At 69.9% G+C, this 54,773-nt stretch carries 54 protein-coding genes (2 of these 54 running past the window's edge); 25 read left to right on the top strand and 29 right to left on the bottom strand.

The annotated features are described in order from the left end of the window. On the bottom strand, nucleotides 1-106 hold the 5' end (the start) of the coding sequence (locus E4V01_RS04385; protein ID WP_060771398.1) for a heme-binding protein. Its footprint begins 329 nt before the window's first position; only the first 106 of its 435 coding nucleotides appear in the window; the start codon lies at nucleotides 104-106; its stop codon lies beyond the left edge, outside the window. 167 nt (nucleotides 107-273) lie between these two features. On the opposite strand from E4V01_RS04385, the gene E4V01_RS04380 reads away from it, so the two are divergent. After that, on the top strand, nucleotides 274-1,119 hold the full coding sequence (locus tag E4V01_RS04380) for a DUF502 domain-containing protein (RefSeq protein ID WP_060771399.1): 846 nt from the start codon (nucleotides 274-276) through the stop codon (nucleotides 1,117-1,119). A 21-nt stretch (nucleotides 1,120-1,140) separates the two neighbouring features. Here the strand turns inward: E4V01_RS04380 and E4V01_RS04375 are convergent, their stop codons facing one another. From E4V01_RS04375 to recG, 3 genes are all read right to left on the bottom strand, one after another. Continuing rightward, entirely contained in the window at nucleotides 1,141-1,467 is a 327-nt protein-coding gene (locus E4V01_RS04375) for a hypothetical protein (RefSeq protein WP_135297515.1), read from the bottom strand. 49 nt (nucleotides 1,468-1,516) lie between these two features. Then, nucleotides 1,517-1,753 (bottom strand): hypothetical protein, encoded by a 237-nt coding sequence (locus tag E4V01_RS04370; protein WP_135297514.1) that lies wholly within the window; start codon nucleotides 1,751-1,753, stop codon nucleotides 1,517-1,519. Nucleotides 1,754-1,822: 69 nt separating this feature from the next. Next, nucleotides 1,823-4,012 (bottom strand): ATP-dependent DNA helicase RecG, encoded by a 2,190-nt coding sequence (gene recG, locus E4V01_RS04365; RefSeq protein WP_135297513.1) that lies wholly within the window; start codon nucleotides 4,010-4,012, stop codon nucleotides 1,823-1,825. Between the two features lie 92 nt (nucleotides 4,013-4,104). Here recG and E4V01_RS04360 point away from each other — a divergent pair, with 92 nt between their 5' ends. From E4V01_RS04360 to E4V01_RS04335, 6 genes are all read left to right on the top strand, one after another. Then, the gene (locus E4V01_RS04360; RefSeq protein WP_135297512.1) at nucleotides 4,105-5,076 is read left to right on the top strand and encodes an NAD(P)-dependent oxidoreductase; all 972 of its coding nucleotides are present in this window, start codon (nucleotides 4,105-4,107) and stop codon (nucleotides 5,074-5,076) included. A 63-nt stretch (nucleotides 5,077-5,139) separates the two neighbouring features. Continuing rightward, complete coding sequence (locus tag E4V01_RS04355; RefSeq protein ID WP_017483961.1) at nucleotides 5,140-5,436, top strand: succinate dehydrogenase assembly factor 2; 297 nt, start codon at nucleotides 5,140-5,142, stop codon at nucleotides 5,434-5,436. A 194-nt stretch (nucleotides 5,437-5,630) separates the two neighbouring features. Next, entirely contained in the window at nucleotides 5,631-9,221 is a 3,591-nt protein-coding gene (gene mfd / locus E4V01_RS04350) for a transcription-repair coupling factor (protein WP_135297511.1), read from the top strand. A 344-nt stretch (nucleotides 9,222-9,565) separates the two neighbouring features. Then, nucleotides 9,566-9,775 carry a cold-shock protein gene (locus E4V01_RS04345; protein ID WP_003599086.1) on the top strand — a complete coding sequence of 70 codons (210 nt, stop codon included), beginning with the start codon at nucleotides 9,566-9,568 and terminating at the stop codon, nucleotides 9,773-9,775. A 102-nt stretch (nucleotides 9,776-9,877) separates the two neighbouring features. Next, on the top strand, nucleotides 9,878-10,246 hold the full coding sequence (locus E4V01_RS04340; RefSeq protein WP_003599084.1) for a DUF6481 family protein: 369 nt from the start codon (nucleotides 9,878-9,880) through the stop codon (nucleotides 10,244-10,246). Nucleotides 10,247-10,425: 179 nt separating this feature from the next. Continuing rightward, entirely contained in the window at nucleotides 10,426-10,623 is a 198-nt protein-coding gene (locus E4V01_RS04335) for a hypothetical protein (protein ID WP_012255296.1), read from the top strand. A gap of 66 nt (nucleotides 10,624-10,689) precedes the next feature. Here E4V01_RS04335 and E4V01_RS04330 read toward each other — a convergent pair whose 3' ends face one another. After that, a complete protein-coding gene (locus tag E4V01_RS04330; RefSeq protein ID WP_135297510.1) occupies nucleotides 10,690-11,031 on the bottom strand; it encodes a hypothetical protein in 342 nt (113 codons plus the stop codon). 258 nt (nucleotides 11,032-11,289) lie between these two features. Then, entirely contained in the window at nucleotides 11,290-12,690 is a 1,401-nt protein-coding gene (locus E4V01_RS04325) for a class I adenylate-forming enzyme family protein (RefSeq protein ID WP_135297509.1), read from the bottom strand. Nucleotides 12,691-12,987: 297 nt separating this feature from the next. Between E4V01_RS04325 and E4V01_RS04320 the strand changes: the two genes are divergently transcribed. Together E4V01_RS04320 and E4V01_RS04315 are read left to right on the top strand one after the other, a co-directional pair. Next, nucleotides 12,988-14,241, top strand: a complete 1,254-nt coding sequence (locus tag E4V01_RS04320) for an ATP-binding protein (RefSeq protein WP_135297508.1) — start codon at nucleotides 12,988-12,990, stop codon at nucleotides 14,239-14,241. 136 nt (nucleotides 14,242-14,377) lie between these two features. Further along, on the top strand, nucleotides 14,378-14,740 hold the full coding sequence (locus E4V01_RS04315; protein ID WP_060771407.1) for a response regulator: 363 nt from the start codon (nucleotides 14,378-14,380) through the stop codon (nucleotides 14,738-14,740). 13 nt (nucleotides 14,741-14,753) lie between these two features. Here E4V01_RS04315 and E4V01_RS04310 read toward each other — a convergent pair whose 3' ends face one another. From E4V01_RS04310 to E4V01_RS26085, 4 genes are all read right to left on the bottom strand, one after another. Then, the gene (locus tag E4V01_RS04310) at nucleotides 14,754-15,050 is read right to left on the bottom strand and encodes a type II toxin-antitoxin system RelE/ParE family toxin (protein WP_003599075.1); all 297 of its coding nucleotides are present in this window, start codon (nucleotides 15,048-15,050) and stop codon (nucleotides 14,754-14,756) included. Then, a complete protein-coding gene (locus tag E4V01_RS04305) occupies nucleotides 15,029-15,256 on the bottom strand; it encodes a hypothetical protein (protein WP_041358816.1) in 228 nt (75 codons plus the stop codon). The genes E4V01_RS04310 and E4V01_RS04305 overlap by 22 nt, the downstream gene beginning before the upstream one ends. Before the next feature lie 43 nt (nucleotides 15,257-15,299). Next, entirely contained in the window at nucleotides 15,300-16,937 is a 1,638-nt protein-coding gene (locus tag E4V01_RS04300) for an acyl-CoA synthetase (RefSeq protein WP_135297507.1), read from the bottom strand. A 138-nt stretch (nucleotides 16,938-17,075) separates the two neighbouring features. Continuing rightward, nucleotides 17,076-17,501, bottom strand: coding sequence for a hypothetical protein (locus E4V01_RS26085; protein WP_245517414.1), 426 nt, complete (start codon nucleotides 17,499-17,501; stop codon nucleotides 17,076-17,078). 18 nt (nucleotides 17,502-17,519) lie between these two features. On the opposite strand from E4V01_RS26085, the gene E4V01_RS04290 reads away from it, so the two are divergent. The 4 genes from E4V01_RS04290 to E4V01_RS04275 are packed head-to-tail and all read left to right on the top strand — an operon-like array spanning nucleotide 17,520 to nucleotide 20,939. Further along, nucleotides 17,520-19,316 (top strand): glycosyltransferase family 39 protein, encoded by a 1,797-nt coding sequence (locus E4V01_RS04290; protein ID WP_135297506.1) that lies wholly within the window; start codon nucleotides 17,520-17,522, stop codon nucleotides 19,314-19,316. Beyond that, nucleotides 19,313-20,071 (top strand): glycosyltransferase family 2 protein, encoded by a 759-nt coding sequence (locus E4V01_RS04285; protein WP_060771410.1) that lies wholly within the window; start codon nucleotides 19,313-19,315, stop codon nucleotides 20,069-20,071. Before E4V01_RS04290 ends, E4V01_RS04285 begins: the two co-directional genes overlap by 4 nt. Before the next feature lie 4 nt (nucleotides 20,072-20,075). Next, nucleotides 20,076-20,405 carry a lipid-A-disaccharide synthase N-terminal domain-containing protein gene (locus tag E4V01_RS04280; RefSeq protein WP_060771411.1) on the top strand — a complete coding sequence of 110 codons (330 nt, stop codon included), beginning with the start codon at nucleotides 20,076-20,078 and terminating at the stop codon, nucleotides 20,403-20,405. Nucleotides 20,406-20,420: 15 nt separating this feature from the next. Then, nucleotides 20,421-20,939 carry a DUF2721 domain-containing protein gene (locus E4V01_RS04275; protein ID WP_135297505.1) on the top strand — a complete coding sequence of 173 codons (519 nt, stop codon included), beginning with the start codon at nucleotides 20,421-20,423 and terminating at the stop codon, nucleotides 20,937-20,939. On the opposite strand, the gene E4V01_RS04270 is transcribed toward E4V01_RS04275, so the two are convergent. Genes E4V01_RS04270 through E4V01_RS04255 form a run of 4 tightly spaced genes read right to left on the bottom strand, consistent with a single transcriptional unit; the run spans nucleotide 20,889 to nucleotide 25,663 of the window. Beyond that, nucleotides 20,889-22,400, bottom strand: a complete 1,512-nt coding sequence (locus tag E4V01_RS04270) for an NAD(P)/FAD-dependent oxidoreductase (protein ID WP_135297504.1) — start codon at nucleotides 22,398-22,400, stop codon at nucleotides 20,889-20,891. The two genes, E4V01_RS04275 and E4V01_RS04270, sit on opposite strands and share 51 nt — an antisense overlap. Then, nucleotides 22,397-23,332, bottom strand: a complete 936-nt coding sequence (locus E4V01_RS04265; protein WP_135297503.1) for an alpha/beta hydrolase — start codon at nucleotides 23,330-23,332, stop codon at nucleotides 22,397-22,399. The genes E4V01_RS04270 and E4V01_RS04265 overlap by 4 nt, the downstream gene beginning before the upstream one ends. Nucleotides 23,333-23,334: 2 nt before the next feature. Then, complete coding sequence (locus E4V01_RS04260) at nucleotides 23,335-24,159, bottom strand: SDR family oxidoreductase (protein ID WP_135297502.1); 825 nt, start codon at nucleotides 24,157-24,159, stop codon at nucleotides 23,335-23,337. A gap of 7 nt (nucleotides 24,160-24,166) precedes the next feature. Further along, nucleotides 24,167-25,663, bottom strand: a complete 1,497-nt coding sequence (locus E4V01_RS04255; protein ID WP_135297501.1) for a protein adenylyltransferase SelO — start codon at nucleotides 25,661-25,663, stop codon at nucleotides 24,167-24,169. 136 nt (nucleotides 25,664-25,799) lie between these two features. Between E4V01_RS04255 and E4V01_RS04250 the strand changes: the two genes are divergently transcribed. The 4 genes from E4V01_RS04250 to E4V01_RS04235 all read left to right on the top strand — a co-directional run bounded on the left by E4V01_RS04250 (nucleotide 25,800) and on the right by E4V01_RS04235 (nucleotide 29,706). Next, the gene (locus E4V01_RS04250) at nucleotides 25,800-26,732 is read left to right on the top strand and encodes a DMT family transporter (RefSeq protein WP_135297500.1); all 933 of its coding nucleotides are present in this window, start codon (nucleotides 25,800-25,802) and stop codon (nucleotides 26,730-26,732) included. Between the two features lie 316 nt (nucleotides 26,733-27,048). Further along, complete coding sequence (locus E4V01_RS04245; RefSeq protein ID WP_135297499.1) at nucleotides 27,049-28,065, top strand: sensor histidine kinase; 1,017 nt, start codon at nucleotides 27,049-27,051, stop codon at nucleotides 28,063-28,065. A 377-nt stretch (nucleotides 28,066-28,442) separates the two neighbouring features. Then, on the top strand, nucleotides 28,443-29,246 hold the full coding sequence (locus tag E4V01_RS04240; protein ID WP_135297498.1) for an SGNH/GDSL hydrolase family protein: 804 nt from the start codon (nucleotides 28,443-28,445) through the stop codon (nucleotides 29,244-29,246). Nucleotides 29,247-29,313: 67 nt separating this feature from the next. Next, nucleotides 29,314-29,706: a group III truncated hemoglobin gene (locus E4V01_RS04235; RefSeq protein ID WP_060771420.1), complete on the top strand. Its 393-nt coding sequence runs from the start codon at nucleotides 29,314-29,316 to the stop codon at nucleotides 29,704-29,706. 6 nt (nucleotides 29,707-29,712) lie between these two features. On the opposite strand, the gene E4V01_RS04230 is transcribed toward E4V01_RS04235, so the two are convergent. From E4V01_RS04230 to E4V01_RS04215, 4 genes are all read right to left on the bottom strand, one after another. After that, on the bottom strand, nucleotides 29,713-30,531 hold the full coding sequence (locus E4V01_RS04230; RefSeq protein ID WP_135297497.1) for an MBL fold metallo-hydrolase: 819 nt from the start codon (nucleotides 30,529-30,531) through the stop codon (nucleotides 29,713-29,715). A gap of 30 nt (nucleotides 30,532-30,561) precedes the next feature. Then, on the bottom strand, nucleotides 30,562-31,359 hold the full coding sequence (locus E4V01_RS04225; RefSeq protein ID WP_135297496.1) for a TatD family hydrolase: 798 nt from the start codon (nucleotides 31,357-31,359) through the stop codon (nucleotides 30,562-30,564). A 49-nt stretch (nucleotides 31,360-31,408) separates the two neighbouring features. After that, a complete protein-coding gene (metG, locus tag E4V01_RS04220) occupies nucleotides 31,409-32,977 on the bottom strand; it encodes a methionine--tRNA ligase (RefSeq protein WP_135297495.1) in 1,569 nt (522 codons plus the stop codon). Between the two features lie 219 nt (nucleotides 32,978-33,196). Then, nucleotides 33,197-33,412, bottom strand: coding sequence for a hypothetical protein (locus tag E4V01_RS04215; protein WP_003602059.1), 216 nt, complete (start codon nucleotides 33,410-33,412; stop codon nucleotides 33,197-33,199). A 298-nt stretch (nucleotides 33,413-33,710) separates the two neighbouring features. Between E4V01_RS04215 and E4V01_RS04210 the strand changes: the two genes are divergently transcribed. Further along, nucleotides 33,711-33,911: a hypothetical protein gene (locus tag E4V01_RS04210; protein ID WP_135297494.1), complete on the top strand. Its 201-nt coding sequence runs from the start codon at nucleotides 33,711-33,713 to the stop codon at nucleotides 33,909-33,911. A gap of 113 nt (nucleotides 33,912-34,024) precedes the next feature. Here the strand turns inward: E4V01_RS04210 and E4V01_RS04205 are convergent, their stop codons facing one another. From E4V01_RS04205 to E4V01_RS04180, 6 genes are all read right to left on the bottom strand, one after another. Next, nucleotides 34,025-35,110, bottom strand: a complete 1,086-nt coding sequence (locus E4V01_RS04205) for a DNA polymerase III subunit delta' (protein ID WP_135297493.1) — start codon at nucleotides 35,108-35,110, stop codon at nucleotides 34,025-34,027. Continuing rightward, the gene (tmk, locus tag E4V01_RS04200; protein ID WP_135297492.1) at nucleotides 35,100-35,834 is read right to left on the bottom strand and encodes a dTMP kinase; all 735 of its coding nucleotides are present in this window, start codon (nucleotides 35,832-35,834) and stop codon (nucleotides 35,100-35,102) included. Before tmk ends, E4V01_RS04205 begins: the two co-directional genes overlap by 11 nt. 41 nt (nucleotides 35,835-35,875) lie before the next feature. Then, complete coding sequence (locus E4V01_RS04195) at nucleotides 35,876-36,652, bottom strand: ABC transporter permease (RefSeq protein ID WP_060771428.1); 777 nt, start codon at nucleotides 36,650-36,652, stop codon at nucleotides 35,876-35,878. After that, on the bottom strand, nucleotides 36,649-37,653 hold the full coding sequence (locus E4V01_RS04190; protein WP_060771429.1) for an ABC transporter permease: 1,005 nt from the start codon (nucleotides 37,651-37,653) through the stop codon (nucleotides 36,649-36,651). Before E4V01_RS04190 ends, E4V01_RS04195 begins: the two co-directional genes overlap by 4 nt. Further along, entirely contained in the window at nucleotides 37,650-38,735 is a 1,086-nt protein-coding gene (locus E4V01_RS04185; protein ID WP_135297491.1) for an ABC transporter ATP-binding protein, read from the bottom strand. Before E4V01_RS04185 ends, E4V01_RS04190 begins: the two co-directional genes overlap by 4 nt. Before the next feature lie 62 nt (nucleotides 38,736-38,797). Continuing rightward, complete coding sequence (locus E4V01_RS04180) at nucleotides 38,798-39,502, bottom strand: Crp/Fnr family transcriptional regulator (RefSeq protein WP_135297490.1); 705 nt, start codon at nucleotides 39,500-39,502, stop codon at nucleotides 38,798-38,800. 460 nt (nucleotides 39,503-39,962) lie between these two features. On the opposite strand from E4V01_RS04180, the gene E4V01_RS25550 reads away from it, so the two are divergent. The 3 genes from E4V01_RS25550 (at nucleotide 39,963) to E4V01_RS04160 (ending at nucleotide 43,902) form a co-directional block, all read left to right on the top strand. Then, a complete protein-coding gene (locus E4V01_RS25550; protein ID WP_193763138.1) occupies nucleotides 39,963-40,214 on the top strand; it encodes a hypothetical protein in 252 nt (83 codons plus the stop codon). Nucleotides 40,215-40,383: 169 nt separating this feature from the next. Continuing rightward, complete coding sequence (locus tag E4V01_RS04170) at nucleotides 40,384-43,086, top strand: DUF2339 domain-containing protein (RefSeq protein WP_135297489.1); 2,703 nt, start codon at nucleotides 40,384-40,386, stop codon at nucleotides 43,084-43,086. Between the two features lie 426 nt (nucleotides 43,087-43,512). Then, the gene (locus tag E4V01_RS04160; RefSeq protein WP_060771433.1) at nucleotides 43,513-43,902 is read left to right on the top strand and encodes a hypothetical protein; all 390 of its coding nucleotides are present in this window, start codon (nucleotides 43,513-43,515) and stop codon (nucleotides 43,900-43,902) included. 37 nt (nucleotides 43,903-43,939) lie between these two features. On the opposite strand, the gene E4V01_RS04155 is transcribed toward E4V01_RS04160, so the two are convergent. Continuing rightward, complete coding sequence (locus tag E4V01_RS04155; RefSeq protein WP_135297488.1) at nucleotides 43,940-45,205, bottom strand: MFS transporter; 1,266 nt, start codon at nucleotides 45,203-45,205, stop codon at nucleotides 43,940-43,942. Nucleotides 45,206-45,213: 8 nt separating this feature from the next. Here E4V01_RS04155 and E4V01_RS04150 point away from each other — a divergent pair, with 8 nt between their 5' ends. From E4V01_RS04150 to hyi, 3 genes are all read left to right on the top strand, one after another. Then, nucleotides 45,214-46,389 (top strand): alanine--glyoxylate aminotransferase family protein, encoded by a 1,176-nt coding sequence (locus E4V01_RS04150; protein ID WP_135297487.1) that lies wholly within the window; start codon nucleotides 45,214-45,216, stop codon nucleotides 46,387-46,389. A gap of 280 nt (nucleotides 46,390-46,669) precedes the next feature. After that, a complete protein-coding gene (locus E4V01_RS04145) occupies nucleotides 46,670-47,449 on the top strand; it encodes a GntR family transcriptional regulator (protein ID WP_135297486.1) in 780 nt (259 codons plus the stop codon). A gap of 55 nt (nucleotides 47,450-47,504) precedes the next feature. Next, on the top strand, nucleotides 47,505-48,281 hold the full coding sequence (gene hyi, locus E4V01_RS04140; protein WP_135297485.1) for a hydroxypyruvate isomerase: 777 nt from the start codon (nucleotides 47,505-47,507) through the stop codon (nucleotides 48,279-48,281). Nucleotides 48,282-48,303: 22 nt separating this feature from the next. On the opposite strand, the gene E4V01_RS04135 is transcribed toward hyi, so the two are convergent. Next, nucleotides 48,304-49,347, bottom strand: a complete 1,044-nt coding sequence (locus E4V01_RS04135) for an AraC family transcriptional regulator (RefSeq protein ID WP_245517413.1) — start codon at nucleotides 49,345-49,347, stop codon at nucleotides 48,304-48,306. Nucleotides 49,348-49,501: 154 nt separating this feature from the next. Between E4V01_RS04135 and E4V01_RS04130 the strand changes: the two genes are divergently transcribed. Continuing rightward, nucleotides 49,502-50,017 (top strand): DUF2380 domain-containing protein, encoded by a 516-nt coding sequence (locus E4V01_RS04130; protein WP_135297483.1) that lies wholly within the window; start codon nucleotides 49,502-49,504, stop codon nucleotides 50,015-50,017. Between the two features lie 80 nt (nucleotides 50,018-50,097). Here the strand turns inward: E4V01_RS04130 and E4V01_RS04125 are convergent, their stop codons facing one another. The 3 genes from E4V01_RS04125 to E4V01_RS04115 form a co-directional block, all read right to left on the bottom strand. Next, nucleotides 50,098-50,970 (bottom strand): SDR family oxidoreductase, encoded by an 873-nt coding sequence (locus E4V01_RS04125; protein WP_135297482.1) that lies wholly within the window; start codon nucleotides 50,968-50,970, stop codon nucleotides 50,098-50,100. 77 nt (nucleotides 50,971-51,047) lie between these two features. Next, the gene (locus E4V01_RS04120) at nucleotides 51,048-54,020 is read right to left on the bottom strand and encodes an FAD-binding and (Fe-S)-binding domain-containing protein (RefSeq protein WP_135297481.1); all 2,973 of its coding nucleotides are present in this window, start codon (nucleotides 54,018-54,020) and stop codon (nucleotides 51,048-51,050) included. A gap of 178 nt (nucleotides 54,021-54,198) precedes the next feature. Next, nucleotides 54,199-54,773, bottom strand: partial view of a polyhydroxyalkanoate depolymerase gene (locus E4V01_RS04115; protein WP_135297480.1) — the end only. The gene runs 799 nt beyond the window's last position; 575 of the gene's 1,374 nt are visible here — the last part of the coding sequence; its start codon lies off the right edge, out of view; its stop codon occupies nucleotides 54,199-54,201.

The following is a 54,773-nucleotide window of genomic DNA, read 5'->3' as shown; positions in this document are numbered from 1 at the left end:
TGCCGCCCGAATCGACGATCGCGATGCACATCTGGGTGCCGAGTTCGACCGCCTTGGCGCGGGCCGCCTCGATCGCCTTTTCCGCCTGTTCGATGGTGACGTGCATCGCGTCTTCTCCCTAAAACTTGGCCGCAATGGGCTGTACCGAGGTAAGATTTCGCGCCGGCCGATCAAGTTGCCTCGCGCACCACCAATCCGCCCTCTGGCACCGGTTGCTCTTGAGCCGCCCGTGCGCAGCCGCTACGTCTCTGCCCCGGAGAGCCGGAGGCCGGGATGGATCCGTCCGTCCGCTCGTCCGTCTCTCGAGGTGCATGCGTGGCGCCGACCCTCTCGCCGATTCCGGATGCTCCGGAACCCGCCTCGTCCAAGACGCGCGTCAGCGCCCGGGGCCGGCTGCGGACCTACTTCCTCACCGGCGTGATCGTCGCGGGCCCGCTCGCGATCACGATCTACATCACGTGGTGGTTCATCGCCCTCATCGACGGATGGGTGAAGCCGCTGGTGCCGGTCAGCTACCTGCCGGACCATTATCTGCCCTTCTCGATCCCCGGAATCGGCCTCGTCATCGCCTTCGTCGCGGTGACGCTGCTGGGCTTTCTCACCGCCAACCTCGTCGGGCGCTCGGTGGTCGAGTTCGGCGAGGTGCTGCTTGCCCGCACGCCCGTCATCTCCGGGCTCTATCGCGGCTTGCGCCAGATCTTCGAGACGCTGTTCTCGGCCAACGGCACCTCGTTCCGCACCGTCGGACTCGTGGAGTTTCCGGTGAAGGGGACGTGGTCGGTGGTGTTCCTCTCCGCACCCGCGGCCAACGAGGTGCAGGGCGCGCTCCATGCGAAGGAGGGGGGCGAGTCCAAGGATTACGTCGGCGTGTTCCTGCCCTGCGCGCCGAACCCGACCACGGGGTTCTTCTTCTACCTGCCGCGCTCGGAAATCGTCGAGGTCGGCATCAGCGTGGACGACGCGGCCAAGCTCGTGATGTCGGCGGGCGTGATCCAACCGGAGGATCCGCGGGCAGGCCTGCAGGCCATGGCCGCCTCCTTACGGCAGGCGCAGATGCAGGAAGGCGAGGCCTCCGAAACGGAAAAGGCGCGCCGTGAACCGGCGCGCCAGGATCTGTAGAGCGTCCCGAGACCCGAGGTCTCAGTGCTGGAGCGACGCCTTCTCGACCGGCAGCGTCGGCGGGGTCGCGTCGGCGACCTGATGCGTGGCCGCAGGGCGGGCGACCGGCGAGGACCAATCGCTGGCGATCTGGACCGTTACCAGCAAGGCGAGGCCCGCACAGAACGCGTTGGCCATGATCCAGAGCCGGCGCGAGGAGTGCCGTACAGCGCTGACCAGCGCGTCCGTCGACGTCTCGTCGCGCGTCTCGCGGTCCGAGATCGGCATGAGCCAGGGTTCGACGGAAAGCGTGTCGGCTCCCCAATTCTCGGAGGAACCCGGCAGGCGTTGGAACGGTGCGATCGACATGGCGATCCTCCTTTTTTCCAGTGGCACCCCGGTCTACGAGGCCGTTTGTTCATCTCCAGTTAAGCGGCAATTGGGGCAGATACAAGGTAATTCCGCTTTTTCCGCCCTGCCGCGCGCTCGCTTCGAGTGCGAACGATGCTGTGCAAGGGCTTGATCGGAAACGAAAACCGCCCTTTTCCCGCGCAGAGTTGCCGCAGCCGGGAATGTCCTGAGCGGCAGCTTCGGCTTCCTGAATGAGCCATTCAGGATCGTCCGTTTCTGAACGGTTTTCTGAACGAGCGGTCATATTCGGCGTCCGACGGGCTGCCTCCGATGGCGGAAACGGGCTTTGCCCAACCGCCGCGCGGACGCGGTGTCAGCCCGCCCCGATCAGCCGGATCGCCGCTTCGCGCTCGAACAGGTAGAGCAGCACCCTGAGCGCCCGGCCGCGCTCGCTCGAGAGGCGCGGGTCGCGCTCCACGATCAGCCGGGCGTCGTCGCGGGCGGCCTCCAACAGGTCGCCGTCGGTCTCGAGCCGGGCGACGCGGAAGGCGGCGGCGCCGGATTGGCGGGTGCCGAGCACCTCACCCTCGCCGCGCAGGCGCAGGTCTTCCTCGGCGATGCGAAAACCGTCCTCGCTGCCGCGCATCATCTCCAGGCGCGCCTTGGCCACCTGACCCAGCGGCCCGCGATAGAGCAGCAGGCAGGAGGAGGCCTTCGAGCCGCGCCCGACCCGGCCGCGGAGCTGATGGAGCTGGGCCAGACCGAAGCGCTCGGCATGCTCGATCACCATGATGGTGGCCTCCGGCACATCGACGCCGACTTCCACGACGGTGGTCGAGACCAGCACGCGGGTGCGGCCGGCGGCGAAGGCCTCCATCGCCGCGTCCTTCTCCGGCCCCGGCATCTTGCCGTGGATCAGGCCGACCGCGTCGCCGAAATGTTTTTTGAGATCCTCGAAGCGCTCGGCGGCGGCGGCGAGATCGACATATTCCGATTCCGCCACCAGCGGGCAGATCCAGTAGACCCGGTCGCCCGCCGCCAGCGCCCGGTGCAGGCCCCCCACGACCTCGTCGATCCGCTCCACCGGCACGGTGATGGTCTTGATCGGCTGGCGCCCGGCCGGCTTCTCGTCGAGCACCGAGACGTCCATGTCGCCGAAGAAGGTCAGCGCCAGGGTGCGCGGGATCGGGGTGGCGGTCATCACGAGGATGTCCACCGCCTCACCCTTGGCGCCGAGCGCGAGGCGCTGATGCACGCCGAAGCGGTGCTGCTCGTCCACCACCGCGAGGCCGAGATCGCGGAAGGCCACCGCCTCCTGGAACAGGGCGTGGGTGCCGACCACGATGTCGATCTCGCCCGCCGCGAGATCCGCCAGCGTCGCCCGCCGCTCGGCGGCCTTATCGCGGCCGGTCAGCAGGCGCAGGCGCATGGCGCCGGCCAGCGGCACCAGACGCTCGTAATGCTGGCGCGCCAGAATTTCGGTCGGGGCCATCAAGGCGGCCTGCCGCCCGGCCTCCACCGCCGAGGCCATGGCGAGCAACGCCACCGCCGTCTTGCCGGAGCCGACATCGCCCTGGAGCAGGCGCAGCATCCGCCGCTCGGCGGCCATGTCGGCGCGGATCTCCGCCACCGCCCGGGCCTGGGCGCCGGTCAGCGCGAAGGGCAGCGCCGCCTCGACGCGCTCTTTCAGATGCCCGTCGCCGGCATTGACCCGCCCGGGCTTGCGCCGCTGCCGGGCGCGCACCAGGGCGAGCGCGAGCTGCGAGGCGAGCAACTCGTCGTAGGCGAGGCGCTTGCGCGCGGGGCTCGCGGGCGGCGCCTGCCCCTCGACCGGGGGAGGGGGCGCCTCCTCCGGCCGGTGCTCGATGCGCAGGGCCTCGGCGAAGGGGGGAAAGCGGTTGCGGGCGAGATAGGACGCGTCCTGCCACTCGGGCAGGACGGGAAGCCGATCGAGCGCGCCGTGCACGATCCGGCTGATGACCCGCGAGGTCAGCCCCTCGGTCGCGCCGTAGATCGGCTCGACGGCGGGCAGGCTGGCCAACCCCTCCTGGTCGAGGATGCGTGAGGGATGCACCATCTGCCGCGTGCCGTCCCACAGGTCGATCCTCCCTGAGACGTAGCGGTGTGCCCCGAGTGGCAGCATCTTCTCGATGCGGCCCCGCGGCATGCCGAAGAAGACGAGGCTGATGTCGCCGGTCCCGTCCTCGACCAGCACCCGGAAGGCCCGCTTGCCGAGGCCCGGCGGGCGGTGGGCCACCACGGTGACGCCCAGCGTGACGGGCTCGCCCGTCGGCGCATCGCGGATCGAGCCGCAGAGCGGCCGGGCGACACCGCTCTGGGGCAGGTGGAACAGCAGGTCGGCGACGCGGGCCGGCCGCTCCTCGGAGCCGAGCAGCTTTTCGATGAGCGGCGCGATCTTCGGCCCGACGCCGGGCAAACCACGGGCGGGGGCGAAGAGCGGGTCGAGGATGCTGGGGCGAAGGCCGGGGGCGTCGTCCCCGCCGGAGCGGGGAGGGGGCGCATCAGCGGGGTGCCCGAGGGTCTGGCTGTTGTCCGAGGTCATGTGACCGGAAGCTTGGGCCTCAGAAGCGTGAGCGATACGCGGACACCGTATACCCCGCTTCACCCGTCGCCCACATCTGCGCATATGGCATCATGCGCGTGCTTCTCACCGGTTCCTCCGGCTGGCTCGGCCGGTTCCTTGCCCCGCAATTGCAGGCGGTGGGCCACACCGTTACCGGCCTCGACGTGGCGCCGGGGCCCGAGACGCAGGTCGTCGGCTCCGTGGCCGATGCCGAGCTGGTCGCGCGGGTCTTCGGCGCGCACGGTATCGAGGCGGTGATCCATGCCGGTGCCCTGCACAAGCCGGACATCGCCCGGTATCCGGGCCAACGCTTCATCGACGTGAACGTGACTGGTACGCTCAACCTGCTGGAGGCGGCGGCGAGAGCCCGGCACGACCGCTTCGTCCTCACCTCCACGACCTCGCTGATGATTTCGCAGGCGATCCGCGACGAGACTGCCGACCACGCGGTCTGGCTCGACGAGGAATCGGGGCCGCTCGCGCCGCGTAACATCTACGGCCTCACCAAGCGTGCCGCCGAGGATCTCTGCCGGCTCTTCCATCTCGAGCACGGCCTCGCCTGCCTCAGCTTGCGCACCGCCCGCTTCTTCCCCGAGGAGGACGACACCCATCGCGACCTTTCCGGCGAGAACCGGAAAGCCAACGAGTTTCTGCATCGCCGCCTCACCGTGGAGGATGCCGCCCGCGCCCATGTCATCGCGCTGGAGCGGGCGCCGCAGATTGGCTCCGACACCTTCGTTCTCTCGGCGCCGTCCCCCTTCGCGCGCGCGGACGCGCGGGCCCTGAAGGAGGACGCGGCGGGCGTCGTCGCCCGGTTGTTTCCCGATGCGCCCGGCCTCTACGCCCGGCGCGGCTGGCACCTGCCGAGAAGCATCGGCCGGGTCTACGACGCCTCGCGCGCCGAGCGGGTGCTGGGCTTCCGCTGCGAGACGGACTTTTCCCGCGTGCTCGATGCTCTGCGCACCGGCGCCCCGCTGCCCTTCGTGCACGATGCGGACTACGTTTCGCCGCAGATGCGGGCTGAGGCGCGACCCATGCGCTGACGCCGTTTGCCCGCAGCCATATGCCCCTCTACATGCGGGGTCAGGATTACCAGGGGACAGCCCATGTCCGGCACCACCCGAACCAGCGCCGACCTCGACCCGCGCCGCCGCCGCACGCTGTTTCGCGCGTGGCACCGCGGCATCCGCGAGATGGACCTCATCATGGGCCGCTTCGCCGATGCCGAGATCGGCGCACTCTCCGAGGAGGAACTGACGCAGTTCGAGGCGCTGATCGAGGTGCCCGACCGCGACCTGTTCCGCTGGCTCACCGGCGAGGACGCGACCCCGGAGAATTACGACACCGCCGTGTATCGCCGGCTCAAGGCGTTCCACCGGCACGACGCGCCAATCCACAACTGAACGTTTGCCACCGCGGACAGCTTCCTGAGGACCCGCCGGCGTTCCCTTTGCGAGCGCAGGCGGATGAGGGGGCGGCTCACGCCCTTCCGGAAGCGGCGCTCCCCTCTCCCGACCCTCGCTGATGCGAGGGTCATCCTCCCTCGTAAGAAGGGGAGGGCGACGACGTCGAGCGCACGCAGAAAACCAACGAACCGATGGCCAAGCCCCAACCCAAGCCACCCGCTCCGAAGCCGCAGACCGCGCGCTTCGCCCTGCCGAAATCGGCGCCGCTCACCAAGGCGCTCGATGCAATCCGGCGCGGCGACAGCCCGACGCTGGCGAGCGTCCCCGACGGCTTCGATGCGCTGGTGGCCGCCGACCTCGCCCGCGCGCTGTCCGGCTCGTTCGAGGGGCCGGCGGTGCTGGTCCACGTGGCACGCGATTCCGGCCGCTCCAACGCCTTCCAGAACGCGCTGAAATTCGTTGCCCCCGAGATCGAGGCGATGAGCTTCCCGGCCTGGGATTGCCAGCCCTACGACCGGGTGTCGCCGAACGGGGCCATCGCCGCCCAGCGCATGACCGCGCTCTCACGGCTGACCCGCTCGCGCTCGTCGGAGGAGAAGCCCCGCATTCTCTGCACCACCGTCAACGCCCTGGTGCAGCGGGTGCCGCCGCGGTCGCGCGTGGCCGTCGAGACCTTCTCGGCGGCGATCGGCAACGTGGTGCCGATGGACAAGGTCGTGGCCTGGGTGGAAGCGAACGGCTTCCTGCGCACGGGAACGGTGCGGGACACGGGCGAATATGCCGTGCGCGGCGGCATCCTCGACCTGTCGCCCCCCGGCCTGCCGAACCCGATCCGCCTCGATTTCTTCGGCGACACGCTCGAATCGATCCGCGCCTTCGATCCCGAGACGCAGCGCACGGTGGGGAGCTTGCGCTCCCTCGATCTCGTGCCGATGAGCGAGGTGCAGCTCACCACCGAGACGATCCGGCGCTTCCGCCAGGGCTACCTGTCGAGCTTCGGCGCGGCGACCCGCGACGACCGGCTCTACGAGACGGTGAGCGAGGGCCGGCGCTATGCCGGCCTCGAGCACTGGATGCCGCTGTTCTACGACGGCCTCGACACCCTGTTCGACTATCTCGGCGACGTGCCGATGCTGTTCGACCCGCAGGTGGAGGAGGCGGCCACCGAGCGGCTCGCTTTGATCCAGGACTATTTCCAGGCTCGCGAAGCCGCGCTGAAGAACCCGCAGAGCGGCGTCGCGCCCTATAAGCCGCTGCCGCCGCGCGCGCTCTACCTCACGCCCAACGAGTGGAAGAGCAAGATCGAGGCCGGCACGGTGGCCCGGCTCACCCCCTTCGCGATGCCGGATTCCGACGCGCTTGCGGTGATCGATTGCGGCGCCAGGGCCGGGCGAAGCTTCGCGCCCGAGCGGGCCGACGACGCGGCCAGCGTGTTCGACGCGGCGGTCGCGCATATCCGGGATCTCCAGGCATCCGGGCATCACGTGATCCTTGGATCCTGGTCCGAGGGCTCGCGCGACCGGCTCTGCGGCGTGCTGACCGACCACGGGCTCAAGAAGCCGACGGTGATCAACACCTTCGCCGCGGTCAACGCGCTCAAGCGCGGCACCGACGTGGCGGTCGCGGTCTGGGGGCTGGAATCCGGCTTCACCCTGGACCGGCTCGCGGTGGTGGCCGAGGGCGACATCCTGGGTGACCGGCTGGTGCGCCAGAAGCGCAAGTCCAAGCGCCCGCAGGACATCATCCTCGAGGTGCAGGCGCTCCAGCCCGGCGATCTCGTGGTTCATGCCGACCACGGCATCGGCCGCTTCGTCACGCTCAAGACCGTCACCGCGGCGGGCGCGCCGCACGATTGCCTCGAACTGCAATATGCCGGCGGCCTGCTGCTGCTGCCGGTCGAGAACATCGAACTCCTGACCCGCTACGGCTCCGAGGATTCGGAGGTCGCGCTCGACCGCCTGGGCGGTGGCGCCTGGCAGGCCCGCAAGGCCAAGATGAAGCGCCGCATCCTCGAGATGGCCGGCGACCTCATCAAGATCGCCGCCGCGCGGTTCGTGAAGTCCGCCCCCAGCCTCAAGGCGCCGGAGGGGCTCTACGAGGAATTCGCCGCCCGCTTCGCCTTCCAGGAGACCGAGGATCAGGCCAACGCCATCGATGCGGTGCTCGACGACCTCAACGCGGGGCGTCCGATGGACCGGCTGGTCTGCGGCGATGTCGGCTTCGGCAAGACCGAGGTGGCCCTGCGCGCCGCCTTCGCCGCGGCGATCTCCGGCAAGCAGGTGGCGGTGGTGGTGCCCACCACGCTTCTCGCCCGCCAGCATTTTCGCACGTTTGCCGAACGGTTTAAGGGCCTGCCGATCAACGTCGCGCAACTCTCCCGCTTCGTCTCTGCCGGCGATCAGCGGCAGACCCGCGCCGGGCTCAGTGAGGGCCAGGTCGATATCGTCGTCGGCACCCACGCGCTCTTGGCCAAGAACGTCGCGTTCAAGGATCTCGGCCTCATCATCGTCGACGAGGAGCAGCATTTCGGCGTCGCCCACAAGGAGCGGCTCAAGGCGCTCCAGGCCGACGTGCACGTGCTGACGCTCTCGGCCACCCCGATTCCGCGCACGCTGCAGCTTGCCATGACGGGCGTGCGCGAACTCTCGATCATCGCCACCCCCCCGATGGACCGGCTGGCGGTGCGCACCTTCGTGACGCCGTTCGATCCGCTGCTGGTCCGCGAGGCGCTGCTGCGCGAACGCTACCGCGGCGGCCAGTCGTTCTACGTCGCTCCCCGCATCGAGGATCTGGCCGAGGTCAAGCGCTTCCTCGATACCGAGATGCCCGAGACCACCGTCGCGGTCGCCCACGGCCAGATGGCGGCGGGCCAGCTCGAAGACGTGATGACGGCGTTCTACGAGGGCAAGTACGACGTGCTGCTCTCGACCACGATCATCGAATCCGGCCTCGACATCCCGACCGCCAACACGCTGATCGTGCACCGGGCCGACATGTTCGGGCTTGCCGCGCTCTATCAGTTGCGCGGGCGCGTCGGCCGATCGAAGGCACGGGCCTACGCCCTGTTCACGACGCCGGCCAACCGCCAGCTCACGGCCCAGGCCGAACAGCGCCTGAAGGTGCTCCAGAGCCTCGACACGCTGGGCGCCGGCTTCCAGCTCGCGAGCCACGATCTCGACATCCGCGGCGCCGGCAACCTGCTGGGCGATGCCCAATCCGGCCACATCAAGGAGGTGGGCTACGAGCTCTACCAGCAGATGCTGGAGGATGCGGTGACCGCCCTCAAGGCCGGCATCGAGGAGCCGGTGGAGGAAGCATGGTCGCCGACCATCGCGCTCGGCGCTCCGGTCACGATCCCCGAAGACTACGTCGAGGACCTGACCGTCCGGCTCGGCCTCTACAGGCGCCTCTCGACCCTCGAGAACGATGCCGAGATGGAGAGCTTCGGCGCCGAGTTGATCGACCGCTTCGGCCCGCTGCCGCCGGAGGTGGAACAGCTCCTGAAGATCGTGACCATCAAGATCCTGTGCCGCGAGGCCAATATCGAGAAGGTCGAGGCGGGCCCCAAGGGCGTGGTCGTCCACTTCCGGAACCGCTCCTTCGCCAACCCGCAGGGGCTCGCGGCCATGGTCGTGGAGCAGGGCTCCTTCGCCAAGGTGCGGCCCGACATGAGCGTCGTGTTCATCCGCGAACTCGACGGCATCCCGCGGCGGCTGAAAGAGACGACGCAGATCCTGCGCGGGCTCGTCACGATTGCCAAGCGAGCCAAGAAGGCCGCGTGACCGGGCCTTTGCCGTTGGAGCGGGCGTGTCACGCGCGACATGAGAGGGACATCGCGGCGTGGGAGATCCTGCTCAACTCACGCTGCGCGTTGATGAATCGCTTGAAGCGGCAGGTCATTTCGAATGACCTGCCAACAATTCTTGCATCTCGAAAAATAAAACGAGCCTTGATAAAGCTTCATTCGAGTCGCATATAGATCTCATCGATGCGAGGCCGGATTTTCTGGGCCGTGACGCCTCCGCAGGGCGGTTCTCATTTTCCTTCGTTATCGGTCGAACGACATAGCCCGGCGCTGCATGGCGCAAGGCTTTCTACCTGAATCCTGCGGAGACAAGGACATTCTATGAGCATCGGCACCGTCAAGTGGTTCAACGAGCAGAAGGGCTTCGGCTTCATCCAGCCTGAGGACGGCTCGAAGGACGTATTCGTCCACATCTCCGCCGTCGAGCGCGCCGGCCTGCGTGGCCTCACCGAAGGCCAGAAGGTTTCCTACGAGATGGAAACCGACCGTCGCTCCGGCAAGCAGTCGGCGGGTCAGCTCCAAGTCGCGTAATTCGCGCCTGAACCCGATATGTCGAAGCCGCTCCGGACTGGAGCGGCTTTGCGCTTTTAAGGCCGTGGTCCATCCCGGGCTCGGTACGATCAAGGACACTCTGTGAGCTTCACCAAACAAAACTCCTTCGACGACCGTCGCCAGGATTCGGCTTCCTCCCGGGAGGCCATGCTCGCCCGCTTCCGCGCCCGCCCCTCCAATGATGATCCGGCTGTGCAGGCCCGCCAGGCCGAACGCCGTGCGATCGCCGTTGCGCGCGACGAGCGGGTCAAGGAGCGCGAGACGCAGCGGCGCCTCGACGCCGAACGGCTGGCCGCCATCGCCGCCGCCGAGCGTGAGGCCGAAGTGGCGCGCAAGGCCGCCGAGATCGAGGCCGCTGCCGAGCGTGCCCGCGAGGCCCAGGCCAAGCAGAAGGAAGAGCGGGACGCCCGCTACGCCGCCCGCAAGGCTAAGATCAAGCTGCGCCGCTGAGCGCGCTGATAGCTTTCCCGTGAGCCGGATCCCCGGCTCGTGGGCTTGCCCTGGCACGGAGCCGGGGCCGCTCTCGGTCGAACATGCGATCGAGACCAGCTCTGACCCGTTGTCTTGAAGGGGCTCTCCTCCGCCGAAGCGGCTTCCCGCTTCGACGGAATGCGTTCGAGGAGACATCGATGTTTCATAAGTTCAAGATCGGCCAGCGCGTTCGCCGTGCTCAATCGTCCCCCACCGACGAGCGGCTGGGATTCGGTACGATCAGCGAAGTCGTCCGCCTGATGCCCGACGATCCGACCGGTGAGCCCTCGTACCGGATCCGCTCCGGCTCGGCGGAACGCGCCGTCCGCGAGAGCGAGATCATCGCCGCGGCGTAATCGCCCGGCGGCGCACGAAACAGGCGGGCCCGCGGCCCGCCGTCATTGTCCTGTTACGGGAAAGACCTAGAGTTCGGGCTCGGCCAGCACGTAGGGACCGATCCGGCTCTTGAGATCGACCGGTGCGCCGGGGCGGGGTCCCGCGTCGTCCATCTCGATGACCGGAATGCCACCAGCACGCATCCGGGCGCGCAGCCGTTCGGCGAGCGCGGCGAGATGCGGGTTCGTGCTGGACGAGAGCTGAAGGAGGATCGCCGCGGGACGGGCGATCACGGCAAGGACATCGTCCGCCGCTTCGATGGAAGCGGTGACGCTTGCGTAGCCGAGCCCCGCAAGGTCGGCGGCAAGAGAGCGATCGACGGCACGGTGGCCATCGTCGACGACAAGCACTTGTTGCAGCGCACCCATAAGCTTCAGCGTTACCCCATGTCGCGCCCTGTGTGAAGGGGCACCCCGGATAACCTGCATGGCCACGATTGGTTCGCCGGCCATGCAGGTGGGTGACCATGGAATCGCTGAGCTGAAGGCTGAATGAACTGCGCCGCACAGGTCGGGGGCAGGAGGCCTCAGCCGCGCTGTCTCCCGTCTAAATCATTTTCTGCAATCGGTTTTTTATCGGGCTGCGTGGAGCGTCGGCACCGCGGACCGCGCCGTTGGCAGGCTCGATTACGCAGGCGCAAAAATTTCTGGCGAGCCGGTGGAATCGGACAGCTCCACGACCTCGATCGCGGTGGCGAAACCTGCGAACAGCACCGGCGCGAACGGCGTCTCCTGCCACACCCCGTTCGGGATCGCCTGCCGATTCCCGCGCTGCAACGGCGTCACGGTGCAGGCTTGGCCGCGGAAGGCGAAGCGATCGTCCGCGTCGCGCTTCATGGACATTAGGGCTGCGGGGAGGGAGAGCCGCTCCGGCTTGCCGAGCACCAGCGAGAGGTCGCCCGCCGTCCCGCGCCGGCCGGAGAGGATCGCCGTCTCGTCGAAGGCGACGGTGTCGATCACCGTATCGAGGCGCAAGCCCTGCGGCCGGTCCGCGGCGCGGCTGCGGCTGGGGAAGCGGGCCGGCGCCCGGTGCACCAGGGCGACCGAGCGCAGATCCGTCGGCAGGTCGCGGCCGGCGAGGTTCCTTTCGAGGAAGGCGGGCGCGACGAGATGCGTCGGACCCGGCCGGCGCAGGGCCGTCGCGAAGGCCGCCCCGTCGAACAGCGGCAGCGTCTCCAGCGTGGCCCCCGCGACGAGGGCGGCCGCGAGTCCGGTGGCAAGGCCGCGCAGGTCGTGCGGGCCGATGAGGCTGAGGATGCGCTCGGCGGGCGCGACCCGCATCGCCACGAGATGGGCGGCAGCGGCGGCCACCACCGATTCGCCGCTGCGGTAGACCGGCCGCTCGGGGTCGCCGCCGATGAAGCTGACGATGCCAGCCGCGGCGGGTGCCGGTCCGGCCGGCTCTCCGGCAGGGCCGTCGAGGACGAACCGGTCGAGATTGATCACCCCGTCCGGCACGTCGGGGCCGAAGGCGGCGAGGTAGCGCAGTCCGAAATAGCGCGCGGCGACGGAGCAGAGGCGCTCGGCGGGTGCGGCGGAGCCGAGCCGGGCCTGGGTCAGCACCGCGCTCAGCGCGACGTTCTGCGCCGCGGCGAGCAGGTGATCCTCGTCCCAGGAGACCGGGAGCAGGCAGGCGACGTGGCCGGCGGCCTCGACGGCGAGGATCGCCAGCGCGCTCTCGGCCGAGCCCGGCAGGCACAGGCCGATGCGGCTTCCCGGCGGCAGACGCCAACTCCGCAGGCCGCGGGCGAGGCGCTCCACGATCTCGGCGGCCGCGGCGTAGGTCCAGGTGATGGCGGGCCGGTCGCTCCAGTCCGGCTTGTCGGCGGGGTCGACCACTGCGATCCGGTCGGGATGGCGCCGCGCCGTGGCGGACAGCAGGCTGCCGAGGCTGACGCGCCGAAGGGGAGCGTCGGCCGGCGTCTCGTGCGAGGCCTCGTCGGGGGTTCCCTGCAGGGCGCCTTTCAAGGCTCCTTGCAAGGCCCTTTGCGAATCCTCAACCTGCGTGATTGCCCGTTGCGCCGACACTCGCGCCCGCCCTCGAAAGCCACCCCCGGTGATGCGCGAATAGGGTTAAGTAAGACTTAATGTTTGGCGGGCGCCGGTGTCTCGCGTAGAGATTTCGTGTGAGGGGAGGCCGCATTCGCCGGCGTACCCGATCGTTTATGTCTCGGGCCTCGTTCTGGAAATCGAATCCGGAGCGATGCCCCCATTTTTTGTTCGAGCATCGTCCCGAAAGCCTGGCGCTATCTTTCGGAACGATGCTGTCGCAGGGGCCTGCGCAGCCTTCGGGATCGTGCGCGGCGGAGCGGGAGACCGGGATTGATGCTCGAACTTCTGCGGCGGCTGTGGGAGGTTGAAAACCTTTCGCCCCACGGCATCTGTCTGCTTTGGCGCCCGGAGCTGATCTGGACGCATGTCATTTCCGACAGCCTGATCGCCTTCGCCTACTTCTCGATCCCCGTCGGACTGGCCTATTTCGTGTCCCGCCGCCGCGACGTGGTGTTCGGGTGGATATTCTGGTCGTTCGCGGTGTTCATCACCGCCTGCGGCGCGACGCATCTCATGGCGATCTGGACGCTCTGGGTGCCGGATTACGGACTGGAAGCGGCGGTCAAGCTCATCACCGGCATGGCCTCCATCGGCACGGCGGTGGCGCTCTGGGTCCTGATGCCGAAGGCGCTGACCTTGCCGTCTCCGACTCAGCTCCGGCAGGCCAACGAGGCGCTGCAGGCCCGCATCGCTGAGCGCGACGCGGCGCTGGCCGCCCTGGAAGCCGCCAATGCCGAGCGCGCGCGTGCCGAGGAAGCACTGCGCCAGAGCCAGAAGATGGAGGCGATCGGGCAGCTCACCGGCGGCGTGGCCCACGACTTCAACAACCTGCTCAACGTGGTGCTCCTCAACCTCGACCGGATCGAGCGCGGCCTACCCGAGGCGAGCCCCCTGCGCACGCGCCTGCGCGATGCGGTGAAGGGCGCCGAGCGGGCGGCGACGATGACGCACAAGCTACTGGCCTTCGCCCGCCGCCAGCCGCTCTCCCCGGTCAGCACCGACGTCAACGCCCAGATCGCCTCCTTCGCCGAGTTCCTGGGCGGCACGATCGGCTCGCGCATCCGGCTGGAGACCGATCTTGCCCCGAACCTGCCGCGGGTGAGGATCGATCCGAACCAGTTCGAGAACGCGATCCTCAACCTCGCGGTCAACGCCCGCGATGCGATGCCGGAGGGCGGCACGCTGACCCTCGTCACCCGACCGCTGCCCGAAGGCGACGGGATCGCCGTCGAAGTGTCCGACACCGGAACCGGGATGCCGCCGGAGGTCGAGGCGCGGGCCTTCGAGCCGTTCTTCACCACGAAGCCGTTGGGGCAGGGGACCGGCCTGGGTCTGAGCCAGGTGTTCGGCTTCGCGCAGCAATCGGGCGGCAGCGCCGCTTTCGTGCGCGGCCACAGGCCCGGCACGACGGTGCGCCTGTCCTTCCCGGCGCAGGCGCCCGCCGTGAGCCGTCCGGTGGTGCGGCCGGCCCCGGTTGCCGAGCCGAGCGTTGCGCCGCTGCTGCCGCCGGTGGCGGTCGCGGGCTAATGCATCGTCCCGAAAGGTGGCCGCCGGCTTTCGGGCGGAGGTGGTGCGGGCGGGCCCGCACTCGAAATATCCTGCGGCTCTTGCGCCTTCCGGGGTTGGGCCTGTCGAATAACAAGAAGACGAAGGAGGGGGGCGTATGGCCGACAAGCGGACGGTGCTCGTCGTCGAGGACGAAGAGATGCTGCTCAACGCCGTGACCATGGAGTTCGAGGATGCCGGCTTTGCCGTGCTCAGCGCCGGTACCGCGGAAGAGGCCTACGGCCTGCTCCAGGGGGCCGGGCGGGTCGATCTCCTGTTCACCGATATCCGCCTGCCGGGCCAGCTCGACGGCTGGGACCTCGCCGAGCGCGCCCGCGTGCTGCACCCGGCCCTCCCGGTGATCTACGTGACCGGCTACAGTGCCGAGCAACCCCGGCAGGTGAGCGAGAGCGTGCTGGTGATGAAGCCCTACCGCATGACGGCGATCATGAGCGCCGCGCAGCAATTGGGCGTGGAGTGAAGCTGGCCGCGGATCACGACAGGGGACGGCGTGCCGTATGTCGGAAGCGGCGCACGACGATGTCTCGGTCCGTAGCGCGATAGTCGATCAGGTAGGGAAACGAGCTGAGCGGAAATCGCCGAATGCCCCGCTTACTTGTCAAACGCCCTGCCTGGGGATGCGCTTGCAAGAGGGCCACGACCGATAGGATGCGCTCTTGCAGCCTGAAGGCGGCTTGGGGCGACTCGCTTGCGAGAAAATCAAGTGCCGCTTCGATTTGCCGAGCGGCGGTAAGAGTGTAGCGGACCCTCACCGACCATACTTCGCCCATATGGCGCGCATCTGGTCCTCCGTTGCGAAATCACCGCGCGCCTCTTCGACATCTGACTCCGCGAGATCAGCCTCTTCCTCGGGCGTAAGCGGAATGACCGATTGCTCCTCACCCGCATAGGCGAGCACGAGACGCGCGATCTCGTCCTGCATTTCCGGGGAGAGCCCCCGCGCGGTGGCGACCGCTCGTTCGAGAAGATCCGTCATGAGGTCCATCCTATCGAGGCGGACAAAGCACCGAAAGCGGCCTTCACGCGTCTCCCTCCCGCGCCTTCTCCCGCAATAAGAATTTCTGCACCTTGCCCGTCGAGGTTTTCGGCAGCTCGCCGAACACCACGTGGCGCGGCAGCTTGTAGGGGGCGAGCCGCTCGCGGCACCATGCGACCAGTTCCTCGGAGGTCGCCTCCCGCCCCTCCTTCAGCTCGATGAAGGCACAGGGCGTCTCGCCCCATTTCGCGTCGGGCTTGGCGACGACGGCGGCGGCCGCGACCGAAGGGTGCTTGAACAGCGCGTCCTCCACCTCGATCGAGGAGATGTTCTCGCCGCCCGAGATGATGATGTCCTTCGAGCGGTCTTTCAGCTGGATGTAGCCGTCGGGATGCTTCACCCCGAGATCGCCGGAGCGGAACCAGCCGCCCTTGAAGGCGGCTTCGGTCGAGGCCGGGTTCTTCAGGTAGCCGCGCATCACCACGTTGCCGCGGAACATCACCTCGCCGAGGCTGGTGCCGTCGGCGGGCAGGGATTCCATCGTTTCGGGGTCGCGCACGTCGAGCCCTTCCAGAACGGGGTAGCGCACGCCCTGGCGCGCCTTCTTCCTGGCCTGCTCGTCGGAGGACAGCGCGTCCCAATCCTCGTGCCACGCGTTCACGACCGCCGGGCCGTAGGTCTCGGTCAGGCCGTAGAGATGGGTGACGTCGAAGCCGGCCTCGCCCATGGCGGCGAGCACCGCCTCGGGCGGCGGCGCGGCGGCGGTGAGGAAGTGGACCCGGCGGGGGAGGGGGCGCTTCTGCTCATCGGGGGCGTTCAGCAGCGTCGACATCACGATCGGCGCACCCGACAGGTGGGTGACGCCGTGCTCGGCCAGAGCCGCGTACATCGCGCCGGCCCGCACCTGCCGCAGGCAGACATGGGTGCCGGCCACGATCGAGAGCGTCCAGGGGAAGCACCAGCCGTTGCAGTGGAACATCGGCAGGGTCCAGAGATAGACCGCGTGCTGCGGCAATCCGGCGGTGATGACGTTGCCGAGCGAGAGCAGGGCCGCGCCGCGGTGGTGATAGACCACGCCTTTCGGATCGCCGGTGGTGCCGGAGGTGTAGTTCAGCGAGATCGCGTCCCACTCGTCGCCCGGCATCGCCCATGCGTAATCGGGATCGCCCGCGGCGAGGACGTCTTCGTAGTCGGTCTCGCCGACGGGGGCGCCGTCCCCGGTGAATTCAGGGTCATCGTAGTCGATGACGAGGGGCAAGACACCTGCCTTGTCGAGCGCCTCGCGGCCGACCCGCGCGAACTCGCGATCGACGATGAAGACCTTGGCCTCGCCGTGGTCGAGGCAGAAGGCCAGAGCCGATGCGTCGAGGCGGGTGTTGAGGGTGTTGAGCACCGCCCCCGTCATCGGCACGCCGTAGTGGCACTCGATCATCGCCGGCGTGTTGGCGAGCAGCACCGCCACCGTGTCGCCTCGGCCGATGCCGCGGGCAGCCAGCGCCGCGGCGAGGCGGCGGCAGCGGGCGTAGAGGTCGGCATAGGAGCGGCGCAGGGGCCCGTGGATCACCGCAACCCGGTCCGGGAAGGTGCGGGCGGCGCGATCGAGATAGGTCAGCGGCGTGAGCGGCTGGAAGTTCGCGGGATTCGGGTCGAGATCGCGGTCGTAGATCGTCGTGCGCGCCATGGTCTCGCCTCCCGTTTCGGGAGGAGATTATCCGAGCCCCGCGGGTGATCAACGGCATAGAAAAGGCCCCGCGGGCGCGAGCCCGGGAGCCTTGTCAGGTCTGAGGGATTTGAGGCGTAAGCCGGCCGAAAAGGCCGATCAACGCTCCCGGCCGCTGAGGAGCTTTTCCAGGGCGGCGAGCCCGCTGCGCTCTGCGGCTTCTTCCGTGGTCTGCACGCGATCCGCGCGCTGGAAGAGTTTGCCGTTCCGGCGGATGGCCCAGGTGAAGTGCCCGGCCGGGCGCTCGCAGGCTTCGATTTCGAGGGTGTAGGGATTTGCGCTGTTGTTTGCCATGAGCGGAATATAGGGTCGCCCTTCCGGTCCGGCTACCCACCCAGTGCATGGTCGCGTCGCTTTTTGCTGGTGGCCCCGCAGCCGGTCGCGCTTCAGATGTCCGCATTTGACAATCGTAAGCGGATCATCGACACGGCCCCCGGCCGGGGCGCGGGCCGTCCGCCGGCCTTTTTCATCCGCGCCCGAGCCGCCGATGCCCGTTCCTCCCCGCCAGAGCCGGACCGCACCCATCGGGGGCGGGCCCCGCCGATGACGCGCCTTGGCGTCGTGCCGGTCGCGCTCTCACGAGCGGAGAGTGGCTGGCCGCTCGACGGCGCGCTGCGCCTTGGCGATCGGGTGCTGTCCTTCGGGGCCGCGAGCCATCTCCGTGCCTGCCTCCTGCTCCTGCTGATCGGTCTCGCGAGCTTCCTGCCGGGCTTTGCCTCGCTCCAGCCGATGGACCGGGACGAGCCGCGCTTTGCCCAGGCCTCCAAGCAGATGCTGGAGACGGGCGACCTCGTCGACATCCGCTTCCAGGCCGAGGCACGCCATAAGAAGCCGGTCGGGATCTACTGGGCCCAGGCCGCCGCCGTCGCGGCCGGCGAGGCGCTCGGTGTGGACCGGGCGCGCACGCAGATCGGGCTCTACCGGATTCCCTCGCTCCTCGGCGCGCTGGCGGCGGTCCTGCTGACCTACTGGGCCGGCCTCGCCGTCCTCGACCGGCGCCGGGCGCTGCTGGCCGCCGCCCTGTTTTCCGCCTGCATCATGCTCTCGGCGGAAGCGCGGCTGGCCAAGACCGACGCGCTGCTCACCGCCTGCTCGGTCGCCGCCTTCGGCGCGCTCGCCCGGGCCTGGCTCGGGCGCGCCCGGCTGGAACGGCGCCGCGGCCCGGCCTCGCTCGGGACGGCCCTGGTCTTCTGGCTCGGACTCGCGCTCGGCATCCTCGTGAAGGGACCGATGGTGCCGCTGTTTGCCGGGCTCGCCGCCTTCGTGCTGTGTCTGCGCGAGGGCTCGGCCCGCTGGCTGCTCGACCTGCGCCCGCGCCTGGGGCTCCTCATCACGCTCGCGGTCGTGGCGCCCTGGTTCCTGGCGATCGCCTGGAAGAGCGGCGGCGCCTTCTTCGGCGAGGCGGTGGGGCGCGACATGCTCGGCAAGGTCGGCACCGGCGCCGAGAAGCATTGGGGCCCACCCGGCGCCTACGCGCTCGCCTTCTTCGCCACCTTCTGGCCGGGTGCCGCCTTCGCCGCCCTCAGCCTTCCCTTTGCCTGGGCGCGGCGGGGCGAGGAGGCGGTGGCGCTGCTGCTGGCCTGGATCGTGCCGATGTGGCTGATCTTCGAGGCGGTGCCGACCAAGCTGCCGCACTATGTCCTCCCCCTGATGCCGGCGGTGGCGATCCTCACCGTGCTGGCGCTGTCGCGCGGCGCGCTCGATCCGCGGCGTCCGGGCGCGCGCTGGGTAGCGGGGCTCGTCGTGCTGATCCCGGTCGGGCTGACGCTGGGTCTCAGCCTCGCTGCGTGGCGGCTCGATGGCGTGCTGCCGCTCGGCGCCCTGCCGCCGCTGCTCGCCGCCTGCGTCCTCGCCGGCCTCGCCTGGGCCGCTTTTGCCCGCGGGGCGAGAGAAGGGGCGGGGCTAGGGACACGACCAGAGGCAGGGGAGGGCGCTCTGGTGCTCGCCGTCGCCGCCTCGGTGGTGCTGTCGGGCGCCGTGTTCGGCCTGACCCAGCCGGTGCTGCAAAGCCTCAAGGTCTCGCCGCGGCTCGCCGCGATCCGCGACGCCCTGCCCTGCGAGGCGCCGCGCGTGGCGAGCCTCGGCCTTCGCGAGCCGAGCCTCGTCTTCACCGTCGGCACGGATCTGGCCATGCTGAATTCCGGCGCTGAGGCCATCGCGTTCCTCAGAGAGGGCGGCTGCCGCCTCGTGCTGGTCGAGGATCGGTTCGCCGCCGAATTCGCGGCGGCCGAAGGCGGGCAGCCGCTTAGCCCCGTCGGCCGGGTCACCGGCTTCAACATCAACGGCGGCAAGCCGGTCGGGGTCTCCGCCTACGCCGCGCTGCCGGGTGCCACACCATGAGCACGACGACCGAATCCGAGCCGCCGCGCCTCAGCGTGGTGGTGCCGGTGAAGAACGAGGCCGGCAACATCGAGGCCCTGGTGGCCGAGATCGGCCATGCCTGCCAGACCCTGGCGCCCTTCGAGGTCATCTACGTCGATGACGGCTCGACCGACGCGACGCTGCCCACCCTCCGGAGCCTGCAGGCCAAGAATCCGTGGCTCAGGGTGGTGCGCCACGACCGCGGCGGCGGCCAGAGCGGGGCGGTGCGCAGCGGCGTGCTGCGCGCCCGCGCGCCCGTCCTCGCCACGCTCGACGGCGACGGCCAGAACGATCCGTCCTTCATCCCCGTGCTCTATGCCGCCCTTGAGCAGGCAGGCCCGACGGTCGGCTTGGCCCAGGGGCAGCGGATCGGCCGGAAAGGGGCCTGGAAGCAGTTCCAGTCGCGGATCGCCAACGGCGTGCGCGGAAAGATCCTGAAGGACGCCACCCGCGATACCGGCTGCGGGCTCAAGGTGTTTCGCCGCGAGGTCTACCTCACGCTGCCCTATTTCGACGCGCTCCACCGCTTCATGCCGGCGCTCGTCACGCGCGAAGGGTTCGGCGTCGTCCACCGCGACGTGGTGGACCGGCCCCGTTTCACCGGGCACTCGAATTACGGGATGTTCGACCGGCTCTGGGTCGGCATCCTCGATCTGGCCGGGGTGTGGTGGCTGATCCGGCGGCGGCGCCCAGCCCCGCGGGCCGAGGAAATCCCGCACAGCGAGAGCCGGTGAATCCATGCTGATCCAGCTCGCCGAGGACCTGCCGGCCTATTTCTACGACGTGTTCGTCACCCGCTTCGATTTCTGGCTGGTGTTCGGCATCGGGGCGCAGCTCGTGTTCGGCTCGCGCTTCATCCTGCAATGGATCGCCAGCGAGCGGGCGGGCAAGAGCGTGATGCCGCTCTCGTTCTGGTTCCTGTCGATCATCGGCGGGCTGATGACCCTGGTCTACGGCTTCGTGCGCCGGGAGCCGGTGATCATCATCGGGCAGGGGCTGTCCACCTTCATCTACCTGCGCAACCTCGCCCTCATCTTCCGCGAGCGGCGCCGGGCCCGCCGGACTTGAGACGAGCCCGACAGCATGTTCCAGACCGCGACGGGCGATCCCGAGAGCATCGCCCACATCATTCAAGTGGCGCTCGCCCCCGCCTTCCTACTCTCGGCGCTGGCGACCCTGCTCAACGTGTTCTCGACCCGCCTCGGCCGCGTCGCCGACAAGGTCGACGCGCTCTCGGCCAGCCTGCCCGGTGCGGACGAGGCGGCGCGGGCGACGCTGGCCCGCCGCCTCGCCTATCTGCGCCAGCGCTCGCTTCTGCTCGATCTCGCCGTGGTGCTGGCGAGCCTCGGCGGCGTGATGACCGGCGCGGCCGTGCTCACCCTGTTCGTCGGCGCGCTCAGGGACGCCTCCGCGGCCTCCGTGCTGTTCGCCTGCTTCGGCCTCGCGCTCGCCTGCACCGTCCTGGCGATCCTGGCCTTCCTCGCCGAAATCCTCCTGGCCGGCCGGGGCATCCGCCTGGAGGTCGAGCGCAAACAGGACCGGCCGCGATCATCAGGGTTTCGAAAGGGCAAGCCCTTTCGCGGGTCCAGGGCGGAGCCCTGAGGAACCGATGAAGTCGTAATCCTCCGCCCGCATCCGCTCGGTGCCGCGCACGTAATCACCGACCGTCCCAGGCCAGAGGGTGCGGTTGCGCCCCGAACGGTCGAGATACCAGCTCCCGCAGCCGCCCCGCATCCAGATGCTGCCTTCCATCCGCGCATCGACCTCGGCGCGGAAGCGTGCCTGAGCCGCGGGGCGCACCTCCAGCACGCCGCCGGGCTGGTCGCGCAGCCGTTGCAGCGCGCCGAGCACGTGCGCGACCTGCGCCTCGACCATCAGCAGCACTGAGTTGTGGCCGAGCCCGGTATTGGGGCCGAGCAACAGGAAGAAGTTCGGGAAGCCTGCCACCGAGACGCCGCGGAAGGCGTCCGCTCCCTGCTTCCAGGCTTGCAGCAAACTTAACCCGTCGCGTCCGATCACCTCCGTGCGCAGAACGCTGCCGCCGGGGGAGAAGCCGGTGGCGAAGATCAGCACGTCGAGCGGATGTTCGGCGCCGTCGGCCGTGACGATGCCGTGGGGCAGAACCTCGCGGATCGGCGCGGTGACGAGGCTCGCATGGGGCCGGGCCAGCGCCGGGTAATAGTCGTCGGAGAGCAGCACCCGCTTGCAGCCGAGCCGGTAATCGGGCGTGAGCTTTCGTCTCAGAGCCGGATCGGCGATCGAAGCCGCGAGGTGCCGGCGGGACCACGCTTCCGCCAGCGCCGTCACGCGCGAGACGCGGGTGAAGCCCGCGAGCGCCGCGACCTCGCGGCGCCAGAACAGCGAGGCGCGGTGGAGACGGCGCAGGGGGGCGATCTGCATCAGCCGCTGGAGACCACGCCCGGTCGGGCGGTCGCCGCGGGGCAGGATCCAGGGGGCCGAGCGCTGGAACTGGGTGAGGTGGGCGACGCGGCCGACGATCTCCGGCACGAACTGCACCGCGCTCGCCCCCGTGCCGATCACGCCGACGCGCTTGGCCCTCAGGTCGCAGGAATGATCCCAGCTCGCCGAGTGGAAGGCTTTTCCCGAGAACCGCTCCAGGCCGGGGAGGCGGGGCAGGGCAGGGTGGTGCAGGGCGCCCATGGCACCGACGAGCACGCGGGCGGAGACGACGCCCCTGTCGGTCTCGACCCGCCACAGGCCCGCTCCCGCATCGAAGACGGCGCGCGTCACGCACGTCTCCAGGCGCAGGAACGGCGCGAGGCCGTGCGCGGCCACGAGCCCTTCGAGATAGGCCTCGATCTCGGGCTGCGGCGCGAAGAGGCGCGACCAGTCGGATTTCGGGGCGAAGGAGAGGGAGTAGAGCTGCGAGGGCACGTCGCAGGCGGCCCCCGGATAGGTGTTCTCCCGCCACGTGCCGCCGACGCCCGCGGCCTTCTCCAACACGAGGAGGCGGTCGAACCCGGCCTGCCGCGCGCGGATCGCCATGGCGAGGCCGGAAAAGCCGGCGCCGACGATGACGAGATCGAGGGGCGCTTCGCTCACGCGGTGGCCTCCGCCTCGGGATGGGCGACCGCTTTCAGGGCGCGGTGCAGGAAAAGCGCGGCCTCGTCGAGGGAGCGGCGTGCCTCGGGCAGAAAGCTTTCGGCGAGCTGCCAAGCATGCGCCACCACGGGAAACACCGTGAGTTCGACCGGCACGCCCGCGGCCTTCGCCTTCTCGGCGAGGCGCAGGGAATCGTCGCGCAGGATCTCGCGGGCACCGACATGGATCAGGAGCGGCGGAAACCCGGAAAGGTCCGCCTCGATCGGCGAGGCGCGCGGGTCGGCGGGGTCGGCCCCGGCGAGGTAGGCCGGAACCAGCCGCATCAGCGCCTCGGGGCGGAACATCGCGTCGCGCCGCCCATTCGTGCGGAACGAGGCGCTGCGGCCGATCAGGTCGGTGGCCGGCGAGAACAGGGCGGCCGCCACGGGCGGGGTCAGGCCGAGGCGGCGCGCCTCGATGATCGTGGTGAGCGCCAGCGTGCCGCCCGCGGAATCCCCGGCGGCGACCGCCGGGCCCGCTTCCGCGAGCGTGGCCCAGACGCGCGCGCAATCCTCGATCGCCGCGGGGAAGGGGTGCTCCGGCGCCAACCGGTAATCCGGCGTGAACACCCGGAAGCCGGCTCGAGCGAAGCGGCCGGTGACCGGGCGGTACAATTGCGCCGAGCAGGCGATGAAGCCGCCGCCGTGGCAATAGAGCAGGGTGGGGCGCATGCCCTTCGCGCCGGTCCCTTCCGTCTTCGCCCCTTCGGCCTCCGCCCACTCGCCGGGCACGCCCCCGACCTCGCCGGGGGTGAAGGCGACGCCGGCCGGCGTCGGGAACCGGGCACCCTCGAAGGCGCGGCGGATGGCGTAGACATCGTGGGTACCGCCGAGCCGCCCCTTCACCGCGAGGCGGATGGTGAGATCGTAGAGATGGGCGCGCAGGCTGGCCATGGTCACGTGTCTCGAACGGCGCGGCGGATCAGCGACCAGTAGCGCACCGGCATCAGGCGCTGGATCAGCAGGGCGCGGCGGGCGTCGGCGCCGATCACCACGCGGGGCGCCCGGGTCTCGATTCCGCGCAGGATCGCCTCGGCGGCTTTCGCCGGGCTCATCGTCAGGAGGCGCTCGAAGGCGAGATGGGCCTCGGCGGCTTCAAGGGGATCCATGGTGCGGGGCCGCCGGGCGTTGCGGGCGATGGCGGTGGCGACCCCGCCCGGATGCACCAGGGTGACGCCGAGCCCCGTGCCCTCGACTTCGTGGCGAAGGGCCTCGGTGAAGCCGCGCACCGCGAACTTGCTCGCCGCGTAGGCCGCCTGTCCCGCGGGCGCGATGATGCCGAACACGCTCGACAGGTTGACGATCTGCGCCTGGGCCTCGGCCCGCAGCAGCGGCAGGCAGGCATGGGTCAGCCGCATCACGGCGTGCAGGTTCACGTCCATCAGCCAGTCGATGTCGGCCGGGTCCGTGTCCTCGAACCGGCCGCCGAGCGCCACGCCGGCATTGTTGACGAGGAGGTGCAGCCCGCCGTGGCGGGTGCGGACCGCCTCCGGCAGGGCAAGCAAGGCATCCCGGTCGGCGAGATCGAGCACATGCTCGCTGACCGTGACGCCGGCAGCGCGGGCGGCGCGCGCCGTCTCGGCGAGGCCCTGCGCGTCGCGGTCGGCCAGCGCCAGGGCGCAGCCGCGCCCCGCCAGCGCGCGGCTCAGCGCCGCGCCGATGCCGCTCGCCGCCCCCGTGACGAGGGCGGTGCGACCCCGCAGAGCGAAACGCTGCGCCATGCCCGCCTCAGGCCTCCGGGGGGAGGGCTTGCGTGCCGTAGGCCCCGGCCATGGTCTCGATCTCGGCGAGCTTGGCGTGAAGCGCCGACCAGTCGTCGGCCTCGGCGATCGGCGCCCAGAGCGCCTCGACCTCGTCGATCAGCATCGTGCAGGGCTTTTCGCGGGCAAAGTAAGGGTGGTCGAGGTTGGCCCTGGCGGCGGGACGCATCGCCTGGAGCGCGGTGTGCACCGGGCGAAAGGCATCGCTGGCGTAGTGCTCGCCCGCCGGGCTCCGGGCCGCGCGGGGTTCGCTCGCCAGCCCGCCGCGCCAATCGAAGAAGACCTGTTCGAACGGCGCGCGGCTGGTCTCGAGGAAGGCCCAGAATGCACCGACCAGCCGGTGAACCGCGCCCTCGCCCTCCCCTTGCGCGGGCGTGACCCCGAGCCGGAACAGGATCGCCTCGGCGAACGCGTCCTGAAGCGCCGGGCCGAAGCCTTTCAGCCCCGCCTCCAGCCGCTCCTTCGGCACGAGGCCGAGCAGGCAATCGGCCAGCCGGCTCAGGTTCCAGAACAGGGCCTCGGGCTGGCGGCCGAAGCTGTAGAGGCCCCACTCGTCGAAATAGGCCGCGGTGAAGGCCGGATCGTGGGCGGGAGCGAAGCGCCACGGGCCGTAATCGAAGCTCTCGCCGGTGACGTTGATGTTGTCGGTGTTGAGCACGCCGTGGACGAAGCCCGCGGCCATCCACTGCGCGCCCATCCGCGCCACCCGCGCCAGCATCGTCTCGAAGAACAGGGCCGCCCGCTCCGCCGGCTCGGCTTCTTGGATGCCGGGATAGTAGGTTTTGACCACGTAATCGACGAGGCGGGCGATCGCCTCGGGCTGTTCGAGGAACTGGAAGCGCTGGAAGGTGCCGATTCGCAGGTGCGAATGCGACAGCCGCACCAGGACCGCCGAGCGGGTGGGAGAGGGCTCGTCCCCCCGCTCCAGCGCCTCGCCGGTCTCGATCAGGCTGAACGACTTCGAGGTCTCGACGCCGAGCGCCTCCAGCATGGTGGTGGCCAGCAGCTCGCGCACGCCGCCCTTCAGCGTGAGCCGCCCGTCCGCCCCGCGCGACCAGGGCGTCGTGCCGCTGCCCTTGGTGCCGAAATCGAGCAGGCGCCCGTCGCGTCGGTCGTGCGCCTGCGCGAACAGGAAGCCGCGCCCGTCGCCGAGATCCGCGTTGTAGGAGCGGAACTGATGGCCGTGATAGCGCAGCGCCAGCGGCCGCTCGAACGAGCCGGGCAGGGGGGTGAAGCGCGCGAAATGCGCGATCCACGCCTCGTCCGACAGATCGTCGAGCCCGACGCGCCGCGCCCAGGCTTGGTTGCGGTAGCGCAGGATCGCCGAGGGGAAGTCGGCCGGGGCCACGACGTCGTAGAAGTCGGGCCCGAGATCGGCGTGGCGGCGCGAGGGTTTGAAAGCGGGCAGGGGTTCGGCTCCGTCCGGTGTGGCGGGAGGAGTCGGGCAGGCGCGGGGGAACGTCAAGCCGACGAAAGGCTGAACCCGGCGGGGGGAGGGGCGATCCCTTCACCGAATGGCTGATGAGCCCTCCCCTGGCTATTCCGGGGCCGGCGCGGCATGGCATCGGACTGGAACGAGCGTCGCACACGGATCTTCCAGCGTGACCCAAGGCACCACCGGCACCCGCGCCTCCGCGGCGGCTTACCCGATCCTGACGCTGACCACCCTCCTCTGGGCGGGCAACACGGTGGCCGGCAAGTGGGCGGTGGGCGAGGTCTCGCCGCAGGTGCTGACCACCCTGCGCTGGGCCTTCGCCTTCGCGGTGCTGCTCGTGGTGGCCCGCCGCCAGGTTCTGGCGGACCGGGACCGGCTGGTGCAGCGCTGGCCCTACCTGTTCCTGATGGGCGCGTGCGGCTTCACCATCTTCGCCAGCCTGTTCTACGCCGCCGGCACCTATACCAGCGCGGTCAACGTCGCCCTGATCCAGGGGGCGGTTCCCGTCTTCGTCATGGCGCTGAACCGCGCCGTGCGCCGCGTGCCGGTGAGGGCAGGGCAGGTGATCGGCGCCGCCGTGACCCTGGTGGGTGTCGCGGTGGCGACCACCCACGGCGATCTCGCGGTGCTGGCGCATCTCGGCCTCAACCGCGGCGACGGTCTGATGCTCGCTGCGAGCCTCGTCTATGCCGGATACACCGTGGCGCTCGCCGGGCGCCCCGCCGTGTCGGGGCTCGCCTTCTTCACCGCGCTGGCGCTGGCCGCCTTCCTCACCTCGCTGCCGCCGCTCGCCGCCGAATGGGCGCTCGGCCACGCGATCTGGCCCACCACCGCGACGGCCTGGACCATCGTCGCCTTCGTCGCGCTCGGCCCGTCGTTGCTGGCGCAGCTGTCCTTCATCCGCGGCGTCGAACTGATCGGCCCGAATCGGGCCGGGCTGTTCGTCAACCTCGTGCCGGTCTTCGGCGCGGGGCTCGCCGTGCTGCTGGCGGGCGAACCCTTCGGCGGGGCCGAGATGCTGGCGCTGCTCCTCGTGCTCGGCGGCATCCTCATCGCCGAGATCGCCGGGCGGCGCGCGGCACGATCCCCGGGCCGTTGAACCGAGGAAGGGCAACGGCAAGTACAGCGAGAGGCGAGGGGGAGGGTGCTGCTCCTGGTCGCAGCCAATCCTGAAATAGATTGCCCTGCGCCGAAATGGATGCCCGCCGGGCGTGCAAAAACGCGAAAGAAGAGGAACTTGGAACCCTGCGCGATTGCAGCGCGATCGAGCATGGCCTCGAGGGTTGAACATCATCTCATCCGCCCCGTCCCGAACGACGGGCGGAAAAAGCTGCACCGCGGTGGGCGGGACACAGATCGAGCCTGAAAACCGGATAAAGTTCATCCGAATCACATTTCGGACTTTTCCCCACCAGATGCCGTCCTCCCTCGCCCCTGCCGCCGGACGGCTGCCCGCGCCTTCGTGGTTCGGCGACGTCGCCGCCCTGGGCGCGACGGGGATCGCCATCGCCCTGCGTCACGCGCTCGACGACGTGCTGCCGCCGGGTTTCCCGTTCCTGACCTTCTTTCCGGCGGTGATCCTGACGGCGTTCTTCTTCGGCCTGCGGCCGGGGATCATCTGCGCGGTGCTCTCGGGGCTCGCCGCGTGGTACTTCTTCATCGGCGAGGCGAACATCTTCCTTCTCGATGCGCAGACCGCACTGGCGCTCGGCTTCTACGCCTTCATCGTCACGGTCGACATCGCGCTCATCCACCTGATGCGCGTCGCGGGCGAACGGCTGAGCGCGGAGCGGGCGGTGAGCGCCCAACTCTACGAGCGGCAGCGCACCATGTTTCAGGAGCTGCAGCACCGGGTCGCCAACAACATGCAGTTCGTGGCGGCCCTCCTCGCTCTTCAGAAACGCAAGGTCATCGACAATCCGCAGGAGGCGGCCGGCGTCTTCGACGAGGCGCAGGCCCGGCTGCAAACGATCGCGCGCATCCATCGCCGCCTCTACGACCCGGCGCGGGCCGACCAGCCCGTGGGCCAGTACCTGCAGGAACTCTGCGCCGACCTGCTCGACGCGACGGGCGCGCGCAACATCGTCTGCCTCGTCGATGCGCCGCCGGTGCGCCTCGATCTCGCCCGCCTGACCACCCTGTCGCTCCTCGTGGTCGAGGTGGTGACGAACGCCCTCAAGCACGCCTTCCACGGGACCGAGCGCGGCACCATCACCATCCGGTTCGAAACCCTCGGAGCGGGGCAGGCGTCGCTCAGCATCGCCGATAACGGGCCAGGCATCCCCGCGACCTTCGATCCGGACACGAGCCGCAGTCTCGGCTTCCGGATCGTTCAGGGGCTCGCCGGCCAGCTCGACGGCACGCTGACCTACGCCAACGAGGGCGGCACGGTGGTGCGCCTCGTCTTCGTCACCGGTCCGACGGACGCCTGACGGAGCGTCCGCGAGCCGTCACGGTCGGCCGGGGCAGGGCGCCTTCGCGTGAGGCAAGGCCGAAGCAGGCTCATGCGTCCGACAGAGTGCCTGCGCGCCGCTTCGGGCCGTGGATCCGGCGCCCGTTCATGTCTCTCGCAGCCCGTGAAAGCCGTTCGCATAAGATATATTATGGAACATGGAGACGGGTGCAGAGGCCCCTGCAGGTATCTGTTAACCATAAACTGTCGGCATTTTCCCGGTTTTGGCCCTCCGATACCGATAATGCCGCCGGCATGCGGCACGCACGGATTGGAGCGGCGCTCTCGCAATCGTCACAATCATCCGGCAACAGCCGGAGACATCGGGAAACAGAATCGGCTGCCAGACGTTTCGCCATGTTGAACCACCCGCTCTACGGTCTCATCCTCGCCACCGTCCTTGCCGGCCCGCTCGGCTTGTCCGGTGCCTGCGCGCAGCCCGATGTGCCGCCGGTCGTGGCACCGCAGATGCCGGCGTCCGGCGAACGCCTGCCAACCAAGCTGGCACGGCTCGCCTCACAGCTCGGGCGCGACGGCGATGTGCGGATCGTGGCCTTCGGCTCCTCCTCGACGGAAGGGGCAGGCGCCTCGTCACCGGCCATGGCCTACCCTGCCCTGCTTGAGCGCGACTTGGAGGAGCGCCTCCAGATCGGCGCATCGAGCCGGCGCTCGATCACCGTAATCAACCGCGGCAAGGGTGGTGACACCGCCGAGGCGATGGCGCGGCGCTTGGAGCGCGACGTGCTGGCCGAGCGCCCGGATCTCGTGGTCTGGCAGACCGGCAGCAACGATCCGCTCGCCGGGGTGCCGCTGGAGCGTTTCGTCGAACTGACCCGCGCGGGCATCCTGGCGATCCGCGCCACGGGGGCCGACGTGGTGCTGATGGACCAGCAATGGTGCAGCAAGCTCTCTGGCATGGAGGGTGCCGCGCGCTACGGCGAGGCTCTGCACGCGCTCGCCACCGAACTGCGCGTGCCGGTGATCCGCCGCCGCGCCCTGATGCAGTCCTGGGTCTCGCACGGATTGATGACCCCGGCCCAGATGATCGGCCCCGACGGCCTGCACATGACCGATGCCGGCTACCGCCAGCTCGCCAAGGCGGCGGCCGCCCAGATCCTCGTCGGCGCCGGCCTGATCCAGCCCTCGCTCGCCCGGAACTGACCGGGGCAGGGGCGGCTTTCGCAGGCATGAAGCCCCCTCCCCGCGCTGTCGTATCCCGCGCTGTCGCATGAAGCAGGCCGAACTCACCGAAGCGGCTCTGGCCGCCTTCCTCGACGCCTTCTACGCCCGGGTGCGCCGCGATCCGCTGATCGGCCCCGTCTTCGCGGCAAAGATTCCGGACGAGGCGTGGCCGCGCCATCTCGCCACGATCCGCGATTTCTGGTCCTCGGTGCTGCTGAAGACCGGCCGCTACAAGGGCAACCCGTTCGGCCGCCACCTCGGCATCGAAGGCATCAACCCTGCGCATTTCGCGCGCTGGCTCGGCCTGTTCGAGGAGACCGCCAGGGAGGTCTTCGTGCCCGAGATCGCGCAGATCATCGTCGAACGGGCGCATCGCATCGGCGACAGCCTGAAATCCGGGCTGTTCTTCCGGCCGGAGATGCGGACCGTAAGGCCCTGATCTTCTTTAGAGATCCAGGGTCGCCGTCAGCCCGTCATAGGCCGGCACCACGTGTCCCGGCAGCTTCCTGGCCAGCGTCGCATAATCGAGATCGGTGTGGAGGTTCGTCAGGATGGCGCGGCGCGGCGCGACCTCCTCGATCAGGGCGAGCGCGTCCGAGACCGAGTAATGCGAGGGGTGAGGGGTTTCGCGCAGGGCATCGATGATGAGCAGGTCGAGGCCGTGCAGGCGGGCCTTGGCCGCCTCGGGCATCACGCTGACGTCCGGCGCGTAGGCGGTGGGGCCGAAGCGGAAGCCGTGGGCGATCTCGTTGCCGTGCTCCATGCGGAAGGCATCCGCCACGATCGGGCCGCCCGCACCCACGATGGTCAGCGGTTCGTCCGCCTGCATCTCATGCAGGTCGAGGATCGGCGGATAGAGGCTGCCCGGCGGCGTCTCGAAGGCGTAGCCGAAGCGCTTCATGAGGAGCGCGTGGGTGAGGGGGTCGGCATGGACCGGGATGCGCCGGTGCATGTGGATGACGAGCGGGCGCACGTCGTCGATGCCGTGGGTGTGGTCGGCATGCGCGTGGGTGTAGAGCACGGCGTCGAGGCGGGTGACGCCGGCGTCGATGAGCTGCTCGCGCAGGTCCGGCGAGGTATCGACCAGCACCGTCGTGGCGCCCCCTCCCCCGTTTCCGTCCCCTTCGCGCCGCTCCGCCAGCAGCGAGCAGCGGCGGCGGCGGTTGCGCGGCTCGGACGGGTCGCAGGCGCCCCAGCCGTAACCCACCCGCGGCACGCCGCCGGACGAGCCGCAGCCGAGGATGCGCAGGGTCAGACTCGCCATGCGCCCTCCCCCGTGCTCATCGCGCGATCCTCATGCGCTCACGCCCTCGATCGCCGCGGCCTTGGAGAACAGCCGGTAGAAGTTGGCGGTGGTGGTCGCTGCGAAATCCTCCAAGGGCAGGCCGAGCGCCTTGGCCAGCACGCGGGCGGTGTCGGCGGTGTAGGCCGGCTCGCAGCGCCGGCCGCGGTGCGGCTCGGGCGCGAGGAACGGCGCATCGGTCTCGACCAGGATGCGGTCGAGCGGCACGCTGCGGGCGATGTCGCGCAGCGCATCCGAGCGGCGGAAGGTGACGATGCCGGAGAATGAGACCGACAGGCCGAGCTCGACCCCGACTTCGGCCAGCCGGGCGCCGGACGAGAAGCAGTGCAGCACGGCCTTGAAGGGCCTGCTGGCCATCTCGTCGGTGAGCACCGCTTCCATCTGCGCGTCGGCGTCGCGGGAATGGATCACCAGCGGCAGGCCGGAGAGGCGGGCGGCCTCGATATGGGCGCGCAGCACCCGCTCCTGCACCGCCTCCGGTGCGGCGTCCTCGTAATGGTAGTCGAGCCCCGCCTCGCCGATGCCGACGCAGCGCGGCGTATCGGCCAGCGCGGCGATGGTGTCGGCCGGCACGTCCGGCTCCTCGGCGGCGCCGTGCGGGTGGGTGCCGACCGTGTACCACACCGCCGTGTGCGCCTCCGCGAGCGCGCGGTAGCTGTCGGCCTTGGCGACCCGCGTCGAGATGGTGAGGAGGCGCGTCACGCCGGCCTCGGCCGCGCGGGCGATCACACCCGGAATGTCCTGCGCGAAGTCCGGGAAATCGAGGTGGCAGTGGCTGTCGACCAGCATGGTCTCTTGAGCGGATTCGTTGGGGAGGGAGCGATGCGGGGAGGCGGCGTCAGGCCGTCGCCTCCGGCTTCTCGAAGCGGGGGAAGATCGGGGCCGGGGCGGGCAGCGCCGTGCCGCCCTGCAGGCGGTGCTCCGAGCCGGTAAAAGCGAAGCTGCGTGCGTTCACCGGCACGGCGAGCAGGTCGAGCAAAGCGGCACCCGCCGTCGGCACGAAGGGCTGCACCATCAGGCCGACCCGGCGCAGGGTCTCGACCGTGACGTAGAGTACCGTGTTCATGCGCGCCGGATCGGACTTGCGCAGTTTCCACGGCTCTTCGGAGGCGAAGTAGCGGTTGGCCTCGCCGACCACGGCCCAGATCTCGGCCAGGATCGCGTGCAGGGCGAGATTCTGCATCAGCCCTCGTGCCTTCTCCGGCAGGGCGGCGGCGGCGGCGAGCAGGCGCTCGTCGGCGTCCGTGAAGGCGCCGGGCTCCGGCACCGTGCCCTCGCAGTTCTTCGCGATCATCGAGAGCGAGCGCTGGGCGAGGTTGCCGAGGTCGTTGGCGAGGTCCGCGTTGATGCGGTTGATGATGGCCTCGTGGTCGTAATTGCCGTCGCTGCCGAACGGCGCCTCGCGCAGGAGGAAGTAGCGCACCGGATCGACGCCGTAGGTGCCGACGAGATCGAGCGGATCGACCACGTTGCCGAGCGACTTCGACATCTTCTCGCCGCGGCTGAGGAAGAAGCCGTGGCCGAACACGCGCTTGGGCAGCGGCAGCCCGGCCGACATCAGGAAGGCCGGCCAGTAGACCGCGTGGAAGCGGACGATGTCCTTGCCGATGACGTGCAGGCTCGCCGGCCAGAACCGGGCGTTGGCTGCCCCCGCATCGGGAAAGCCCGTCACCGTCAGGTAGTTGGTCAGGGCATCGACCCAGACATACATGACATGGCCCGGCCGGTCCGGCACCGGCACGCCCCAGTCGAAGGTGGTGCGGCTGATCGAGAGATCCTTGAGGCCGGAGCGCACGAAGCTCGCGACCTCGTTCATCCGCGTCTCAGGGCCGAGGAAGTCCGGCTGCTCCGCGTAGAGCTTGAGCAGGGGGGCCTGGTACTTTGAGAGACGGAAGAGGTAGTTCTCCTCCTCCATCCACTCGACGGGCGTGTCCGTCTTGATCGAGCGGCGGTTGCCGTCGGGGCCGAGCGCGGTCTCGGCCTCGTCGTAATAGGCCTCGTCGCGCACCGAGTACCAGCCGGCATATTTGGCGAGGTAGATGTCGCCGTTGGCCTCCATCCGCCGCCACAGCTCCTGGGCCGCGGCGTAGTGGTCGGCTTGCGTGGTGCGGATGAAGCGGTCGTAGCTGCAGTCGAGCCGGTCGGCCACGGCTTTGAAGCGCCCGGCCATGTCATCGACGAAGGCACGCGGCGTCACGCCGGCGCGGGAGGCCGTCTGCTGGATCTTGAGGCCGTGCTCGTCGGTGCCGGTGGTGAACAGCACGTCGCGCCCGTCGAGGCGGTGGAAGCGGGCGATGGAGTCGGTGGCGATCACCTCGTAGGCGTGACCGATATGCGGTGCGCCGTTCGGGTAAGAGATCGCCGTGGTGATGAGGAAGGGCTCGTTCGCCTTCTCGCTCGCGCTCACGTCAGAAGATGTCCCGGATGCGAAGGTCGGACTGTCATGCCTTGTGGCGCGCAACGTCCCGCGACGCAACCGGCCTGCCGGGCGCCGGAGGCCGGCGCGCGAAGGAGGGCGCTGCGCCGTCCGATCTCGGCCCTAAGCCGCGCTCCCTCGAAGACGCAAAAAAGCCCCGCCGGATCCCGGCAGGGCTCTTTGGACGTGCAGCACTCGTGCCGAGGATGTTCAGGCGGCGCGCTGGGCGCCGACGGGCAGGACGTTCTCGTTGCCGATCTTGACGGCGGCGCGCTTCGCGGAAGCGGGCGCAGCCCCGCCGACGGCCGCGAACTCGCCGGCAGCAGCGGTATCGGCCTTCGGACCGAGACGGTTGGCCACCAGGGTGACCAGAGCGATGTTGGCGACGCCGGCAGTGAGGGCGGCGAGCAGAGCCAGGGAGATCATGGTGGGCATCCCGTGCGGTTTGTTGCGTTGCAGCGTATGTGCCACCAACGGGGCCATTCTGGTATACCAAGCACCAAATGCCAGATATTCGCTGGACGCATATATCGAGCGTTCCGAGGCCTGAGCCCCGAGCATTTTGCATTATGGTGCTATAATACCCAGCATCCTGTTCTATTTTGCATGGACACGGCGGGGATCATCGGGTTAATCCTCGGCGGCGCTGCGAGCGGCCGGTAAGGTTCCAGTGTGCGTCAAAAGCGTTGGCCGACCCTCGCCGACGACTTCGAGGACAGTTTCCATGTCAATCGCCAAGGTTCGACAGGCTGAAGAGCAGTGGATCGAGCTTCCGGAGCCGAATCTTGACCGTTACATGCTGCGCTCATGCCGCCGCGCTGCGAACGACAACCGCCGGACGGCCGGCGAGATCTTTCGTGTCGTGCAAATCGGCGCCTGCGTGGTCCTGATCGGTGCAACCACCCTGATCAGTGCTTTGATCTGACAGGCGCCGCGCGGTCGCATGGAGCGCGGCCGCGAGCCGGGGAAAAGTCCGGCCTCGCCCACTGACGGCCCGCGCCCGATCCGTCCGGCGCCGTTCTCAGCCCATCAAGACTTTCACGGAATCCGCGTCGCCGCCGCCAATTCACGAAAGGCCGCGAGCACCAGCGGCCGGCGGTCGAGATTGTAGATCGCGGCCTCGCGGGCCGAGGACGCGATGCGCTCGGCGGCCTCCACCAGCGCCAGCAGCCGGGCGGGGCCCTCCCCTTGCCGCCGATCGATCTCGGTGGCGACGTGGCGCTGGATCGCGTCGAGAACGGTGGCGAGCAGGGGTTCGGCGTCGCGGCCCGCGAGCGTTTCGGCCAGCTTGAGCACGCGCCGCCCGTCCGGCTCGGGCAGACCGGCGAGAAGGGCCGAGACTTCCGCCTCGACCGCGGCGGTGGCGGGGTCGAGGAGCGCCACCGCGCGCGCGACCGAGCCCTCGCAGAGCGAGACGGCCCGCGCCAGAGCCGCCGCGTCGGGCCGGGCGAAGGGCGCCGGAAATTCTTCGATGATCGCGCGCACGTCCGCATCCGAAAGCGCACGCAGCGTCAGGGCCCGGCAGCGCGAGCGAATCGTCGGCAGCAGGCGGCCCGGCGCGTGGGAGACGATGAGGAAGATGGCGCGGGGCGGCGGCTCCTCGATCATCTTCAAGAGGGCGTTGGCGCTGTTGGCGTTCAGATCCTCGGCGCTGTCGACGATACAGACGCGCCAGCCGCCCTCCCCGCCCGCGGTGGCCCCGAACAGGGCAAGTGCCTCGCGGGCGGCATCGACCGAGATGCGGGTCGGCAGCGTCTTGGCGCCCGGCGCCTGGACCCGGCGCAGCGCCACCAGATTCGGGTGGGACAGGGCCGTCACCTGCCGCGCGGCCGGGTGATCGTCCGGTACGTCGAGGGAATCGGGGGAGGGGAGCGTGCGCGGGTCGGCCACGAGCCGGCGCGCGACCCGGTAGGCCAGCGTCGCCTTGCCGATGCCGGCGGGACCGCCGATCAGCCACGCATGATGGAGCCGGCCCGCGGCCAGCGCCCCCGCGAAAGCGGCTTGCGCGTGACCGTGCCCGAGAAGGCGGGTCTGTTCGCGCGGGCGCGGGACGTGGGCGAGATCGCCCGCCTCGGCCTCGGTGCGACTGGCGTCGCGAGCGGTCCGGGCGGAATCAGGCCGCATGACCTCGTCCCTCCCGCTCCTTGCCCTCCCGCTCCGTGTCCGCTTGCCCCTGCCCTTCTCCCGCGGCTGGCAGCAGATCCGGCCACCGGGCGGCGATGGCGGCGGCGATGGCGGTCTCGACCGCATCGGGGCCGAGATCCGCGTCGATGACGCGGCAGCGCTCCGGCTCGGCCTCGGCGATGCTGCGGAAGGCCGCCCGCAGCCGCTCGTGGAAACGCATGCCCTCGGCCTCGAAGCGGTCGGCGGGTTCGCCCGCTCCGCGCCGCCGCGCCCGGGCGAGGCCGGCCTCGGGCGGCAGATCGAGGATCAGGGTGAGGTCGGGGCGCAAATCCTCGAGCGTCACCCGCTCCAGGCTGTCGATCAGTGCCGGATCCAGGCCGCCGGCCGCACCCTGATAGGCGCGGGTCGAATCCGAGAAACGGTCGCACAGCACGATCGCGCCGCGGTTCAGGGCCGGGCGGATCAAGTTCTCGATGTGGTCGATGCGGGCGGCGGCGAACATCAGCGCCTCGGCGAAGGGCCCGTAAGGCTTGGCCACGCCCCGCAGCAGCGCAGCACGCAGGGCTTCCGCCCGTTCCGTCCCGCCGGGCTCGCGGGTGGTCACGACCTCGCGCCCGCTCACCCGGCGGAAGGTCTCGGCAAGGCGCGCGATCTGGGTGGACTTACCCGCCCCCTCCCCGCCCTCGAAGGTGATGAAGACGCCCCGCGGCGCATCGCTCGACATCGGGCGGGGCTAGCACACTGGGGGGCGCCGCGCGACCATGGCTAGACCGCCGCCCCTTTCCGCCCCGTGAGCCAGGAGGCGCCCAGCACCACGAGGCCGACGGCGGCGATCAGCAGGGTCGAGGCGGCGTTGATCTCCGGGTTCACCCCGAGGCGGACCTGGCTGTAGATCCGCATCGGCAGGGTGGTGGCGCCGGGCCCCGAGACGAAGCTCGCGATGACGAGATCATCCAGCGACAGGGTGAAGGCGAGCAGGAACCCGGCCGCGACCGAAGGCGCGATCAGCGGAAGGGTGATCCCGAAGAACACGCGGGCCGGCCCCGCGCCGAGATCGGCGGCGGCCTCCTCCAGCGAGCGGTCGAGACCCTTCAGGCGCGCACCCACCACCACGGCGACGAAGCCGGTGGCGAAGGTCGCATGTGCGATGACGAGGGTCGCGATACCCCGGTCGAGGCCGATGCCGACGAAGAGCAGCAGCAGCGACAGGCCGGTGATGACTTCCGGCATCACCATCGGCGCGTAGAGCAGCCCGGTATAGGCGCCGCGCCCCCAAAAACGCCCGTGCCGGTCGAGCGCCAACGCGGCGCATGTGCCGAGCACCCCGGCGATCGCGGCCGACAGGACGGCGACCTTGAGCGAGACGAGGGCCGAGGCGATCAGCGGCCCGTCCCGGAACAGCACCCCGTACCAGCGGGTCGAGAACCCGCCCCAGACGGTCACGAGCTTCGAATCGTTGAAGGAATAGGCGACCAGCACGAGGATCGGCGCGTAGAGGAAGGCCAGCGCGAGGGTCAGCGCCGTACGGGCGAAGAGGCTCATCGCTGAGCCGCTTCCTGAGCCCCTTCCACCGCTTCCTCGCGGCGCAGCTCGGCCTCGCGGAACAGCACCACGGGGCCGACCACGAGGATCAGCAGCAGCACGGCCACCGCCGAGGCGAGCGGCCAGTCGCGGTTGGAGAAGAACTCGCTCCACAGCACGCGGCCGAGCATCAGCGTGTCGGAGCCGCCGAGCAGATCGGGGATGATGAACTCGCCGACCATCGGGATGAAGCAGAGCAGCGCCCCGGCGGCAAGACCGGGCAGGCTCAGCGGCAGGGTGACGGTGAAGAAGGCCCGCGCCCGCGACGCGCCGAGATCGGCGGCGGCTTCGGTGAGCGCCGGATCGAGCCGGCTCATCACCGCGTAGAGCGGCAGCACCATGAAGGGCAGGTAGGCGTAGGAGAGGCCGACCAGCACGCCATAGGGGCTATCGAGGATCGGCAGCGGCGCGGCGATCAGGCCGAGCTTCAGGAGGGCAGCGTTGAGCAGACCTTCGGGCTTGAGGATCGCGATCCAGGCGTAGACCCGGATCAAAAAACTCGTCCAGAACGGCACGATGACCAGCGCCACGAGGATCGGCTGCCAGCGCACCGAGGCGCGGGCCATGGCGTAGGCCGTCGGCGTTCCGATCAGAACGAGGATCGCGGTGGCGAGCGCGGCATAGCCCAGCGAGGAGAGGGCGGCGTCGCGGTAGAGCGCGTCGGCCGCGATCATCAGGTAGTTCTGGAAGTCGAGCGCCTCGAAGAACTCGCGCCAGCCCTCCAGGCCGCCATCCCATTCGAGCACGGGCAGGTAGGGCGGCTGCGCGGTGGCCGGCGAGGAGAAGCTGATCTTCAGCGTCACCGCGAAGGGCACGACGAAGAACAGCGCCAGCCACAGCAGCGGCAGGCCCCGGACGAGGCCGCGCCCCAGGCGTTGGGGCAGCCGCCCCGCATGTGCGGGGGCAACCGGCGACGAGCGGTCACCGCCGGTCGGTCGAGGCTGTCGCGACAGCCCGCTCATGCCGGCAGAATCCACGCGGAGTCCGCGGGCACCCCGAGGGTGACGGTCTCGCCGACGGCCGGGATCGGGCCGGGCGCCGGCAGGGCGGCGGAGGCGCGCAAGGTCGTGCCGTTCGCCATCTCGACCCGGTAGCGGATGCGGTCGCCGAGGAAGGTCGCCTCGGTCAGAAGTCCGGACAGCCCATGGGGCCCCCCCTCCCCGCCCACGATCAGACGCTCGGGGCGAACCGCGATCACGACCGCATTGCCCGCCTCGCCCTCGCCGCTCGCGCGCAGGATGCCCAGAGCCGTCTCGACGCTGCGGATTCCACCCGGCTCCGCCCGCCCGAGGCGACCGTCGATCAGGTTCACGTCGCCGAGCAGGCCCGCGACGTAGCGGCTCGCCGGATGCTCGTAGAGCGCGCGCGCCGGCCCCACCTGCACGAGGCGGCCGCGCTCCATGACGCCGATCCGGTCGGCGAGCGCCATCGCTTCCGCGGCATCGTGGGTGACGACGACGAAGCTCGTGCCGAGCCGCCGCTGGATCGCCCGCAACTCGCCTTGCGTCTCCTCGCGTAGGGCCCGGTCGAGCGCTCCGAGCGGCTCGTCGAGGAGGAGGAGGCGCGGTTCGCGGGCCAGGGCGCGCGCCAGGGCCACGCGCTGGCGCTGGCCGCCCGAGAGCGTGTCGGGGCGGCGCGCCTCGAAGCCTTCGAGCCGCACGAGCCGGAGGAGGTCCCTCACCCGCCCGGCGGCCTGCGCCCGGCTCAGGCCCAGACCCTTCAGGCCGTAGGCGAGGTTGGCCGCCACGCTCATATGCGGGAACAGCGCGTAGGACTGGAACATCATGTTGACCGGCCGCCGGTGCGGCGGCAGCGCCGTCAGATCGGTCTCGCCGAGGCGGATCGTGCCGGAATCCGGCGTCTCGAACCCCGCCACCATCCGCAGCAGGGTGCTCTTGCCGCAGCCGGAGGGACCGAGCAGGCAGAAGAACTCGCCTTCCCCGAGGTCGAGGGAGACCGCATCGACGGCCGTATGCGCGGAAAAGCGCTTGGTGACCCGCTCCAGGCGGAGCCTCTGGTCCGGACGGGGAGGGCTGGGGTGCAAGATGGATCTTCGAACCGGTGCCGCGACGGATCTCGGTGACGTACCGTGGGAAAGACGATGCTCTAGGCGTCTTCGCGCAGCGCCTCCTGCACCCGCGCCTCCAACAGGTCGGGGCGGCGGATGACGAGGGCGCCGCGGGTGCGGTCGATCAACCCCTCGCCCGCCATCACCGTGAACTCGCGGGTCACCTGCTCCCGGCGGCAGCCGATGCGGGCGGCCAGAACGTGGTGGTAGGGCGGCGGCGTCACCACCCGCTCGCCCGCGGAATCGCTCCCCTGCCCGGCCCGCGGCACGGAGAGGCGCAGCAGTTCGGCGTAGAGACGATGGCGCAGGTCGAGCAGCGCGTGCTCCATCAGCCGCGTGTTCAACTCGCGCACGCGCTTGGCGAGCAGGCGGAACAGCCGGTCGGCGATGACCTCTGAGGCGAACACGATCTGACGGAAGACAGGGGCGGGTACGACACAGACCTCGCCCCGGGTCAGCGCCGTGACGTTGGCCGAGCGGCCGATGCCGTCCAGTGCCGCCAGCTCGCCGAAGAAGGCGCCCACGCGCATCTCGCCCAGGATCACCTCTTTGCCGGATTGCGACCGGTTGAGAATCCGCACTTCCCCCATGGCGAGGAAGTACACGTCGGTGGAGATGTCGTCGTAATCGACGAGCGTCTCGTTCTCGTCGAAGCGCCGCCAATGGCAGCGCGTCTCGAACGGGGAAAGATCGACACCCGGTTCCTTGAAGAACGGGATGCTCGCCAACCGGGCTGTCGCCACGCCTCTTGTACCTTAGTCTACGCGCGTAGACTGAATGGTGAGGCTCCTGCCGGGGCGGGTCAAGTCGCCGGGCGCGGCGGCCGGACGATTGACGTGGACGGCGCGGGCGTCCGGTCGGGAGCGGCTCCGCGTGGGGCAGGCCCGACGCCCCGAGCGCGCCTGCCAGAATGGACGCATCGCGCGGCCGTCATGGCGCCAAAAGACCAGAATGAGAAGCGTTTGGTGTCTCTCACAAAGCTCCCGGGGCGTCGCTGTGCCCAGAACGGAGACGGTCGGTGATCGGGCGTTTCGTACGGCACTCTCAGCTGAAGAACGAATAGGGACTCCCTAGCCGGCTTCCATGAACTTGCCCGTTACGCAACAGATTTTTTTGACTTCAAGTAGCCATTTTCCTCGTGATTTCAGTGGTCATTAACCGTAAAGTTTGGTTGCGGATCTGAAGCAATCGCGGAGTTAACCGATGTTGGAAGGTTACCGTGACTTATTTCTGCAGGACGCTTTCAAGGTAGGACTGATTTCATCTTCGGGGGGACGCAATGATATCGGATGCCTCATTTGGGACGAGACACCCGATGGTGTCGATGTCGAAGTTGGCCCAGATGTCGTCGTGCCTGATTCTGTGCGCTTGTTCATCGGCTGTCTGAAGATCGATTGTCGTTGTGCCGTCGTCGAACGCGAGGGTTGCCGTCTTCATCTCGCCTTCGTCCGCTGAGGCCGCGCCGCTCTGGCGTCCGCTGCGAACGCCTGAACCGCCAAGCATTTGCAAGACCGCGCGATCTGTAGGAGTCGTGACACCACGATTCACGAGCGTGTGAGCACCCGCACCCGTAAGGGCCGGAAACAAGGCTAGCTTCGCCGCTCCCGAAGCGGACGCTCGGCCTATGGACGATGGTTTTTTCCTGAGTGCGGCGCTGATCGTGCTGGCGCTCGCGCTGTCCGGTCCGGCGGGCCTGCTGCTGGCGCTGCGGCAGCGGCAGCATATCCGGGTGCTCGAGCGGCGCCTCGCTCTGGTGGAGGCGCGTCCGGTCGCCGGCTCCGGGCCGATCACGGCTCCGATGACGACCCCGATCCCTGCTCCGGAGCCGGTTCGCCCGGAACCGGCGCCTGCTGCGGTGCCGCCCGTTTCCTCGCCAGCCCTTCCGCCTGCGCCGCCGCGCGGCGCCGTTCCGGCCGTGGCACGGGAGCGGCCGATTTCGGCCCCCGCCCCGTCCATCGAGGAGCGCTTCGGCACCCGCTGGACCGTATGGGTCGGCGGCCTCGCCATCGCCTTCGGCGCGGTGCTGCTCGTGCGCTACTCGGCCGAGCGTGGCCTGTTCGGGCCGGGCGTGCGAATCGCGGGCGCTCTTGCCCTCGCGCTCAGTCTCGTCGGGCTCGGAGAGTTCCTGAGGCGACGCCTGCGCGGAGCGGAGCCTGTGCCTCCGATCTGGCCCGATGTGCCGGCCATGGTCACCGCCGCGGGCACGGTCGGCCTGTTCGGCGCGGTCTACGCCGCGCACGCCCTCTACGGCTTCATCGGGCCGGCCCTGGCCTTCACCGGACTCGCGGCGACGGGCCTCGCTGCCATGGTCGCCGCCCTGCTGCACGGGCCGGCTTTGGCGGGCATCGGCCTCGTCGGGGCGCTCGCCACGCCGATCCTCGTCGGAGGTGGGGGGACGAGCCTGTGGCCGCTCGCCCTCTACCTGCCGGTGGTGGCAGGCAGCGCCTACGCCTTCGCCTGGCTGAAAGGCTGGCGCGCGCTCGCGGTGGCGGGCGGCGTCGGCGCGGCGGCCTGGGCCCTGTTCCTCACCCTCCTGCCCGGTGAGAGTGTCGCCGTGCAGGTCCACCTCGTGCTGCAGCAGGCGCTGGCGATCCTCGTCTTCGCCGTTCTGCCGGGGCGTCACGTACCGGACGCGGAAGCGCGCCTCGACCGTTTCGCCGCGCTCGCCCTCGCGGCGGCAGCGAGCGTGGCGTTGGCGGTGCTCGGCCTGACGGCCCATGCTGGCAGCGGCCTGGGGTGGGCGGCCGCCGCCCTGGCGGCGATCGTGCTGCCCGCGCTTGCGGGCTTCGTCGCCGCCCCCGCCGCCCTAGGTGGTGCCGTCGCGGCCCTGACGCTCGCCGGCGCCCTCGTGCTTTGGCCGGAGGCGGCCGAGCCCTCGAGCGCCGCCTTGTTCTTTCTCTGGTACGGCACGGACCATCCCGGTCTGCTGCTGGCGCTGGCGGTGGCCGGATCGCTCGCGGTCGCAGGTCTCGGCACGCTGCGGCTCCTGGGCGGCAGCCGCCTGCCCTATGCCACCGCGCTGGCCTTCGCGGCGGGGGCGGCGGTGGCGCCCCTCGCGGCGCTCGCCCTGGCCTATCTGCGAATCACGGGCGGCGCGGTGGCGCCGGACTTCGCCGCCGCCGCGGGAGGGCTGGCCGCCGGATTCTGCGGTCTTGCCGTCCTGTGCCGGCGTCAGGGCGACGCGACCCCCTCCCCGGCCCTCACGCTGGGGCTCGGTGCCTTCGCCGCGGCAGCGGTGGCGTGTCTGTGCCTCGGCCTCGTCTTCGCCCTCGCGGGCGGCTCGCTGACGCCGGCCTTGGCCGGGACGGCGCTCGCCACCGGCCTGATCGCCCGGCGCCTCGACATCCCGGCCCTGCGCTGGTGCGTGGCCGGTCTGGCCGTCATCGTCGCCGCGCGGCTCGCCTGGGATCCGGCCCTGATCCGGGGCGGCCTGTCGGACCGGCTCATCGTCAACGGGCTCGTGACCGCCTACGGCCTGCCGGCCCTGTGCTTCGGCCTCGCCGCCTGGGCGATCCGCCGTCCGGATCGCTCGGCGGGCATCCCGGAGCAGGTGGCCCAAGCCTTGAGCCTTCTCCTTTCGGGCCTGTTCGTCTTCCTGGAGATCCGTCACGCGCTCCACGGCGGCACCCTGGCCGATTCGGGGACGAGCGTGCTGGAACAGGGTCTGACGACGCTGACCGCCCTCGGCTTCTCCCTGGTGCTGGTGCGGTTCTCCGGTCCCTCGGCCTCGCCGGTGATCCGCTTTGCTGGCCTCGCCTTCGCCTGCCTCGCCCTGTTTCAGGGCGCACTCGGCCTCGGGCTTGCCGCCAACCCGCTCCTGACCGACGAGCCGGTCACGGGCGGACTCATCCTGAACGACGCCGTGCTCGCCTACGCCCTGCCGGCGGCGGCGGCCTTCGCCCTGGCGCGGGCGGCACGCGGCGTGCGGCCCGCCTGGTTCGTGCGCATGGCCGGCGGTCTGGGGCTGGCCCTGAGCTTCCTCGCCCTGTGCCTCGCCGTGCGCCACGGCTTCCAGGGCGAGCGGCTCGGGCTCGACCGCGAGACGGGACAGGCAGAGTGGTACGCCTACTCGGCGGTGTGGCTCGGCCTGGGCCTCATCGCCCTCGGCTACGGCATCCTGCGCGGGTCGGCGACCGCGCGGCTGGCCTCCGCCGTGCTGGTGGGGCTGGCAACGCTCAAGGTGTTCCTGTTCGACCTCTCGGGCCTGGAGGGGCCGCTGCGGGCGCTCTCCTTCCTCGGGCTCGGCGGCTGCCTGATCGGTATCGGTCTCGTCTACCAGCGCCTCGTCTTCGCGCCCGCCCCCCGGCCGGCCGCGCCGGATGCGTGAGACGGTCCCGTTCCGGCACGTCGCCGGTTCCCGGCATTGACCGTCGGCTAACCGGTCGCGGTCATTCTACGGGGGAGCCACGTTGCGTATCGGCTCGGTCGTGCGAACGACACCCCCCGCCGTCCCGCGTGGACGGCGGGGACGCCCGCACCGGCTCGACGGAGCGGTTGCGACGCCGCCGAACGCCCTCTCCCCGCCGACACCAATGCGGCGCTGAACGGGGTGAGCCGGGCCAACCCGCCGGTGGCGATCCGTCCGTTCGAGGGCGGTCGCGTGCCGCACGCCGACGGTCCCGCCCTCGCTTTCGGCCCCGTCTCGGGGCTTGGCAGGTCCCGTGCCTGATCCGTTAAAAGGGGGACCGTTCCCTTGTCCCTTCCTCTTGGCAGGGCCATGGATTCGGAACCGAGGAGACGGGACAGAGAGCGCATGGCCAAGCCGGCGGACGAAGACGAGCAGGCTATCGACCGCCTGACCCTGTACATGCTCAAGGAGACGTACTGCGCCGCCGCGGGCGCCCTGATGCGGATGAGCCCGCAGGCGGCCGGGACCCTGTTCGAAGCCTTCGAGCGGCAGATCGCCGACGCGCTCCAGCGCATGCACGCCCACCGCTCGGAGGGGCCGGATTCGACCGCGATCGCCCTGGCGGTCGGCGACCGGATCGCCGACATCCTCGATCAGGCCCATCGCCGTCAGTTCGAGCCGGCGACCGCGCCGGGATTCGAGGACCGCAGCCTCGAGGCGGTACGGGAGACGGGCATCTCGAACGAGGCGGTCGAGATGCTGGCGGACCTTCAGCGCCGCTTCCCCCTGCCCTGAACCGTCGCCGCGGGGAGAGCGCGGCGACGGGACGGTTCTACTCCGCCGGTACCACCCGCGGGGTCAGGGGCGCCGGTTCATCCTCGAACGGGCGCTCGGGGTGCATGGTGAAGGCGAGGCCCGCGCCCAGAAGCAGCAGGCCGACCGACCCGGCAAACGGCAGGATCCAGTTGCCGGTGAGATCCACGATCAGGCCGAAGGTGAGCGGCGAGACGATCGCGGCGAAGGCCGAGCCGAAATTCATCAGCCCGCTCGCGGTGCCGGCATATTGCGGGGCGATGTCCATCGGCACCGACCAGATCGGCCCGATCACCAGTTCGAGGAAGAAGAATCCGCCGCTCAAGAGCAGCGCCACCAGGGTCAGCTCCTTGGTGAAGAACACGCCCGCGAGGCAGGCGGCGGCGCCCAGCATGCCGAAGCTGATCACGTTGCGGCGCGCCTTCTGCAGGTCGCCGGTCTTCTTCAGGATGCGGTCGGAGATCACGCCGCCGAGGGTGTCGCCGACCACGCCCGCGAAGAACACGCCCGAGGCGAACAGGGCCGAGTTCTTGATGTCGAGGCCGTAGCCGTCCTTGAAGAAGGAGGGCAGCCAGTTGAGGTAGAGCCAGAGCGACCAGCCGTAGCAGAAATAGGTCAGCGTGACGGGCGCCATGCGCGGGATCAGCCGGCGCCACGGCACCGGCGGTTTGGCGGCGGGCTTCGCCGTCCGGTCATGGATCGCCAGCCGCTCCAGATCCTCGTTCGTGATGGCCTTATGCTCGCGCGGGTCGTCCCGGTAATAGAACGCCCAGACCAGCACCCAGGCGAAGCTGACGATGCCGAGCACGACGAAGGCGCCGCGCCAGCCGACATAGGCCATCATCAGCACGACCAGCGGCGGCGTGATGGCGTTGCCGAAGCGGGCGAACGAGTGGGTGATGCCCTGCGCGAAGCCGCGCTGGTCCTTGGCGACCCAGGACTGCATCGCCCGCGTCGCGGTGGGGAAGGTGGCGCCCTCGCCGAAGCCGAGCGCGAAGCGCGCGAGGAACAGCGAGACCACGCCGCCGACGAAGCCGGTCGCCACCGTCGCCGCCGCCCAGATCAAGCCGCAGAAGAGCAGGGTGCGCCGCGCCCCCCACTTGTCGGCCATCACGCCGCCGACGATCTGGAACACCGCGTAGGGGTAGGCGAAGGCCGAGAAGACAAGGCCGAGTTCGGTGTTGCTGAGGCCGAGTTCGCGCTTGATCTCCGGGGCGGCGGTGCCGACGTTGACCCGGTCGACATAGGTGATGAAGTACATCAGGCAGAGCAGGAACAGCACCATGCCCGGCCATGACGCGCCGCACCGGACGACACTTCCTGCACATTCCGGGTCCGAGCCCGGTGCCGGAGCGCGTGCTGCGCGCCATGGACCGGCAGGTGATCGACCATCGCGGGCCGGACTTCGGCGTGCTCGGCCGCGAGGTGCTGGAGGGCTGCCGCACGATCTTCCGCACCAAGGGACCGGTGGTGATCTATCCGGGCTCCGGCACGGGGGCCTGGGAGGCGGCGATCGTCAACACGCTCTCCTCGGGCGACCGGGTGCTGATGTTCGAGACCGGCCACTTCGCCACGCTATGGCGGCAGATGGCGGCGCGGTGGGGCATCGAGGTCGAGTTCGTGCCCGGCGATTGGCGCCACGGCGTCGATCCGGTCCTGGTGGAGGCGAAGCTCGCCGAGGACCGCAGCCACACCTTCAAGGCGGTGATGGTGGTCCACAACGAGACCTCCACCGGCGTGACGAGCCGCATCCCCGCCATCCGCAAGGCGATCGACGCTGCCGGCCACCCGGCGCTGCTGCTGGTCGACACGATCTCCTCGCTCGGTTCGGTCGATGTCCGCCACGACGAGTGGGGCGTCGACGTCACCGTCAGCGGCTCGCAGAAGGGCCTGATGCTGCCGCCGGGCCTCGGCTTTACCGCGATCTCGGACAAGGCGCGGGCGGCGGGCAAGTCCAACAACCTCCCCCGCTCCTACTGGGACTGGGAGGAGATGCTGAAGCCCAACGCCAACGGCTACTTCCCCTACACGCCGGCCACCAACCTGCTCTACGGCCTGCGCGAGGCGGTCGCGATGTTGATGGAGGAGGGGCTCGACAACGTCTTCGCCCGCCACCAGCGGCTGGCCGCCGCGACCCGCGCCGCGGTCGAGGCCTGGGGGCTCGAGGTTCTGTGCCTGAACCCCGACGAGCACTCGCCGGTGCTCACCGCCGTGATGATGCCGGACGGCAAGGGGGCGGATGCCTTCCGCGCGCTCGTGCTCGACAAGTTCGACATGTCGCTCGGCGCCGGGCTGTCGAAGCTCGCCGACAAGATCTTCCGCATCGGCCATCTCGGCGAGACCAACGACCTGACCCTGATGGGCGCCCTGTCCGGCGTCGAGATGGGCTTGGCGGCGGCCGGCGTGCCGCACCGGCAGGGCGGCGTGCTCGCCGCCATGGCGCGCCTGCGCTCCGGCCTCGACGGCTGATCTTTTCCCGAACGCCCACGCCCCGGGCCAAGCCGCGCGTCAGATGCGGGGCCCGGGGCGCTTGCTCATAAGAACCGGAGGAAGCCCCGATGATCACGATCCCACGCCGCGTGACATGGTCCCTCCCGTTGGGCCGGATGCCGGGCGCTTCACGTCATGCCCGGTCGTTTCATCCTGTAGGTTTGCATTCATTTTTAGCCGAGACAAGAAGTATCATGCCTACATTCTTCCCATCGACGGCGGTTGAGCCCGCTGCTACCAATCGGCCATGACTTCCGCCATGACACGCGCCGAATGCGAATCGGAGGGCGCAGACGGCCCGATCCCCCTCCCCGCCCCGCTCCCGGTCGAACTGCCGGCCAAGCCTCGGGAAAACCTCGTGCATTCCCTCCACGACGAGGTGCTGGCGCGGCTGCGCGAATTCATCGTCGAGGGCAATCTCGCGCCGGGCGCCCGTGTCCCCGAACGGCTCCTGTGCGAGCGCTTCGGCATCTCGCGCACGCCCCTGCGGGAGGCGCTGAAGGTGCTGGCCTCGGAGGGGCTGATCGACCTGCTGCCGAACCGTGGGGCGCGGGTGCGCCGGATCGGCGAGCAGGAAATCGTCGAGCTGTTCGACATGATGGGCGGGTTGGAGGCCCTGGCCGGCCGTCTCGCCTGCGAGCGCATCACGGACGAGGCCTTTGCCGAGATCGAGCGGCTCCACCATGAGATGTACGGCCACTATCTGCGGCGCGACCTGCACGGCTACTTCGCGTGCAATCAGGCGATCCACGACCGGATCGTTCAGGCCGCCGGCAACGGGCCCTTGAGCGCCACCTATGCCGGCTTCGCCGGGCGCCTGCGGCGGGCACGCTACTCGGCCAATCTCGATGCCAACCGCGACCGCTGGGGCGAGGCGATGCGCGAGCACGAGGAAATCCTCGACGCCCTGCGCCGCCGGGCCGGTTCGGAACTCAGCGACATCCTGTTTCGCCACCTGCGCAACAAGCGGAAGGCCGCGGCCGACCGGGAGGCCGCGCAGCCCATCTCCCGCGAGCCGGCCACAGCCGACATCGATTGATGTCGGCAAAATCCATCATTTTTGAATGCATTTTGTGCGACCAGACGGCCCGGATATGCCCCGCTTCGCTGCCAATCTGAGCCTGCTGTTCACCGAACGGCCGCTGCTCGATCGGTTCGCGGCAGCCCGCGCTGCCGGTTTCGCGGCCGTGGAGATGCAGTTTCCCTATGTCGAGCCGAAGGAGGCGCTGGCGCACCGCCTCGCGGAGGCGGGCCTGCCGCTGGTGCTGCACAACCTGCCGCCCGGCGACTGGGCGGCGGGCGAGCGCGGCATCGCCATCCTGCCCGACCGGGTCTGCGAATTTCGCGAGGGCGTCGCGCGCGCGATCGAATATGCCGGGGCACTCGGATGCCGGCAGATCAACTGTCTTGCCGGCATCGTACCGGCCGGCATCGAGCGGGCGTGCCTTCTCGCGACGCTGACCGAAAACCTCGCCTACGCCGCCGACGCGCTGGGACGAGCGGGCCTGCGCCTGCTGATCGAGCCGATCAACGACCGCGACATGCCAGGCTTCTTCCTGAACCGTCTCGCCGACGCCGCTCGCGTGATCGAGGCGGTCGGCGCCGCAAACCTCTTCATCCAGGCCGACCTCTACCACATGGCGATGATGGGCGAGGATCTGGCCACCGAACTCGCAGCCCACCGCGCCCGCATCGCTCACGTCCAGATCGCCGACGCCCCCGGCCGCCACGAGCCCGGCACCGGCCGCATCGATGTCTCCGCCGCGTTCGCGACCCTCGACCGCCTCGGCTACGACGGCTTCATCGGCTGCGAATACCTGCCCGCTTCCGGCACGGAAGCCGGCCTCGGCTGGATGTCCGCGTACCGCTGAAAATTCCGGGATCCCAAAGGGATCATTCCTTTGGCGGGGTGCCGGGGCAGCGCCCCGGCTTGTCTCCAGGGCTCTGCCCTGGACCCGCGAAAGGACCTGTCCTTTCGACACCTGGACTTGTGAGGTGCAGGCGGCGCCAAGCCCGTGGGGTCAGGCCGGTCCAGCCGAGAAAGGCACGGGTGAAGTGGGCCGCATCGGCGTAGCCGAGATCGAGCGCGATCCGGCCGATGGGGCTTGTGGGCTGCGCCAGCAACGCCTCGGCACGCACCCGCAGAACATGCTGGAGGATGTGTGCGAAGCCCGTGCCCTCCGCCTCCAGCCGCCGCTGCAAGCCGCGCCGCGACAGGCCGAGCCGGCGTGCGACCCAGTCGATCGAGGGACGGCCCTCGCACAGTGCGAGATCGACCAGCCCGGCGACGCAGGCCGGCAGGCCGTCCGGCAGCGGTTGCGGCGGCGTGTCGAGGAGCGGGCCGGGCGCTGGATTCGGCGTGGCCAGCAGCGCGGCGCCGAAGTGAAGGCCGGCACGCGGCCCGAGATCCAGATCGCAACCGAAGACGCGCTCGATCTCGGCCCGGTCGGGCAGGGTCGCGCCGGTCAAGATCGCGCGCCGCGGGCGCCAGCGTGGCCCGAGAAAGTGCCTCACCGTGCCCAGCAGGTAGCCGAGCGCCAGCATCTCGTTGGCTTGCCGCCCCACCTCGATCCGCTCGGCGACGGCGTACCCGTAGACGGCGTCCCCGCCCTCCTGGCGCAGGCCGGTCCAGGTCGCGGTCTGGAGAAGCTCCGGCGTGATCGCCTCGACCCGCGCCAGCGCCGCGCCGAGGGTCGCGCATGCACGGACGTGCCGGCCGATGGCGCCGAGGCCGCCGATTCCCGTGGCGATGGAGAGCCGGGCGGGCAAGGCAGGGTCGCCGCTCTCGCGCACGGCCTCTTCCACGAGGCGGAGCTGATCGCGCAGCAGGATGAGGCGGTCGGGCGCGTCCATCAGGGCGAGCGGCATCTCGGCCCGCCGGAACACCCGCGCGATCGAACCGCCCGCGGTCTCCACCGCCCCCACGATCGGGCCCATTGTGCACGCCCGCGTCAGTCCCGCCCTGTCCATGGGCCCTCCTCCCGGTGCGCAGGCTCGACCGGGCGGCACCGAATGGCAAGAGGCCGGGCCCCGAGCGCCGTAGCGTCCCCCTGAGCCGCCTCATGCGGCGTTGGTGGAACGGGGTGTGATCATGAGCGGAACCTATGGCGCCCGATGGGGCGCGCAGCTTGCTGCGGCCGGTCTCATCCTGGCGGCAGCGCCGTCCGCCCCGTGCGCCGAGCCGAGACCGACGACCTTGGCGATCCTGCCGCTGAAGCTCCTCGACACGTCCGGCGAGCCGATCGACCAGGGGCCGGAGCACGCCCGCCGCCTCGCGGTCATGGCCCAGGATCTCGCGGCCGATCTCGGCAGCGACGGCAGCTACCGCACCCTGCGGCTCGCCTCGGAGACGCTCCGCACCCGTTGCCCGGGCGAGCACCCCGAATGCCTTCTCGCCGCTGCCCGGGAAGCGGATGCGAGCCTCGTCTTCGTCGGCGTGGTCCACAAGAGCAGCACGTTGATCCTGCAGATCTTCGCGCGGGTGGTCGATACGCACACCGGCCACGCGGTGCTGACCCGCGACCTCAATTTTCGCGGCGACACCGACGAAGCGTGGCACCGGGCCGAAGCCTTCCTCGCCGGGCAGATCCGGGAGGCCAGACCCTGATCGGTTTCGGCTCCGCCGCCGCCGGCGCATCGTCCTGGATCTCGGATCGAGGACGATGCGCCGGGGTGGCGGAGGGGATGTCAGAAGATCGGCATGCCGCCGGCGACGGTGATCAGGGCGCCGGAGGTGTAGCTGCTCTCTTCGGCTGCCAGCATCACATAGGCCGAGGCGAGCTCCGCCGGCTGGCCGGGGCGGTTGAACGGCACTTGGCTGCCGAAGGTCTTCACCGCATCCTCGCTCATCCCGGCGGGGATGAACGGCGTCCAGATCGGGCCGGGCAGCACGCCGTTCACGCGGATGCCCTTTTCGGCGAGCAACTGCGCGAGGCCGAGCACCATGTTGCTGAGCGCGCCCTTGGTGGCGCTGTAGGCGAACAGGGTCGGCACCGGGTGCTTGGAATTGACCGAGGAGGTGAAGATCACCGAGGCGCCGGGCTTGAGATGCGCCAGCGCGGCCTTGGTGGCGTAGAACGGGCCGAAGATGTTGGTCTGGAAGTGTTTTTCGAACACGTCGTCGTCGATGTCCGCGACGCCCTGGTTCGGCTGCTGGAAGGCGGCGTTGTTCACCAGGATATCGAGCCGGCCGAATTCCTTGACCGTGCGCTCGACGATCTCGCGGGCATAGGCCGCGTCCTTGATGTCCCCGGGAAGCAGCAGGGCGCGCCGGCCCGCCTTCTCGATCCATTGGCCGACGCTCTCCGCATCCGCCTGCTCGTCGGGCAGGTAGGAGATCGCCACGTCGGCGCCCTCGCGGGCATAGGCGATGGCGACCGCCTTGCCGATGCCGCTGTCGCCGCCCGTCACCAGGGCCACCTTGCCGGCGAGCCGGCCGGAGCCCTTGTAGCTCTCCTCGCCGTGGTCGGGCTCGGGCGCCATCTTGCCCGTCTTACCGGGGAAACTCTGCGACGGCGTCTCGAAGGGCGGGCGCGGGTACTTGGTCAGCGGATCGGACATCACGGCTCCTGTTCGGGGATTGCCGCGACAACCGGATGGGACGGCCTGCGTTCCGAAGCGGCGACCCTGAGCCGCGGTCAGCCCGCCGGCATAAGGGCCGTATCGAGCACGCGGGCCACGTGGATCGCGTCGCGGCCGAGACCATCGTGGATCTGGTGGCGGCAGCTCGTGCCGTCGGCGACCACGAGGTCGTCGGCGGACGCTTTCCGGAGCGCCGGGAACAGCGACAGCTCGGCCATGGCGAAGGAGACGTCGATCGTATCCTTGCCGTAGCCGAAGGCGCCGGCCATGCCGCAGCAGCTCGATTCGATGACCCGCACATCGAGCCCCGGCACCGCCCGCAGCACCGTCTCCACCGACCCCATCACTCCGAACGACTTCTGGTGGCAATGGCCGTGCAGGTGGGCGACCCGGCCGCCCTGGTCGGCGAGCGGGAGGCTGATGCGGCCGGCGGCGAGATCGGCGGCGAGCAGTTCCTCGAACAGCAGGGCGCTCTGGGCCAACGCGCTCGCCTCCTCCCGCGGCAGCAGGGACAAAAACTCGTCGCGGAAGGTGAGGAGGCAGGACGGCTCCAGGCCGACCACGCGGGCGCCGGCCCGCACGAAGGGCAGGAGCGTGTCGAGCGTGCGCCGAGCCTCCTCGCGCGCCCTGTCGGTCTGGCCGGAGGCGAGATAGGTGCGGCCGCAGCAGAGCGGGCGGCGCCCCTTATGGGCGACGACGCGGTGCAGGCGGTAGCCCGCCGCGCGCAGCACCCGCTCGGCGGCTTCCAGGTTCTCGCGCTCGAAGGCGCGGTTGAAGGTGTCGCCGAACAGGACGAGGTCGCGGTGGTCGCCCGCCACGTCTTGCGGATGGGCCACCTCGCCGGTCTCCCGCCAGGGCCGGCGCCATTCCGGCAGCGAGCGGCGGGCGGAGAAGCCGGTCCATGCCTCACCGAACCGGGCGAGCGCCGGGTAGCGGTTGCGCAGGTTGAGCAGCGGCGCGAGGGCTGCGGCGACGCCGGCGTAGCGCGGCATCTCGGCGACCAGCCGCTCCTTCAGCGGCAGGCCGTGCCGGGCGTGGTAATGGTGCAGGAACTCGATCTTCATCTTGGCCATGTCGACGCCGGTCGGGCATTCCCGGCGGCACGCCTTGCACGACACGCACAGATCCATCGTGCGCTTCATTTCAGGCGACAGGAACGCGTCCGGCCCGAGCTGGCCCGAGATCGCGAGGCGCAGCGAGTTGGCGCGTCCGCGGGTCAGGTGCTGCTCGTCGCGGGTGGCGCGGTAGGAGGGGCACATCGCGCCGCCGGCAAGCTTCCGGCAGGTGCCGTTGTTGTTGCACATCTCGACCGCCGGGCCGAACCCGCCCCAATCCGACCAGTCCAGCGCCGTCTTCTGCGGGGCGCTCACCGCGTAGCCGGGGCCGAAGCGCATCAGCGTGCGGTCGTCCATCTTCAGCGGACGGACGATCTTGTTGGGGTTCAGGCGGTTGTCGGGATCAAAGCCGTCCTTCACCGTCTCGAAGGCGCGGGTGAGTTTTTGGCCGAACAGCGGCTCCACGAATTCGGAGCGCGAGATGCCGTCGCCGTGCTCGCCCGAATAGGAGCCCTTGTGACGGCGCACCAGCTCTGCCGTCTCCTCGGCGATGGCGCGCATCTTTTTGACATCGCCGCCCTGCTTCATGTCGAGGATCGGGCGTACATGCAGGCAGCCGACGGAGGCGTGGGCGTACCACGTGCCGCGGGTGCCGTGCCGCGAGAACACCTCGGTGACCGCATCGGTGTAGTCGGCCAGATGCTCCAGGGGGATGGCGCAATCCTCGATGAAGGAGACGGGCTTGGCGTCCCCCTTCATCGACATCATGATGTTGAGGCAGGCCTCGCGCACCTCCCAGACCGCCTTCTGGCGGTTCGGCTCCACGACCTCGACGACCGCGTCGGGAAAGCCGTGATCGGCCATGCACTGGTCGAGGCGCTTGAGGTCTCGCTTCAGCGCGGCAAGGTCGTCGCCGGCGAACTCGGTCAGCAGCAGGCAGTTCGGCTGGCCTCGCGTGATGTCGGCCAGGGTCGTGCGGAACAGCGGGATGTCGGCGCCGAGCACGAGCACGTTGTTGTCGACGAGTTCGACCGCCACGGGGTCGAGGCCGACGATCGCCTTCGTCGTCTCCATGGCCGCGCGGAACGAGGGGAAGTGACACACGCCCATGGCCCGGTGGGTCGGTAGACGGGAGAGCTTGAGCGTCACCGCGGTGGTGGCGGCGAGCGTTCCTTCCGAGCCGACGAGGAGGTGGGCGAGGTTCGGGCGCGGTTCGATCAGCGAATCGAGATTGTAGCCGCCGACCCGCCGCTGCACCTTCGGGTACATCGTCTCGATTTCGTCGCGGTGGGCATCCGCCAAAGCGAGCATGCGTCGGGCGAGGTCTTCCGCCCGCGCGCCGCCGGTCACGGCGCTCGCCGCGTTGCCGGTGAGCCCGAAGCCGAAGGCGGCGCCGTCGTGGAACAGGGCCTCCAGAGCGAGCACGTTGTCGCTCATCTTGCCGTAGCGGAGCGAGCGGGCGCCGCAGGAATTGTTGCCGGCCATCCCGCCGATGGTGCAGCGGGTCGCGGTCGAGGGCTCGACGGGGAAGAACCAGCCGTCGGCTTTCAGCCGCGCGTTGAGGCGCTCCAGCACGTGGCCGGGTTCGACGGTGACCGTCCCCCCTTCCGCGTCGTAGGCGAGCACACCGTTGAAGTGGCGCGAGCAATCGACCACGAGGCCGGAGCCGATCGGCTGGCCGTTCTGCGAGGTGCCGCCGCCGCGCAGGATCACGGGGACGTCGTAGTCGGCCGCGACCTTCAGCGTCGCGGCGATGTCGGCGGCGCTCTTGGGGAAGACCACGCCCGCCGGCATGATCTGGTAGATCGAGGCATCGGTGGCGTAGCGTCCGCGGGTGAAGGCGTCGAAGCGGGCCTCGCCCTGCAGGGTCTCCGCGAGCTTGCGCGGCAGCCCCGCATCGTTGCGAGCCTTCGCCCGCGCGCTGGAGGCCGTTGCCCCGAAAGCCGCTTCGCCCGGTGTCGCGCTCGCGCCCAAGTGGAACCTCCCTCCCCGCGCCGCAGCCTGTACGGGCGCATGGCTTTTTGAATGCATAATTCCAGCGCGGGGGCGGGTCAAACGCGGTGGGGTCGCAGCGCCCCTTCCACGTCAAAGCGGCCGCCGAAGGAATCGGCGGCCGCTTTGACGGATGGCGGAGAGCGGTTGGGAGCAACGGTTACAGGGCGATCCGCTGCCGGATCGCTTCCGGTCGTTCCTGCCGATCGGCCATGGCCTCGGGCAGCATGATGGCGCGGGCGGGTGTGGCGCGCGGAGACTGCGGGACGGGGCTGTGGCGCAGAAGGATCGGATGCGGCTCCGGTGCCGGCACGACCGGGGCCGGACGCGGCGCGGCGGGCCGCAGGCTGCGTTCCATGAAGCCCAGCACCAACGGCACGATGTCCTGGCGGAAGCGCGAGCCGTTGAAGATGCCGTAATGCCCGGCGCCCGGCTGCATGTGGTAGGTCTTGGCCGCCTCGGGCAGGTTCACCGCGAGATCGAGCGCGGCCTTCGTCTGGCCGAGGCCGGTGATGTCGTCCTTTTCGCCCTCCACCGCCATCAGGTGGCAGCGGTGGATCGCGCCGAGATCGACCCGTTCGCCGTGATGACGCAGGGTGCCGCGGGGCAGGTCGTGGCTGATGAAGACCCGCTCAATCGTCTCGAGGTAGAACTCGGCAGTCAGGTCCATGACCGCGAGATACTCGTCGTAGAAGGCGCGGTGGCGTGCGGCCGAGTCGCCGTCGCCGCGCACGA

Source organism: Methylorubrum sp. Q1, assembly GCF_004683995.1.
Taxonomy (GTDB): Bacteria; Pseudomonadota; Alphaproteobacteria; order Rhizobiales; family Beijerinckiaceae; genus Methylobacterium.
The sequence above is the reverse complement of the archived record's forward strand: the minus strand, read 5'-3'. Positions and strand labels throughout refer to the sequence as shown.

Excerpts from the sequence above, each read along its gene's own strand:
- recG (WP_135297513.1), bottom strand. The coding sequence starts at position 4,012 with ATGACCTCGGACAACAGCCAGACCCTCGGGCACCCCGCTGATGCGCCC.
- E4V01_RS04335 (WP_012255296.1), top strand. The coding sequence starts at position 10,426 with ATGTTTCATAAGTTCAAGATCGGCCAGCGCGTTCGCCGTGCTCAATCG.
- E4V01_RS04305 (WP_041358816.1), bottom strand. The coding sequence starts at position 15,256 with ATGACGGATCTTCTCGAACGAGCGGTCGCCACCGCGCGGGGGCTCTCC.
- E4V01_RS04160 (WP_060771433.1), top strand. The coding sequence starts at position 43,513 with ATGGCCAAGCCGGCGGACGAAGACGAGCAGGCTATCGACCGCCTGACC.
- E4V01_RS04245 (WP_135297499.1), top strand. The coding sequence starts at position 27,049 with ATGCCGTCCTCCCTCGCCCCTGCCGCCGGACGGCTGCCCGCGCCTTCG.
- E4V01_RS04130 (WP_135297483.1), top strand. The coding sequence starts at position 49,502 with ATGAGCGGAACCTATGGCGCCCGATGGGGCGCGCAGCTTGCTGCGGCC.
- E4V01_RS04380 (WP_060771399.1), top strand. The coding sequence starts at position 274 with ATGGATCCGTCCGTCCGCTCGTCCGTCTCTCGAGGTGCATGCGTGGCG.
- mfd (WP_135297511.1), top strand. The coding sequence starts at position 5,631 with ATGGCCAAGCCCCAACCCAAGCCACCCGCTCCGAAGCCGCAGACCGCG.
- hyi (WP_135297485.1), top strand. The coding sequence starts at position 47,505 with ATGCCCCGCTTCGCTGCCAATCTGAGCCTGCTGTTCACCGAACGGCCG.
- E4V01_RS04145 (WP_135297486.1), top strand. The coding sequence starts at position 46,670 with ATGACACGCGCCGAATGCGAATCGGAGGGCGCAGACGGCCCGATCCCC.
- E4V01_RS04280 (WP_060771411.1), top strand. The coding sequence starts at position 20,076 with ATGCTGATCCAGCTCGCCGAGGACCTGCCGGCCTATTTCTACGACGTG.
- E4V01_RS04240 (WP_135297498.1), top strand. The coding sequence starts at position 28,443 with ATGTTGAACCACCCGCTCTACGGTCTCATCCTCGCCACCGTCCTTGCC.
- E4V01_RS04260 (WP_135297502.1), bottom strand. The coding sequence starts at position 24,159 with ATGGCGCAGCGTTTCGCTCTGCGGGGTCGCACCGCCCTCGTCACGGGG.
- E4V01_RS04195 (WP_060771428.1), bottom strand. The coding sequence starts at position 36,652 with ATGAGCCTCTTCGCCCGTACGGCGCTGACCCTCGCGCTGGCCTTCCTC.
- E4V01_RS04135 (WP_245517413.1), bottom strand. The coding sequence starts at position 49,347 with ATGGGCCCGATCGTGGGGGCGGTGGAGACCGCGGGCGGTTCGATCGCG.
- tmk (WP_135297492.1), bottom strand. The coding sequence starts at position 35,834 with ATGTCGAGCGATGCGCCGCGGGGCGTCTTCATCACCTTCGAGGGCGGG.
- E4V01_RS04265 (WP_135297503.1), bottom strand. The coding sequence starts at position 23,332 with ATGGCCAGCCTGCGCGCCCATCTCTACGATCTCACCATCCGCCTCGCG.
- E4V01_RS04225 (WP_135297496.1), bottom strand. The coding sequence starts at position 31,359 with ATGCTGGTCGACAGCCACTGCCACCTCGATTTCCCGGACTTCGCGCAG.
- E4V01_RS04315 (WP_060771407.1), top strand. The coding sequence starts at position 14,378 with ATGGCCGACAAGCGGACGGTGCTCGTCGTCGAGGACGAAGAGATGCTG.
- E4V01_RS04150 (WP_135297487.1), top strand. The coding sequence starts at position 45,214 with ATGACGCGCCGCACCGGACGACACTTCCTGCACATTCCGGGTCCGAGC.
- E4V01_RS04230 (WP_135297497.1), bottom strand. The coding sequence starts at position 30,531 with ATGGCGAGTCTGACCCTGCGCATCCTCGGCTGCGGCTCGTCCGGCGGC.
- E4V01_RS26085 (WP_245517414.1), bottom strand. The coding sequence starts at position 17,501 with ATGGGTGCGGTCCGGCTCTGGCGGGGAGGAACGGGCATCGGCGGCTCG.
- E4V01_RS04125 (WP_135297482.1), bottom strand. The coding sequence starts at position 50,970 with ATGTCCGATCCGCTGACCAAGTACCCGCGCCCGCCCTTCGAGACGCCG.
- E4V01_RS04215 (WP_003602059.1), bottom strand. The coding sequence starts at position 33,412 with ATGATCTCCCTGGCTCTGCTCGCCGCCCTCACTGCCGGCGTCGCCAAC.
- E4V01_RS04370 (WP_135297514.1), bottom strand. The coding sequence starts at position 1,753 with ATGACCGCTCGTTCAGAAAACCGTTCAGAAACGGACGATCCTGAATGG.
- E4V01_RS04275 (WP_135297505.1), top strand. The coding sequence starts at position 20,421 with ATGTTCCAGACCGCGACGGGCGATCCCGAGAGCATCGCCCACATCATT.
- E4V01_RS04210 (WP_135297494.1), top strand. The coding sequence starts at position 33,711 with ATGTCAATCGCCAAGGTTCGACAGGCTGAAGAGCAGTGGATCGAGCTT.
- E4V01_RS04290 (WP_135297506.1), top strand. The coding sequence starts at position 17,520 with ATGACGCGCCTTGGCGTCGTGCCGGTCGCGCTCTCACGAGCGGAGAGT.
- E4V01_RS04300 (WP_135297507.1), bottom strand. The coding sequence starts at position 16,937 with ATGGCGCGCACGACGATCTACGACCGCGATCTCGACCCGAATCCCGCG.
- E4V01_RS04310 (WP_003599075.1), bottom strand. The coding sequence starts at position 15,050 with ATGGGCGAAGTATGGTCGGTGAGGGTCCGCTACACTCTTACCGCCGCT.
- E4V01_RS04375 (WP_135297515.1), bottom strand. The coding sequence starts at position 1,467 with ATGTCGATCGCACCGTTCCAACGCCTGCCGGGTTCCTCCGAGAATTGG.
- E4V01_RS25550 (WP_193763138.1), top strand. The coding sequence starts at position 39,963 with ATGTTGGAAGGTTACCGTGACTTATTTCTGCAGGACGCTTTCAAGGTA.
- E4V01_RS04285 (WP_060771410.1), top strand. The coding sequence starts at position 19,313 with ATGAGCACGACGACCGAATCCGAGCCGCCGCGCCTCAGCGTGGTGGTG.
- E4V01_RS04330 (WP_135297510.1), bottom strand. The coding sequence starts at position 11,031 with ATGGGTGCGCTGCAACAAGTGCTTGTCGTCGACGATGGCCACCGTGCC.
- E4V01_RS04170 (WP_135297489.1), top strand. The coding sequence starts at position 40,384 with ATGGACGATGGTTTTTTCCTGAGTGCGGCGCTGATCGTGCTGGCGCTC.
- E4V01_RS04190 (WP_060771429.1), bottom strand. The coding sequence starts at position 37,653 with ATGAGCGGGCTGTCGCGACAGCCTCGACCGACCGGCGGTGACCGCTCG.
- E4V01_RS04345 (WP_003599086.1), top strand. The coding sequence starts at position 9,566 with ATGAGCATCGGCACCGTCAAGTGGTTCAACGAGCAGAAGGGCTTCGGC.
- E4V01_RS04320 (WP_135297508.1), top strand. The coding sequence starts at position 12,988 with ATGCTCGAACTTCTGCGGCGGCTGTGGGAGGTTGAAAACCTTTCGCCC.
- E4V01_RS04355 (WP_017483961.1), top strand. The coding sequence starts at position 5,140 with ATGTCCGGCACCACCCGAACCAGCGCCGACCTCGACCCGCGCCGCCGC.
- E4V01_RS04235 (WP_060771420.1), top strand. The coding sequence starts at position 29,314 with ATGAAGCAGGCCGAACTCACCGAAGCGGCTCTGGCCGCCTTCCTCGAC.
- E4V01_RS04205 (WP_135297493.1), bottom strand. The coding sequence starts at position 35,110 with ATGCGGCCTGATTCCGCCCGGACCGCTCGCGACGCCAGTCGCACCGAG.
- E4V01_RS04155 (WP_135297488.1), bottom strand. The coding sequence starts at position 45,205 with ATGGTGCTGTTCCTGCTCTGCCTGATGTACTTCATCACCTATGTCGAC.
- E4V01_RS04360 (WP_135297512.1), top strand. The coding sequence starts at position 4,105 with ATGCGCGTGCTTCTCACCGGTTCCTCCGGCTGGCTCGGCCGGTTCCTT.